General features: G+C 36.6%; 64 protein-coding genes and 3 pseudogenes (1 of these 67 running past the window's edge). 31 read left to right on the top strand and 36 right to left on the bottom strand.

All coding sequences use genetic code 11. From position 1 onward, the window contains the following. From ABD745_RS06560 to ABD745_RS06550, 3 genes and pseudogenes are all read right to left on the bottom strand, one after another. On the bottom strand, positions 1–323 hold the 5' portion of the coding sequence (locus ABD745_RS06560) for a DUF4267 domain-containing protein (protein ID WP_344826967.1). Its footprint begins 604 nt before the window's first position; only the first 323 of its 927 coding nucleotides appear in the window; its start codon is at positions 321–323; its stop codon lies beyond the left edge, outside the window. Positions 324–395: 72 nt separating this feature from the next. Next, positions 396–974 carry a Crp/Fnr family transcriptional regulator gene (locus tag ABD745_RS06555; protein ID WP_344826965.1) on the bottom strand — a complete coding sequence of 193 codons (579 nt, stop codon included), beginning with the start codon at positions 972–974 and terminating at the stop codon, positions 396–398. A 331-nt stretch (positions 975–1305) separates the two neighbouring features. Further along, positions 1306–1650, bottom strand: a pseudogene (locus ABD745_RS06550) (DUF4141 domain-containing protein); the annotation flags it as partial. Positions 1651–1932: 282 nt separating this feature from the next. Between ABD745_RS06550 and ABD745_RS06545 the strand changes: the two are divergent. Continuing rightward, positions 1933–2847: a helix-turn-helix domain-containing protein gene (locus tag ABD745_RS06545; protein ID WP_344826962.1), complete on the top strand. Its 915-nt coding sequence runs from the start codon at positions 1933–1935 to the stop codon at positions 2845–2847. Positions 2848–2915: 68 nt separating this feature from the next. Next, positions 2916–3743: an SDR family oxidoreductase gene (locus ABD745_RS06540; RefSeq protein WP_344826960.1), complete on the top strand. Its 828-nt coding sequence runs from the start codon at positions 2916–2918 to the stop codon at positions 3741–3743. 280 nt (positions 3744–4023) lie between these two features. Here ABD745_RS06540 and ABD745_RS06535 read toward each other — a convergent pair whose 3' ends face one another. From ABD745_RS06535 to ABD745_RS06525, 3 genes and pseudogenes are all read right to left on the bottom strand, one after another. Further along, on the bottom strand, positions 4024–4851 hold the full coding sequence (locus ABD745_RS06535; RefSeq protein ID WP_344826958.1) for an NAD-dependent epimerase/dehydratase family protein: 828 nt from the start codon (positions 4849–4851) through the stop codon (positions 4024–4026). Positions 4852–4914: 63 nt separating this feature from the next. Beyond that, positions 4915–5769 (bottom strand): AraC family transcriptional regulator, encoded by an 855-nt coding sequence (locus ABD745_RS06530; protein ID WP_344826955.1) that lies wholly within the window; start codon positions 5767–5769, stop codon positions 4915–4917. A 43-nt stretch (positions 5770–5812) separates the two neighbouring features. Further along, positions 5813–5899: pseudogene (locus ABD745_RS06525) on the bottom strand (AraC family transcriptional regulator); the annotation flags it as partial. Between the two features lie 318 nt (positions 5900–6217). Here ABD745_RS06525 and ABD745_RS06520 point away from each other — a divergent pair. The 5 genes from ABD745_RS06520 to ABD745_RS06500 all read left to right on the top strand — a co-directional run bounded on the left by ABD745_RS06520 (position 6218) and on the right by ABD745_RS06500 (position 8800). Next, positions 6218–6652 (top strand): Arm DNA-binding domain-containing protein, encoded by a 435-nt coding sequence (locus ABD745_RS06520; RefSeq protein ID WP_344826953.1) that lies wholly within the window; start codon positions 6218–6220, stop codon positions 6650–6652. A gap of 4 nt (positions 6653–6656) precedes the next feature. Next, a complete protein-coding gene (locus tag ABD745_RS06515) occupies positions 6657–7340 on the top strand; it encodes a site-specific integrase (protein ID WP_344826951.1) in 684 nt (227 codons plus the stop codon). Then, the gene (locus ABD745_RS06510; protein ID WP_344827222.1) at positions 7300–7455 is read left to right on the top strand and encodes a hypothetical protein; all 156 of its coding nucleotides are present in this window, start codon (positions 7300–7302) and stop codon (positions 7453–7455) included. Before ABD745_RS06515 ends, ABD745_RS06510 begins: the two co-directional genes overlap by 41 nt. Positions 7456–7811: 356 nt before the next feature. Beyond that, a complete protein-coding gene (locus tag ABD745_RS06505) occupies positions 7812–8210 on the top strand; it encodes a nuclear transport factor 2 family protein (protein WP_344826948.1) in 399 nt (132 codons plus the stop codon). A 20-nt stretch (positions 8211–8230) separates the two neighbouring features. Further along, complete coding sequence (locus ABD745_RS06500; protein ID WP_344826945.1) at positions 8231–8800, top strand: TetR/AcrR family transcriptional regulator; 570 nt, start codon at positions 8231–8233, stop codon at positions 8798–8800. Here the strand turns inward: ABD745_RS06500 and ABD745_RS06495 are convergent. Then, positions 8771–9148 carry a winged helix-turn-helix transcriptional regulator gene (locus tag ABD745_RS06495; RefSeq protein WP_344826942.1) on the bottom strand — a complete coding sequence of 126 codons (378 nt, stop codon included), beginning with the start codon at positions 9146–9148 and terminating at the stop codon, positions 8771–8773. The genes ABD745_RS06500 and ABD745_RS06495 overlap by 30 nt on opposite strands. Before the next feature lie 88 nt (positions 9149–9236). Here ABD745_RS06495 and ABD745_RS06490 point away from each other — a divergent pair, with 88 nt between their 5' ends. Next, positions 9237–9731 carry a nuclear transport factor 2 family protein gene (locus ABD745_RS06490; RefSeq protein WP_344826939.1) on the top strand — a complete coding sequence of 165 codons (495 nt, stop codon included), beginning with the start codon at positions 9237–9239 and terminating at the stop codon, positions 9729–9731. 46 nt (positions 9732–9777) lie between these two features. On the opposite strand, the gene ABD745_RS06485 is transcribed toward ABD745_RS06490, so the two are convergent. The 5 genes from ABD745_RS06485 to ABD745_RS06465 all read right to left on the bottom strand — a co-directional run bounded on the left by ABD745_RS06485 (position 9778) and on the right by ABD745_RS06465 (position 13712). Beyond that, positions 9778–10707 carry an oxidoreductase gene (locus tag ABD745_RS06485; RefSeq protein ID WP_344826936.1) on the bottom strand — a complete coding sequence of 310 codons (930 nt, stop codon included), beginning with the start codon at positions 10705–10707 and terminating at the stop codon, positions 9778–9780. A gap of 22 nt (positions 10708–10729) precedes the next feature. Then, the gene (locus ABD745_RS06480; RefSeq protein ID WP_344826933.1) at positions 10730–11212 is read right to left on the bottom strand and encodes a DinB family protein; all 483 of its coding nucleotides are present in this window, start codon (positions 11210–11212) and stop codon (positions 10730–10732) included. An 11-nt stretch (positions 11213–11223) separates the two neighbouring features. Beyond that, positions 11224–12321, bottom strand: coding sequence for a zinc-binding dehydrogenase (locus tag ABD745_RS06475; protein WP_344826930.1), 1098 nt, complete (start codon positions 12319–12321; stop codon positions 11224–11226). 92 nt (positions 12322–12413) lie between these two features. Further along, positions 12414–13274: a helix-turn-helix domain-containing protein gene (locus tag ABD745_RS06470; protein ID WP_344826927.1), complete on the bottom strand. Its 861-nt coding sequence runs from the start codon at positions 13272–13274 to the stop codon at positions 12414–12416. A 57-nt stretch (positions 13275–13331) separates the two neighbouring features. Then, positions 13332–13712, bottom strand: coding sequence for a winged helix-turn-helix transcriptional regulator (locus ABD745_RS06465; protein WP_344826924.1), 381 nt, complete (start codon positions 13710–13712; stop codon positions 13332–13334). A gap of 78 nt (positions 13713–13790) precedes the next feature. Between ABD745_RS06465 and ABD745_RS06460 the strand changes: the two genes are divergently transcribed. Next, on the top strand, positions 13791–13901 hold the full coding sequence (locus ABD745_RS06460) for an SDR family oxidoreductase (protein ID WP_344827219.1): 111 nt from the start codon (positions 13791–13793) through the stop codon (positions 13899–13901). Between the two features lie 206 nt (positions 13902–14107). Here the strand turns inward: ABD745_RS06460 and ABD745_RS06455 are convergent, their stop codons facing one another. The 5 genes from ABD745_RS06455 to ABD745_RS06435 all read right to left on the bottom strand — a co-directional run bounded on the left by ABD745_RS06455 (position 14108) and on the right by ABD745_RS06435 (position 16910). Further along, positions 14108–14461 (bottom strand): nuclear transport factor 2 family protein, encoded by a 354-nt coding sequence (locus ABD745_RS06455; RefSeq protein ID WP_344826923.1) that lies wholly within the window; start codon positions 14459–14461, stop codon positions 14108–14110. Positions 14462–14530: 69 nt separating this feature from the next. Continuing rightward, positions 14531–14794 (bottom strand): alpha/beta hydrolase, encoded by a 264-nt coding sequence (locus ABD745_RS06450; RefSeq protein WP_344827216.1) that lies wholly within the window; start codon positions 14792–14794, stop codon positions 14531–14533. 849 nt (positions 14795–15643) lie between these two features. After that, positions 15644–15802, bottom strand: a complete 159-nt coding sequence (locus ABD745_RS06445; protein ID WP_344826920.1) for a VOC family protein — start codon at positions 15800–15802, stop codon at positions 15644–15646. A 42-nt stretch (positions 15803–15844) separates the two neighbouring features. Beyond that, entirely contained in the window at positions 15845–16570 is a 726-nt protein-coding gene (locus ABD745_RS06440; RefSeq protein ID WP_344826917.1) for an SDR family oxidoreductase, read from the bottom strand. A gap of 118 nt (positions 16571–16688) precedes the next feature. Then, positions 16689–16910, bottom strand: coding sequence for a (4Fe-4S)-binding protein (locus ABD745_RS06435; protein ID WP_344826916.1), 222 nt, complete (start codon positions 16908–16910; stop codon positions 16689–16691). Between the two features lie 441 nt (positions 16911–17351). On the opposite strand from ABD745_RS06435, the gene ABD745_RS06430 reads away from it, so the two are divergent. Continuing rightward, on the top strand, positions 17352–17939 hold the full coding sequence (locus ABD745_RS06430; protein WP_344826913.1) for a Crp/Fnr family transcriptional regulator: 588 nt from the start codon (positions 17352–17354) through the stop codon (positions 17937–17939). Between the two features lie 764 nt (positions 17940–18703). Here ABD745_RS06430 and ABD745_RS06425 read toward each other — a convergent pair. From ABD745_RS06425 to ABD745_RS06415, 3 genes are read right to left on the bottom strand one after another with little or no spacing between them, the layout of a single operon-like run. Beyond that, on the bottom strand, positions 18704–18880 hold the full coding sequence (locus ABD745_RS06425) for a hypothetical protein (RefSeq protein WP_344826912.1): 177 nt from the start codon (positions 18878–18880) through the stop codon (positions 18704–18706). Between the two features lie 9 nt (positions 18881–18889). Next, the gene (locus ABD745_RS06420; RefSeq protein WP_344826909.1) at positions 18890–19609 is read right to left on the bottom strand and encodes a hypothetical protein; all 720 of its coding nucleotides are present in this window, start codon (positions 19607–19609) and stop codon (positions 18890–18892) included. A 28-nt stretch (positions 19610–19637) separates the two neighbouring features. Continuing rightward, positions 19638–20816, bottom strand: a complete 1179-nt coding sequence (locus ABD745_RS06415) for an acetyl-CoA C-acyltransferase (protein WP_344826906.1) — start codon at positions 20814–20816, stop codon at positions 19638–19640. Between the two features lie 452 nt (positions 20817–21268). On the opposite strand from ABD745_RS06415, the gene ABD745_RS06410 reads away from it, so the two are divergent. Both ABD745_RS06410 and ABD745_RS06405 read left to right on the top strand, forming a co-directional pair. Continuing rightward, entirely contained in the window at positions 21269–21739 is a 471-nt protein-coding gene (locus ABD745_RS06410) for a winged helix-turn-helix transcriptional regulator (protein ID WP_344826904.1), read from the top strand. 135 nt (positions 21740–21874) lie between these two features. Continuing rightward, positions 21875–22147 carry a winged helix-turn-helix transcriptional regulator gene (locus ABD745_RS06405; RefSeq protein ID WP_344826901.1) on the top strand — a complete coding sequence of 91 codons (273 nt, stop codon included), beginning with the start codon at positions 21875–21877 and terminating at the stop codon, positions 22145–22147. 5 nt (positions 22148–22152) lie between these two features. On the opposite strand, the gene ABD745_RS06400 is transcribed toward ABD745_RS06405, so the two are convergent. The 6 genes and pseudogenes from ABD745_RS06400 to ABD745_RS06375 all read right to left on the bottom strand — a co-directional run bounded on the left by ABD745_RS06400 (position 22153) and on the right by ABD745_RS06375 (position 26170). Continuing rightward, entirely contained in the window at positions 22153–22515 is a 363-nt protein-coding gene (locus ABD745_RS06400; protein WP_344826899.1) for a hypothetical protein, read from the bottom strand. Between the two features lie 2 nt (positions 22516–22517). Next, positions 22518–23067 (bottom strand): annotated as a pseudogene (locus ABD745_RS06395) (DNA-3-methyladenine glycosylase I). Between the two features lie 244 nt (positions 23068–23311). After that, positions 23312–24064: an SDR family oxidoreductase gene (locus tag ABD745_RS06390; protein ID WP_344826897.1), complete on the bottom strand. Its 753-nt coding sequence runs from the start codon at positions 24062–24064 to the stop codon at positions 23312–23314. 82 nt (positions 24065–24146) lie between these two features. Beyond that, on the bottom strand, positions 24147–24734 hold the full coding sequence (locus tag ABD745_RS06385) for a Crp/Fnr family transcriptional regulator (RefSeq protein ID WP_344826895.1): 588 nt from the start codon (positions 24732–24734) through the stop codon (positions 24147–24149). Positions 24735–24995: 261 nt separating this feature from the next. Then, positions 24996–25115 (bottom strand): winged helix-turn-helix transcriptional regulator, encoded by a 120-nt coding sequence (locus ABD745_RS06380; protein ID WP_344826892.1) that lies wholly within the window; start codon positions 25113–25115, stop codon positions 24996–24998. A 185-nt stretch (positions 25116–25300) separates the two neighbouring features. Further along, positions 25301–26170, bottom strand: a complete 870-nt coding sequence (locus ABD745_RS06375; protein WP_344826890.1) for an SDR family oxidoreductase — start codon at positions 26168–26170, stop codon at positions 25301–25303. 124 nt (positions 26171–26294) lie between these two features. Between ABD745_RS06375 and ABD745_RS06370 the strand changes: the two genes are divergently transcribed. Then, positions 26295–26609: a winged helix-turn-helix transcriptional regulator gene (locus tag ABD745_RS06370; protein WP_344826887.1), complete on the top strand. Its 315-nt coding sequence runs from the start codon at positions 26295–26297 to the stop codon at positions 26607–26609. 779 nt (positions 26610–27388) lie between these two features. On the opposite strand, the gene ABD745_RS06365 is transcribed toward ABD745_RS06370, so the two are convergent. Further along, positions 27389–29410 (bottom strand): hypothetical protein, encoded by a 2022-nt coding sequence (locus ABD745_RS06365; RefSeq protein WP_344826886.1) that lies wholly within the window; start codon positions 29408–29410, stop codon positions 27389–27391. A gap of 136 nt (positions 29411–29546) precedes the next feature. On the opposite strand from ABD745_RS06365, the gene ABD745_RS06360 reads away from it, so the two are divergent. Beyond that, positions 29547–29894, top strand: a complete 348-nt coding sequence (locus ABD745_RS06360) for a DUF4377 domain-containing protein (protein WP_344826883.1) — start codon at positions 29547–29549, stop codon at positions 29892–29894. Between the two features lie 35 nt (positions 29895–29929). Here ABD745_RS06360 and ABD745_RS06355 read toward each other — a convergent pair whose 3' ends face one another. Further along, positions 29930–30880, bottom strand: a complete 951-nt coding sequence (locus ABD745_RS06355) for an SPFH domain-containing protein (RefSeq protein ID WP_047400092.1) — start codon at positions 30878–30880, stop codon at positions 29930–29932. 187 nt (positions 30881–31067) lie between these two features. Between ABD745_RS06355 and ABD745_RS06350 the strand changes: the two genes are divergently transcribed. The 6 genes from ABD745_RS06350 (at position 31068) to ABD745_RS06325 (ending at position 34833) form a co-directional block, all read left to right on the top strand. Beyond that, complete coding sequence (locus ABD745_RS06350; protein WP_344826880.1) at positions 31068–31640, top strand: Crp/Fnr family transcriptional regulator; 573 nt, start codon at positions 31068–31070, stop codon at positions 31638–31640. Between the two features lie 110 nt (positions 31641–31750). Next, the gene (locus tag ABD745_RS06345) at positions 31751–32284 is read left to right on the top strand and encodes a YceI family protein (protein WP_344826877.1); all 534 of its coding nucleotides are present in this window, start codon (positions 31751–31753) and stop codon (positions 32282–32284) included. Between the two features lie 30 nt (positions 32285–32314). Then, the gene (locus ABD745_RS06340; protein ID WP_344826875.1) at positions 32315–32536 is read left to right on the top strand and encodes a tautomerase family protein; all 222 of its coding nucleotides are present in this window, start codon (positions 32315–32317) and stop codon (positions 32534–32536) included. Positions 32537–32543: 7 nt separating this feature from the next. Further along, positions 32544–33275 (top strand): SDR family NAD(P)-dependent oxidoreductase, encoded by a 732-nt coding sequence (locus ABD745_RS06335; protein ID WP_344826872.1) that lies wholly within the window; start codon positions 32544–32546, stop codon positions 33273–33275. A gap of 71 nt (positions 33276–33346) precedes the next feature. After that, on the top strand, positions 33347–33727 hold the full coding sequence (locus ABD745_RS06330) for a nuclear transport factor 2 family protein (RefSeq protein ID WP_344826869.1): 381 nt from the start codon (positions 33347–33349) through the stop codon (positions 33725–33727). Between the two features lie 29 nt (positions 33728–33756). After that, a complete protein-coding gene (locus tag ABD745_RS06325; RefSeq protein WP_344826866.1) occupies positions 33757–34833 on the top strand; it encodes an NAD(P)H-dependent flavin oxidoreductase in 1077 nt (358 codons plus the stop codon). A 3-nt stretch (positions 34834–34836) separates the two neighbouring features. Here ABD745_RS06325 and dgt read toward each other — a convergent pair whose 3' ends face one another. Further along, complete coding sequence (dgt, locus tag ABD745_RS06320) at positions 34837–36192, bottom strand: dGTP triphosphohydrolase (RefSeq protein ID WP_344827213.1); 1356 nt, start codon at positions 36190–36192, stop codon at positions 34837–34839. A gap of 161 nt (positions 36193–36353) precedes the next feature. Between dgt and ABD745_RS06315 the strand changes: the two genes are divergently transcribed. From ABD745_RS06315 to ABD745_RS06305, 3 genes are all read left to right on the top strand, one after another. Next, positions 36354–36896, top strand: coding sequence for a hypothetical protein (locus tag ABD745_RS06315; protein ID WP_344826864.1), 543 nt, complete (start codon positions 36354–36356; stop codon positions 36894–36896). A 63-nt stretch (positions 36897–36959) separates the two neighbouring features. Next, positions 36960–37700, top strand: coding sequence for an endonuclease (locus ABD745_RS06310; protein WP_344826861.1), 741 nt, complete (start codon positions 36960–36962; stop codon positions 37698–37700). Between the two features lie 8 nt (positions 37701–37708). Then, a complete protein-coding gene (locus ABD745_RS06305; protein WP_344826859.1) occupies positions 37709–38800 on the top strand; it encodes a hypothetical protein in 1092 nt (363 codons plus the stop codon). Here the strand turns inward: ABD745_RS06305 and ABD745_RS06300 are convergent, their stop codons facing one another. Further along, positions 38801–39526: a LytR/AlgR family response regulator transcription factor gene (locus tag ABD745_RS06300; protein WP_344826857.1), complete on the bottom strand. Its 726-nt coding sequence runs from the start codon at positions 39524–39526 to the stop codon at positions 38801–38803. Further along, positions 39523–40599, bottom strand: a complete 1077-nt coding sequence (locus tag ABD745_RS06295; protein WP_344826855.1) for a sensor histidine kinase — start codon at positions 40597–40599, stop codon at positions 39523–39525. Before ABD745_RS06295 ends, ABD745_RS06300 begins: the two co-directional genes overlap by 4 nt. A gap of 193 nt (positions 40600–40792) precedes the next feature. Here ABD745_RS06295 and ABD745_RS06290 point away from each other — a divergent pair, with 193 nt between their 5' ends. The 3 genes from ABD745_RS06290 (at position 40793) to ABD745_RS06280 (ending at position 43047) form a co-directional block, all read left to right on the top strand. Then, on the top strand, positions 40793–41221 hold the full coding sequence (locus tag ABD745_RS06290) for a hypothetical protein (RefSeq protein ID WP_344826852.1): 429 nt from the start codon (positions 40793–40795) through the stop codon (positions 41219–41221). Between the two features lie 2 nt (positions 41222–41223). After that, on the top strand, positions 41224–42189 hold the full coding sequence (locus tag ABD745_RS06285) for a DUF6268 family outer membrane beta-barrel protein (protein ID WP_344826849.1): 966 nt from the start codon (positions 41224–41226) through the stop codon (positions 42187–42189). Positions 42190–42384: 195 nt separating this feature from the next. Beyond that, a complete protein-coding gene (locus ABD745_RS06280) occupies positions 42385–43047 on the top strand; it encodes a glycosyltransferase family 32 protein (RefSeq protein WP_344826846.1) in 663 nt (220 codons plus the stop codon). 2 nt (positions 43048–43049) lie between these two features. Here ABD745_RS06280 and ABD745_RS06275 read toward each other — a convergent pair whose 3' ends face one another. Next, positions 43050–43385, bottom strand: a complete 336-nt coding sequence (locus ABD745_RS06275) for a DMT family transporter (RefSeq protein ID WP_344826845.1) — start codon at positions 43383–43385, stop codon at positions 43050–43052. An 818-nt stretch (positions 43386–44203) separates the two neighbouring features. Here ABD745_RS06275 and ABD745_RS06270 point away from each other — a divergent pair. Together ABD745_RS06270 and ABD745_RS06265 are read left to right on the top strand one after the other, a co-directional pair. Beyond that, positions 44204–44704, top strand: coding sequence for a MepB family protein (locus tag ABD745_RS06270; protein ID WP_344826842.1), 501 nt, complete (start codon positions 44204–44206; stop codon positions 44702–44704). Positions 44705–44744: 40 nt separating this feature from the next. Then, positions 44745–45464, top strand: coding sequence for an AAA family ATPase (locus tag ABD745_RS06265; RefSeq protein ID WP_344826840.1), 720 nt, complete (start codon positions 44745–44747; stop codon positions 45462–45464). Positions 45465–45500: 36 nt separating this feature from the next. Here ABD745_RS06265 and ABD745_RS06260 read toward each other — a convergent pair whose 3' ends face one another. Next, positions 45501–45878 (bottom strand): winged helix-turn-helix transcriptional regulator, encoded by a 378-nt coding sequence (locus ABD745_RS06260; RefSeq protein WP_344826838.1) that lies wholly within the window; start codon positions 45876–45878, stop codon positions 45501–45503. Between the two features lie 125 nt (positions 45879–46003). Between ABD745_RS06260 and ABD745_RS06255 the strand changes: the two genes are divergently transcribed. Together ABD745_RS06255 and ABD745_RS06250 are read left to right on the top strand one after the other, a co-directional pair. Then, the gene (locus ABD745_RS06255; RefSeq protein ID WP_344826836.1) at positions 46004–46711 is read left to right on the top strand and encodes an SDR family oxidoreductase; all 708 of its coding nucleotides are present in this window, start codon (positions 46004–46006) and stop codon (positions 46709–46711) included. A gap of 217 nt (positions 46712–46928) precedes the next feature. Beyond that, a complete protein-coding gene (locus ABD745_RS06250; protein ID WP_344826833.1) occupies positions 46929–47246 on the top strand; it encodes a nuclear transport factor 2 family protein in 318 nt (105 codons plus the stop codon). A 224-nt stretch (positions 47247–47470) separates the two neighbouring features. Here the strand turns inward: ABD745_RS06250 and ABD745_RS06245 are convergent, their stop codons facing one another. Beyond that, positions 47471–50473: a LamG-like jellyroll fold domain-containing protein gene (locus ABD745_RS06245; protein ID WP_344826830.1), complete on the bottom strand. Its 3003-nt coding sequence runs from the start codon at positions 50471–50473 to the stop codon at positions 47471–47473. Positions 50474–50953: 480 nt separating this feature from the next. Here ABD745_RS06245 and ABD745_RS06240 point away from each other — a divergent pair, with 480 nt between their 5' ends. After that, positions 50954–51385, top strand: coding sequence for a DUF1801 domain-containing protein (locus tag ABD745_RS06240; RefSeq protein WP_344826827.1), 432 nt, complete (start codon positions 50954–50956; stop codon positions 51383–51385). Between the two features lie 108 nt (positions 51386–51493). On the opposite strand, the gene gcvP is transcribed toward ABD745_RS06240, so the two are convergent. Beyond that, on the bottom strand, positions 51494–54352 hold the full coding sequence (gene gcvP / locus ABD745_RS06235; RefSeq protein ID WP_344826824.1) for an aminomethyl-transferring glycine dehydrogenase: 2859 nt from the start codon (positions 54350–54352) through the stop codon (positions 51494–51496). A gap of 534 nt (positions 54353–54886) precedes the next feature. Next, positions 54887–55537 carry a DnaJ domain-containing protein gene (locus ABD745_RS06230; protein ID WP_344826822.1) on the bottom strand — a complete coding sequence of 217 codons (651 nt, stop codon included), beginning with the start codon at positions 55535–55537 and terminating at the stop codon, positions 54887–54889. Positions 55538–55987 lie beyond the last annotated feature (450 nt).

The following is a 55987-nucleotide window of genomic DNA, read 5'->3' as shown; positions in this document are numbered from 1 at the left end:
GAAATGTGCGGAATGGCCTGAGCAAACCCATTATAATCTTTACTTAAAACGATAAACATATCTATCAGTGGGATTACAGTACCCAGCAACAAAGTCAACCCTAATGCTTTTGTTTGTTTACTTAGCATCAGAATGCAGATAAGCAAACCTGTAAAGAGGTCACGGATACCTTTAATGTAGTGAAAGGAATAGTCATGCTGTTCGTTGAAATTGATTCCGTAACCGGCTTCAGCAATTTCCGGGGAGATCATAAATCTCGCTCCAATAAAAATTAATCCCAACCCTGTTAGGAAAGCAATCGCAATAAAAATATTCTTTGCCATAATTGTATTGTTTAAATTATGAAACAAAGTTCCATAGACCTGGCTCAGAATTAATGCACCCAAGTTAATAAATCACCTCAGATTTGAAATTCTTTTACGGATGCGACTAAGTGACTGAGGTTTCACCCCAAGATAAGATGCGATATGATACTGTGAGATCCTCTGCTGGAGGTCGGAATGCTTTTTTATAAACTGTTCATACCTATATTCAGGCGTATCCGTATAAAAGGAACTGAGATCCTGTAAAGTCTGAATAAACACCTGCTCGATGACAAGCCTCCCAAACCTTTCTCCTTGCCTGATTGACTGATAGAATGTCTGCAGGTCATTATATGAAATTTGAAGGATTTCGCAGTCCTCTAATGCCTGAATGCTTTTTGATGAAGGTAGTTGTGGTATAAAGCTCTCATTGTTGCAGATAAAGTCGTTTTCTTTCGCAAATGCATAGGTTTTATCCTCCCCGTCATCATTGATATAATACCGCATAAGTCCATTTACTATAAAACCGACATGCTTACAAACCTGTCCCTCCGCTAAAAAGAAATCCCCCTTCTTTATGCTTTTCTCTTTAAACAATAAGTTTATGGTATTTATCTCTACAAGGTCTAGGTCTATCAAAGATTGGATACTGGTAATTAATCTATTTGTCATTGTTTTATTCTGTATTCAGGATAGAAAAATGCTCATTACACTTAAACAAATATAATCTATTTATTGTATTGGTCATTAGCCGTCATCCATTACACCAGACAGTCCATCACCACTCAGGAAAGTCACTGACCTCCAATTCATGCCATTTAGTTCCACTGCACAGTAATCTCTGACAAGCTCCCCCACTTTCAATTTTTTGACCTGAAAATTTACAATATGCAAGGAGAAGACAACCTACATGGTCTAGCCAAAATCATGGCATTTATGCGTGCGGTCAGTACCATTTTGATTTTTTCTTGAGCGGGAATGGACCTGAAAGCAATTTAAAATATATTCTTTCCTTATCATTGAGCGAAAATCCATTGGCAGTGATGATCTCCTTTAGCTCTTTTAACAGTTCTGTACTTTCGGTCAATAGTGCTGAATAGCCGTTAGCGATTGCCGTCAGTTCTTAAGCATTGAAGTTGAGATCATTGATCATCTTACTGAAATTGGTGACGTAGATCTCTGAGACATCGCCGACAAGCAGAATGGTCTGCTGCACCTTACGGGCATCTTTGACTAGATTGTTGATAGCCTTCAGCTTGTCGTAATATTCCCTTTCTTGTTCGTAGACTTTCTTCACTTCGTTGAAATTTTTAACGACATTGGAAACCGTTGATGGAAAATCTAATATTCTAGCCTAATAAAGCAAAGGCAATTATATACTTGAATAATATATAGATCATAATGTTTAACGAAATTCTCAATGGATCAGGCACAATAGATTAGTTCTTTGTTAGCATCAATTTATTGCAGCTACTTTTGTAGTAATCTTTCTCCTTTTTAAGACTTCCGCAATAGGTAAGTTCGGCAAAGAGAAATTAACCATCTCGTTTTAACAGCATTACTTTTAAGAATTTACATTATATACTATTCTTTAACTATATTTCTGTACCATATTTATTATTTTTGTTAAATGATTGATACGCATTCCATTGATGTTTATGCTCCACAAATTGCGGAGGTGAAAGATCCTTCAGGAGGATTTTTTACAGTTGCCAATTTAGGAGAATTTTCTAAAGAGAGTCTTGATGCAACTAGCAAATATAGCAGGAGGGATTTTTATAAAATATCGCTGATCACCGGTGATGCCTCGTATTTTTACCAAGGGATGGAATATAAAAATAAAAAAGATGAATGGTCCTTAGTATTTACTAATTGTGAAGTCCCTTACCGATGGGAAGTTCACGATGGAGTCTGTAATGGCTATGCCTGCATGTTTACTGAAGACTTTCTGCCATTACATACTTTTCTACGTCCTGCAGATTTAATCGTATTTAAGAATGAGGGCCAATCTGTATTCAAATTGAATGATGAAGAGGTTGCACACTTTAAAGTCATTTTTGAAAAAATGTTTGAAGAACAGTCTTCCAGCTATGTTAATAAGTATGATTTACTATTCCTCTACGTCTTAGAGTGTATCCATGCCGCACTAAAATTGCAGCCTAATATCCATAATCGAAGTCAATCGGCGGCTTCACAATTGGCTCAGTCCTTTAAAAGATTATTGGCAAGCCAGTTTCCTATTGTTTATCCCAATAACATTATGACATTATGCACTCCGAAACAATTTTCCGACAAACTAGCCGTACACACCAATTCTCTTAACAGAGCACTGAAAGAGGTCACCGGAAAAACTACAACACAGTTAATCAATGAAAGAATCATTCAGGAAGCAAGAGCTTTATTAGCACATTCAAATTTGAGCATTTCGGAGATAAGTCTTAGCCTTGGATTTGAGGAACCTACCCATTTTACAAGAACATTTCGAACACTTACCGGGCAAACGCCTACACTCTTCCGTTCATTGATTGATAATGGTCATTTTTAGTTTGAAATAGGTCTATATTCCTTGTGATCAGCTGCTAAATTTGTATTGTAAATTTTAATATAATACATATGAAAACTTGGTTTATAACCGGCACATCGACCGGACTTGGTAAAGTTCTAACTGAAAAGCTTCTGGCGAAAGGTGATAAAGTCATTGCTACGGTACGCACTAAAAATGCTCTCGAAGATTTAAGAACAAAGTATCCCGATACTTTATCGGTCTCAATACTCGATGTGACAAATGTCGATCAGATAAAAAAAGTTGTAGATAAGGCATTTAGCGATGCGGGGACTATTGATGTTATTGTCAATAATGCGGGATATGGATTGTTCTGCTCGGTTGAGGAGGCTACTGATGAACAGATCGATCATCAGATCCGAACGAATATTATCGGCTCGGTGCAAGTGATCAGAGCAGCCTTACCACATCTAAGAGCACAAGGCCACGGAAAAATCTTACAGCTTTCCTCGGCAGGAGGTCAAACTACATATCCCAACTTTAGTTACTACCATTTAACCAAATGGGCTGTTGAAGGATTTTGTGAAACTATCGCACAGGAACTTTTACCATTCAATATTGATGTTACAATTGTGGAGCCAGGTGCGCATTCTACTTCTTTTGGGTCTAACTTGCAAACAGCCCCGATCATAGAGGATTACAATAAAACGCCTGCCGGGGATGTGAGAAGGGCTATTGAATCAAATACATTCCCTATTAATAATGATGTTGATATAAGTGTTCAAGCAATTATACATTATATTGATACTAACAAGCCATCATTAAGACTTACCCTGGGAGGTGATGCTTATCGTGATATAAGAGCTTCTTTAGTTTCCAGGTTAGAGGCTCTTGATGCACAAAAAGAGATTGCATTAGCAAGTGAAATAAAGTCATAGTCTTATAAAAGGATTTAAATATTTTTTAACCAATACTTAATAAAAAATCAGATCGAGGTCTGATTTTTTTATAGTGATCCGTTAATGCCTTTGCAATGAAATCCTCCTTTGTCATCCCATCTATAACATAAATTTAGTATAGTGTACTATTGTTGAATTTTTTTATAGCGTTTCCTGGAAAATACCAACAGAACAACATTTACCATATGGTAAAAAATGAGGTGTGTCGACAAGCATTTAAAGCCCCTGAAATATTTCAGGGGCTGAAATACTACTCTTGTCAAAGCAGATTTTCCTGCGCCGCCTGATGGACTGTTCGCACTGAAGCCTGAAAGCCCAAACTGCGGGCCAGGGATGCATCGGCATGCAGGTACCATGGGTTTGTAAGCGGTTCTGCTGACGGGCTCATGGGCTTCCCAACAAGTTGCAACAGTTCGTATAATGTCGTTGGAGCCTCATCAGCGATATTGACCACCCGGCCATCCATAATTCCCTGCAAAGCCATCGTGATAGCAGTATAAATATCCCGATGATGGATGGTGCTCATACGCATCGCCGGATGAAAGTTGGCAGCAACTACATGTTTAGGCAATTCTTCCAGGTGGCCGTCACCATCCCCGTAAACAAATGGAAAGCGGAGAACTGACCAGTTCAGCCCGCTTTCACGTAACTCCTCTTCCGCGGCAACTTTACTGGCCGGATAGGCATGCTTCGGGTTAAGCGCATCGTCCTCCCGGCCGGGGTGCGGATTGTTCATATCATAAACGTGGCTGGTACTTGCAAAAATGAAGCGGGCATCAGGGGCATTGCTTTTTACAGCAACAATAAGGTTGCGCGTGCCCTCCAAGTTACTTTTCCAGATCAGGTCTGTGTCCGGTGAGCGGAACACGGCTGCCAGGTGAATGATGGCTACTGCATCTTTCACCGCTTCTGCCAGAGATGCCGCATCAAACAAGTCGCCCTCTAGAGCTGCTACTCCGGAAGCGACCGCTTTACCACGTACCAGTGCAGTACAATTATATCCTGCTTCAACAAGGCGGGGCAAAAGTCTTGAGCCCACTAAACCAGTCGCCCCGGTTACCAATATTTTACCAAATGGTCTGTCCATAATTATATTATTTTAGACAAAGGTGAGAGTAATGCAATAATAAAGGTCGGACAAAAACCGCTTTTACAAAGACAAATCCTGATAAAAGCCAACTACCGTTTTGCCTGTTACTTTTTTAAATAGACGCGAAAAATACCCGGGGTCGTTAAAGCCGAGCTCAAAGGCCAGTTCTTTTACCGAAGTATTTTGGTTATAATATATTCTGCGTCTTGCTTCGGTGATCAAGCGGTCGGTGATGAATTCTTTAGGTGAAAAGCCCGACTGCTGTTTCACGACCCTGTACAAGCAATCTGTGCTTACGGCCAGCTTTTCTGCAATCTCCGTTATGGCAGGCTGATCAGTGAGATGATCTTCTACAAATAGCTTGAACCCTAAAAATGTATCCAAACTTCCTCTTGCGTGCTTTTTATGCAGTGCAAAATAGGCGGTGTTTATTTCCGTAAGCAGGCTGTTCAGGTAAGCCAGGATTAGTTCCGGATCGGTATCGGCAGTACGCAACAGTTCATTTAAGATTTTAAAAGTATTCCAAATCCTTAATGCCACATCGGGTGATAAACCGATTTTTTGCCGGTTCAGGGGGTTAAGCAAAAAGGGAAAGTTTTTTGGCAACCGGGACAGGCACTCATCGTCAAACCCCAATTTATAATAGTCGGCGTCATGACCGCCTGAAGCCAGTTGCCTGATCTGATGTGGCAAGGCAAAAAATAGCTCATTTTCACCTACCTCGATCGTTTCTCCATCAATAACCTCACGACTGTTCCCGTGCAGCACGAAAAGAAAGAAATAGTAAGGCAGCCGCTCAGCAGAACCGTATTGAACTGCCGACTCCGGTGATATACGGCCAAACTCCGGTGTAACGATACGTATAGGAAGACCTTTGTTCTGGCTCAGGTTTTCGGGAAAGGTGTTTCTGCGCATAATTCTTAATAATCCTTATTAAGCAAAGTTAACCAATTAGTCTTTATTTATGTGTTAAAAGTGAAGTTAGAGTTATTCCAAACTCTTTTTTAAACGCCACAGAAAAGTGGGACAAGGATTCAAAACCGAGTTCAAGATAAACATCAGAAGGTTTCCTACCCTGATTTTACACAAGAATGTAACCCTGCTGCTGACGCCTGCGCACCAACCACCGACTAACACTTTATATCATTCTTAGGATCGCTACTACTCTACTATTTTACTTCATTATAGTTTAGACTTTTTGGGAAGAGGGGTGTGATTCCCCTACGGACTACATTTCGTCTTAATTGAATTACTAAAACACTGAAAATTATACGATTAGCCAGGTTTTGTCTTTTCAGAGGTTTTCAACATCTTGTTCTGTTTTAACTGCCATGCTAATTTTGTTTAACCTAATACAATTATTATGTGTACAAATTATTCGATTCTATTTTATCTGAAAAAACCAAAAAACTACATCAGCGGTCCGAAACCAATTTACATGCGTATCATTGTCGATGGCCTCCCATGCGAAATATCAACAGGGAGAGATTGTGATCCGTCGAAATGGAACTCAAAAGCAAACAGAGTATCCGGAACTAGAGAAGAAAGTAAGTTGCTCAACAATTATTTGGAAACATTAGAACACAAAATTGCAGATATTCATTTGCAATTCCTCAAGGAAGGAGTGGATGTTACTGCTGAAAGTTTAAAAAAAAGATTTCAAGGCAAAGACATCACGAAACACTTCCTTCTTGTAGAGTTTTCTGAGCATAATAAAAAAATGAAAGCACTAATCGGAAATGGCTACAAGCCTAACACTCTTAAAGGATATAGGACATTTAACGAGGTTTTTAATTAAAAAAATGAATTTCAAAGACACTGATATCGCTAAAATCGACCTCTCCTTCATTGAGAATTACGAATTTTATCTTAGATCTGATTTAAAAAATTCAGCAGTGACAGCAGCCAAGTCAATTAAACATTTTAGAAAAATAATTAACCACTGTCTAGCTCACAAATGGATTAAGGATAATCCGTTTGCTTTCTACAAAATAGTAGCAAAACCAAAGGAAATGGAGTTTCTTACAAAAGAAGAACTTGCAAAAATTGAAAATAAGCCACTTACAATTAAAAGGATTGAGCACGTCAGGGATATCTTCATATTTTGCTGTTATACGGGGCTATCATACATTGATGTTAAACAATTACACACCTGCGATATTACCAAAGGTACCGATGGCAAGTTATGGGTCTTAACTAGCAGGGAAAAAACAGAAATTAATTCGAATATCCCATTGCTTCCAAATGCATTAAAAATTATTAATAAATATGCTGATTATCCGCCATCCTCGGCTAAAGGACTGGCACTTCCAGTTCTGAGTAATAAAAATATGAACAGCTATCTGAAGGAAATTGCCGATATCTGTCAAATAAATAAGGAGATAACTTTTTCACAAGGCACGCCACACGTTTGCAACAACGGTAACACTTGTAAACAATGTCCCAATCGAAACGGTCTCAAAAATGCTTGGTCACAGCAATATTAAGACTACCCAACATTACGCTAAACTTTTAGACACAAGGGTAACAAGCGACATGGATCAGTTACAACATAAACTCAACCAAGACGGCGAAGGCAAAATTAATATACCACAAAGCTAAAACAAATAGCTGAGCTGACACAAAAATCTAACTTACAATACATAAAAAATCCGAAGATCGTATCTTCGGATTTTTTATGTATTGGATCTTCATACTATGGAATTATATTTAATCCGGTGATTTTTTACTTTCTTTAAACAGAAACTTAAATTTGCTTCCATTCGTTGGATGCCACGTCGGGAAATATTCGATATAACCAAATACCAATTCAGTAATAAACTTATGGTAAGTTACAATGTTACGTATATGTGAGGCGGACATTCATCCCTGATCAACTAATCCTGTCATATTTACAAGCATTTCAAATAATTTTTTTATCTTTGTGACTGTTTAGTCAGTCACTAAAATTTATACTTATGTCAACAAAAGAACTAGTTGAAAAATATTTTGATGCAATCATCAATGGGCGGTTTGAAGAAATTTCAAAGTACCAGTCACCATCCTATGTACGTTGGATAAGCGGTGAGGGATCCTGGCCTTTCGGAGGTTTTCAGGATGAGCAGCGCATGGCTCAGATTTTCGAAATTATCAGGGAGCGCTTTCCTGATGGATTGAAAATTTCGATTAATTCCATTATCGTAGAAGGGAATAAGGCGGTAGTACAGATCCGAAATTATGCAAAAAGAATTGATGGTCGTATTTATGATAACCAAATTGTTTTTTTAATAACAGTTGAAAACGGTCTGATCACAGAGCAAAAAGAATTTCTTGATACGATAATGGTCAATGAATTATTTTGCGGGACACTTACCTAGATTATAATAATACATCCCCCATGGATAAAAAACAGCATTTGTTGGATACTGCCCTGAAACTATTTGTAGAGTTTGGTTTTCATGGTACGCCAACTGCAAAAATCGCAAAGGAGGCAGGACTCTCCAGTGGCACGCTATTTTATTTTTTTTCAACCAAGGATGAGCTGGTCACTTCTCTCTATGTTGATATTAAGGGAAAAATGACAGCTGCTATCATGGACGATATTGAAGGTGAAACATCTATAAAAAAGCTCATTGAGGGATATTTTAAGACCCCTTTATTTTGGGCACTGAACAATCCGATTGAATTCAGTTTTACCGTGCAGTTCAGTAATTCCCCATATCTGAATCAGGTGGCAGCCAAAGAAATTGACTTACATATCGCACCTTTCCTTACCATCCTTAAAAGAGGTGTAAAAGAAGGTACTTTAAAAAACATCGACCCGCAACTTATTTTTGCACTGGTGAGGGGACATACCTTCAGCATCCATCAATATCTTGCCGAAAATCCTGCTGACTTAGAAAAACAGTCTAAAATTATTGCTGAGTCATTTTTAATGTTATGGGAAATGATTGCTGTCCACAGTTAAGCTATTTGCCGGAAAAAGTTCCTGCCGGTGTGACGCGGCCCAAGTGATCAAATTGTCCATAACTGGAGCCAATGCCTTGCTGTAATCGGTAAACCGGTATTCAGTCCATGAAGGATAATCTTCCTCATGGACAACTTTAGTAATGATATGGTTTACTTCCAGCTCCTTCAATTCCTTGCTAAGCATACGGGGTGTAATGCTTTTCAGTGTATTTTTAAGGTCGGAAAAACGGTTATTCCCCTCTGCCATGGCGCGTACAATATAAAGTTTCCATTTGCCGTTCAGAACATAGAGCGCATCTTGCAAAAGACGCATTTCCGTATCAGAATATATTTTTTCACATTTCATTTCCATCTTACAAAATTAGTATATAAAAGTATATCAAACCTCAGTAGTGATCTTCTATGTCGCATCTTTGTAGAAATTAAATATCGATATGAGCATAGAAGAAAAAGTTCAGTATGCCGTGGACCGTTTCGAGATCCAGGATGTAATCACTCGTTATTCTTTTGGTCAGGACCTCCATCAGGGCGATGACCCTAATATCCTTGAAATATGGAAGGATGTCTTTACCAAGGACGCAGTTTTGGATTACAGTGCCGCTGGTAATCCGCCCACATCTTATGAGCACATGGCTGTTATTATGCGTGGTGATAAACATACCGTGGGAAATATGAGCAGCTTTTCCAACTGGCAGCATCTGGCCGGAAATCCTGTTGTAAAAATTGAAGGCAAAAAAGCGAGCGCACGTACCGATCTTTGGGCCACCCATAAAGGTAAGCTCACAGATGGTAAAATAATGCCTTCGTTGTATGTTGCAGGCGCCTTTACGGATGAGCTGGTGAAGACAGCCTATGGCTGGCGCATCAGTTACCGCAAACTAGAAATCCACTTTATGGATTTACTGCAGACCCTACCACTTCCGTCCTGATAAAAAATGGCAGTGCATAGCACCGTTAGGCCTTTGCATTGCCATTTTAATGTTTATTATAAAAAGATAAGCCGGTAGCTTCTTCTGCCAGTTCCCATAACTGCGCAGCGAGCTGCGTTGACTTTGCTGTTTCTGTGATCAAGGCAGGGGCCGGATAGCCTGAGTATTCGTGCTCACCATCAGGGCCATAATATGCCCCGCCGGTCGCCCCAGGCGATGTGGCGGCATAGAGTGCCGGCAAAGCCGCCTGTGCGGGAGGCATAGTCTCCCCAAATGCTAACATCCGCTCATCCAGTTCCTTTGGGTCAATATGTCGTTGGAGGCTTGTCCTGCTCACCCCTGGATGGGCTGCAATGGAAGCAGTCTGGTACCCCATGGTTCTTATCTGCCTGTCCAATTCCAGTGCAAAAACAAGGTCTGCCAGCTTACTGGTAGCATATGCTTGAGCAGCATCGTAACCCTTTTCCATTTTAAGGTTACTGAAATCTATGTTTTCTACCCGTTTATAAGCACCGCTGGACATTGTTACAATACGTGAGCCCGGTGTTTTAAAAAGTATTGCGGACAGCCGGGCTGAAAGGGCAAAATGGCCGAGAAAATTAACCCCGAATTGCAATTCAAACCCTTCCCGCGTACGTGTTGCAGGTGGGTACATAACACCCGCATTGTTGACAAGGATATCCAGTGCCGGGTGATGGTCACAAAAAGCTTCCGAAAACCGTTTGACCGAATCAAGGTCTGCCAGGTCAAGTGCGGCATATTTTAGCGAGCCACGACCCTGCCCGGACGACATGTGTGCTATTGCAGCCATTGTCTTTGTTTCATCCCTTGCGGCAATGGTAACATCAGCCCCGGCCACATAAAGTGACCGCGCAATTTCATAGCCAATTCCGGTATTGGCACCGGTAACAATAGCAGTTTTCCCGCTAAGGCCAGGCATGTCGGCAAGGGTCCAACTTTCGTTTTTAATTAACATGTTTCGAAATTTTTATGGTTCTTTAATCCGCTGGGTTAGCGACTAGCTTGGTTAAGGATATGATGACGCCAAAGTGCCTGCCTTCGTGTATGGCATTGGTTGCTATGGCATCTTCAATGCCTTCAATGGCAATACCTGATGGTAGATCCCATGCGGTGTAATGATCCAGCTTGCCTGAGACTATATCATCTGCCAGCTTTTCAAAAGCTTCGGAAAATACGTCCTTGATTTTTTCAATTTCTGCGTCGTTGATAAAAGCGCCGGGATGTGTATCGGGCGAAAATTGCGCAAAATAAGGGATGTCTATTGTTGGTGTAATTCCACCAAGTTGGTAACATAACATTTGTTGGGTAAACACCAGATGACCCACGTTCCAGATCAGGTTGTTTTTCATATTGGTGGGTACCAGGTTCATCTGTTCCGTACTAAGGTCTGCTATCGTTTCGAGAATACTATGCCTTACATACCTGATAAGTTCCAGTTCTTTTTCTAATTTGGCTTGCATCGCATTTAATTTTAAGATTGACAATCGATCATAATATTTTGAAGATTACCTGCGCTGGCTGCGGCATCCATAGCCTGGTGCAGTTCTGCCATCCGGAACACCTGCGGTTCTATGACATCGATGGGCAGCTGCCCGCTTTTTACCAGTTCAAGCATTTTTCTGGTGGCATCTTTGGGGTACATAAAATTGCCAATGATCGACCAGCTATTGATCATCACATAAGTATAAGGGACCGGCAGGTCTACCGCCATACTTCCCATAATAATCAGGCGGCCGCCCGGCACGAGGCTGAAAAGGGCGGCCAGCGTCGAATTGGGGTCTTTGGCATTACCAACCATATCGAAAGCCATATCCGCGCCGCCTCCACAGGCGTCTTTGATGGCCAGGGCATCTTCCTGTGGATTTCCTTTTAAGACAACAGGCACAACGCGTGGGCCTGCTTTTTGGGCTACTTCAGCTAACATTGTTTTATTCCGGCCAGTGATAATAATTTTGGAGGACCCCATAGCTACGGAAAGGAAGACAGCCGCAGAACCAAACGAGCCTGTTGCGCCATTGATGACAATGGTTTCACCTGCTGCCAGCTGGCCTTTGAGCAGGCCGCCATAAGGCACTACAAAGCGGGTCACTGCAGAGAGTTGTACATCTGTATATTGCTCAAGTCCGTCCAGTGGGGTAAGTGTTTCTGCCGGAGCGAGTACATAAGGAGCCAGCGTACCATCGGGCCAATCCAATTGGGCTAGAAGTGCTGTGTCACCGTTTTTAGTAATCCCCAAAAGGATCATCATCGGGCTCTTAACATTTTCGCGTGCTGTAATGTGGGAGGAAAGTACCACTCGCTGCCCTGGTTTTAAATGCCATACATCCTGTCCAACCGCTTCGACATAGCCAATGGCATTACTGCCCATTGTAAACTCATGGGGAGGCGGATTATAAACGGCTAATTGCCCTTCCGTATAACTTTTTAGATAGGATACCAAACCAGAAACGGCTACTTTTACCAGTACGCTTCCTGCACGTACTTCAGGAATCGGAATCTCTTTTAACTCCAGTTTGCCGCCCATTTTTTCGAGCCGCCAGGCCTTCATTGTTTTTTGAATACTTTCCATAACAAATAATCTTTTTGTTAGGGCAAAGGTAGTTTGCGACACAGTGGCGAACCAGCCCGTATCAAAGTAATTTGTACAAAAATCAAAGGATTTTACCTGCGTAAGGAAAGTGGTGTTGCCCCCGTATGTTTTTTAAAGAAATTATTGAAATGATTGGGGTATTCAAAACCAAGGCAATAGGCAATATCGGCAATGCTCCAGTTGGAGAAATGAAGCAGTGCCTTGCTTTCGGCGATCATCCGTTCTGCAATGTGGGTCCGCGTGGATTTACCAGTTACTTCCTGAACAACGGCGTTCAGGTGGTTGACATGGATGGCCAGCACAGCTGCAAAATCCTTGGGCTTTCTGAGTACTATCGGCTCCATGGGCGTTGCTATAGGATATTGTCTTTCAAGGGTGTCTAAAAATTGCCCTGCAATGCGGGATGCCGCATTCTGCTTTGTGCCATTGATTTCCGCAGGCTGCATTTTTAATCCTTCATGCATCAGCAGGTCAATAAAACTTTTCAGGCTTTCGTATTTTAAGGTATAGCCCGAATGATAAGTGGAAACAATATGCTGGAACAGGAAGCTGACTGTAGCATAGCCCTCATCCTGCAAAGTTAAAATAGAGGGAGATTCCATGCGGAATAAACTATGTAACGAAAATCTCTCAGCACGGGCATCGGTTCTTAAAAAAGCTTCCGTAAAAATAGCCCAGTAGCCTGACCGCTCTTTTTCGTCCGGCATAAAGGCATAGGGTAATAATGGATGCAGAAACAAAAGCGATGGACCGCTAATCCGGACTGATCTTTCTGGAAACGTTAACGTACCTGAATGATTGACCAGCCATATTTTATAAAAATCCCTACGGCTGTAGTCCGCCTGCGAAGGCTCGTCGGAAAACTGATAGAAAGCAGCCTTAAATGCAGGCAACTGCTCATTGATTTCGTTTCTTATATGATGGGTATCCATTATGCAAAGATACAAAAATCGAAGAATTGAGGTAGCGAAGTCCGGAAGTCATAAATCTTAGTCGGTAACAGTCTTCAGTTTCCATCGATGCTGCTTGCCCCACTTGATCATTTCCAAAATAATATCGCCAAATGAGTAGCAATAGTCTGTCACCGTATATTCTACCAAAACGGGGTTGGAGGGGATAACTGTCCGCACAATAATCTGGTTTGCCTCCATCTCTTTGAGTTCTCTGGAAAGCATGCGGGTAGTGATACCGGGAATACTGCGTTCAATTTCCCTGAACCACCTGTTGCCGTTGCAAAGGGAATTGATGATTGGCAGCTTCCATTTTCCGCCGATGACATAGATAGCATCCTGAAGTGCCTGAACCTCCTCTTTCTGATTATGGGGTTCGGAAAGAATTTCTTTCGCCTTTTTGCTTTTGACTTCAGCCACGAAATATATTTCACATGGTGGACGAATTATTTGCAGGTTCTACTGTCGCTGAAAAGGCAGGAGGTTTTGCCTGTTTTTCTGACTTCGATTGCCCTATGCCGTTATGGAAAACCTGAAGAAATAGCTAGTGTGGTTTCTTTTTTAGCCAGCCCTGACGCATCATTTGTTACTGGGACAACTATAACATAGACGGAGGAAATAATGCATAACGATAGCTCAGCGTACTATCCAAGAGCAACATATTCCGGAATTATGATTTTAAATAACGACATGCATTTGATTTGGATTTTAGGTGATCAACGTTCATCACAGGACTAGCGAACAAAAGCTGAAAGAGGTTATCCATTTTCATAGGATAACCTCTTTATTATTTCTGCATATATTTTTTACTCCTCTCAGACGGCAGGCTCGATAAATGCATACAGATATTTGACTTTTCCGTTCTCGGTCAGGAAAAAATCCATACTGTTGAGCATTCCCATTCCGGTCTGGATCTGTCCAAAAAGCCGGGCACCGTTCTGAAGCGGCTCTATGGGTTTTGCTTTTGAGAATTTATACGAAGCATCCTCAGTTATAAGTTTTCCTATAAAATCAGAAACGGCCTTCAAACCATCAAGGATAAGGTCCTTATCGTACATCTTAATATCATCTGCATAAATCTTTTCAAGAAGCTCTTCGCGTTTTTTCTGGTTTTTTTCATTCCACGCGGCAACGTGTATTTCTTGTAGTTGGTCAAATAAATTTTCCATTGTAATTATTTTTTTATGTTAAAAATGCCCTTAAGTTAACAGGGAGCGGTAGTCAAATGAAACTTGCACTTACTTAAGTGTATTCTTCAGAAATGCCCCGGTCTGCAATAAAGCAGTTTGTATTGCAGGAACACTCGCAATTGGATTTAGGAGACCATAATCGTGAATAGTGCCTGCATATCTTGTCAGCGTCACAGCTACTCCCGCCTCGTTTAATTTTCTCGCATAAGCCTCTCCTTCATCACGTAAGACATCATTTTCTGCTGTCTGGATCAAAGCCTGGGGAAGTCCCTTTAATTCTTCAAGACTTGCCTGTAGCGGAGAAGCATAGATATCACTACGTTTCGCGTTATCAGGAAGGTAACTATCTCAGAACCATTCCATCATTCCTTTAGTCAGAAATCTTCCATTGGTAAAAAGGTTATACGACTCTGTTTCAAAATCAGCATTCGTCACCGGCTACAAAAGGTCCCTTACCAATCTTCTGTGGGTTGGATAGTCGCCCAAAACCCAGCTGCCACCGTGGATAAATATAAAAACCGGAGCCCATCCTTTACGCCTTCCGGCTTAGTGATGTGGATATTAACCTCGTATCCATTTTGTGAAATCTTTTTTTCAGATTCGATTATACCACTGTAATTGACTTCCACCGAATTTTGGGCGCCAATCAGCACCTGCCGCGCATCAGCCGGACTTAAAGTTTCCAATGGTACGCCTCAGCCACTATTAAGATCTTTTAGAAAGCCCTGATCTCAGAAAATATCAACGGGTCATTTTCTCCTTTAAAAGGGCGCTTCTGATATGTGTTACTCATAAAAAATGGTTTTATTATATTTTTAAAAATCGTTTCTCGCAATTTTATCAAAAAGGTTTTCTGTGCCTTCGTCAAAGTATAAGTACTTCCGTATAATAGCCTAGAAAAGGCCTTGTGTCAAAATAATGGAAAGTACTGTGGTCCCCGAATCTTCCGGATTGGATCATTGGGATATTTTTTGCCGCCATCTCCGCAAACACTTCGTCAGTATGATATACCTTAACAGATATGGTGGATACCGATCCAGTCGAAAGTTTGAAGTGTTTCGCTGTAAGAACTTTCACCCTCGATGGGCTGTATAAGCTCAATATTTAAATTCCCCACTGCCCAAACGTTAGATCGACCACAATATCGATCGGCTGGCCTTTTCAGCTCTGCTCACTAATCTCCGCTTTGGGAAGTTTCATAAACTTTCCTGTCCCCATTGTGGTGGTTAGAAAATCAGCCGCTTTATCGATATCCCGTGTTACAAAGCCGATTTGAAACAGTCCTGCAAAAAAAGGGTTAATATTGATATTTTTAAGCATAAAATATGAATTTAATTTGAATGGACCTAAACTGTGGAATGTTTAAATGAGCCTTTGTCCTCCGTCCACATGCAGAGTTTCTCCTGTCATTATTTCATTGGTCATAAGAAATAAAATAGCCGATGCGACCTGTTCTGTCGTTGCCACACGTTTTAAGGGAAGCTTTTCTCTCATCGAATTTATAAATGCTTCCTTGCCCGACCCCAAAGACTTGGACAAAAGAGGCGAATCGGTAGTGCCAGGTGAGACCGTGTTCACACGACGTGGAGCGAGTTCTAGGGCAAGACCGCGAACCAAAGACTCTACTGCAGAAGATGCGGCTGCTAATATTGCAGTTCCCGCTCCGGGACGGTCTGCCAGCACACCTGAGGTAAAAGTAACTGATGCTTCCGGTGAGAGCTTTTCACCAAGTGAACGGATGACATACAATCCTCCCCAAATCCGTTCATCGAAAGCTTTATACAGATAATCTATATCTGCCTCCAAGATGGTTCCGGCAACAAATGTGCCCGCCAGAAGAACCAGGTGGTCGACCTTTTGAACCTCCGATAAGGCGGCTTCGATCGTTTCCTGTTTTGTAACGTCGGCAACCTTCCATTCAAATCCATTTTCGTTGGCTATCCGTTCAGTCTGATCGGGATTAAAGCCTATGATTGTAACTGTTGCTCCTTCTGCCTTTGCCTGCTTTGCCGTGGCAAGCCCAATACCCGAGCTTCCCCCGACAATCATTACATGTTTATCTTTCAAAATTTCGTTTGTTGTGTTCATTTTATTTGGTTTACTATTTTATTGTATGCATTAGGAAAACATCCCGCCATACTCAACTTTAAAAGTTATAGCGATTCTCATAAATGATAAGAAGCACTCCCCTACATAACGCGCAGGTCTATTTTTTTCCGCTTTCCTTCAGTTGATAGCTCAACGCTCCCGACGGACATTGATCAATTTGTGAAATCAATTGCTCGGAAGTAGCATTGTTTGCCTTTACCCAAGGTACTGCCTTAGGGTTATATACTTTAGGCAATAGCTTAACACAGTTGCCTGCATGGATACAGACCTCAGGTTTCCAAATAATCGTCAATTTGCCGTTAGAATACTCTTTTTCCATAATTTTTTATTTATTTCCAAATTACTTCATTGATACTGCTGTAACGTTTCGTTGACACCTGTATGGTCAATGATTATTTTGTTCCCTGACCAAACATAAGTCATCCCGCAACTATTGTTTGGTGTTCTTCTATGTAAAACATCCCCTTCTTATCATTATCGCTTTGCTTTATATCCATTTCTTTCAATTTTATATTAAACACTATCCCAACCTATAAAAAGTCCTGGTCCCTTTTGGGCATTTTATTTCACCCGTTCTTACCAACATCCATTCGTTTTCCTATTTCGTAAAGATATGCCTACCAAAAATTGTGAGACGATGATCTTTGATAAGTAAAAACATTGACATACATCAACAAATAGCCATATTTTTACACCAAAAGATTTAGTGTGGCCTTCTTCGCTAAGAAGAATATTAATTCCGTTTTGTTATCTTTGCAATATGTTTACGGCGCTTTTAAATTACCTTGATCAGCAAACGGCAACTCCAATCTCAGAGGAGCATATTGAGTTGATGCGTAAGGCGTTTATTCCCAGAAAGTTTAGAAAAAGGCAGTTTCTGTTACAGGAAGGTGATGTATGTAAGTATATTTCTTTTATTGTAAAAGGAGCCGTCCGGCAATATACAGTAGATGATAAAGGGAGTGAGCACGTGCTGAACCTTGCGGTAGAAAATTGGTGGACCTCGGACAGGGAAAGTTATCACAAGCTAACGCCATCGATATATAATATCGATGCGTGGGAGGAAACCCACGTGTTGATGCTACCAAAAGCAGATGGCTGGTATGACAAGGTGAACTCCATTCCCGCATTCTGCCAATTGCGAATAAAACTCGATGACGCCCATCACATGGCTATGCAAAGTAGATTGCACTCCTCCATCAATTATTCTGTGGAATATCGATACGAGGAATTGCAGCGAAAATATCCTGACTTCTTACAACGGTTTCCACAGCACATTATCGCTTCATATCTGGGAGTTACCAAAGAAACGCTTAGCAGAATTCGCAACCAGTCTATCAAAAAGTAAAATAAGTCCTCACAATAAAAAGCATTGATATACATCAACGGTTTTTGTTGTCTAATATCATCGATTCCTGCCAGAAAATTATTGGAATTTTGTGTGGTAATTCAGCAATAATTGTTTATGAAAAAAATCACACCCATTTCAAGAATATTGCAGGGCAAGCGAGCCGATATTGGAACTTATAAAATTGACAGGATAGTTCCCAATCGCTTTCTTGAAGCAGTAGGCCCTTTTGTATTTCTTGATCATCTGTTACCAGTTGTCGATGTTCGGTATTGTAAAATCTCCGTACTTCAGCTCTGTACTGATCTATCATCATCATGTTACACAAATTAAGCGTTAATAAATTTTTTTAAGCCTAATTTACAAGATCGTCTTTGCATTCAAAGGATAACGATAAAAAATGACACGACAACAAAACGCAATTTCAGGTGGAAGTCAATTTTTATGATTACAGTCATAATGTAGAATTGGAAAAAAATTTTAATTTTAAAACCGTCAATCCATTTATAGTCTCATTTAACTACACAATTATGCTGTAACCTACTGCATTAGTGGTGGTTACATTTTTATAAGTGCAAAGCGTTTAATCGGATATCTTTGCGGATACCTCATTGTCAAACAAGTAAGTTTGTAGGATATAGCCACATATCAATAATATTGTTCCAATTAGTATAGGAATTTTACCGAACTTATTTACCAATCGGATAGATAAAAATGATGAGAATATGAAAAGAACTCCGGAGTAGACAAAGAGCATTCCGGTCTTAAAAGGGAAATAATGTAACTTCGTCAATCAATTTGCCCGTAAGATCATATCTTTCTACCAAACCGTTTAAAGCTGCTAAAAGCAAATCTTGATTGGTCCGGGTAATGTATGCTGTATTGTTTTTTGCAAAAGGAATGCGGTTGTACCCGATTATTGCAACCTTTTTTATATTCATCGTGCTGTTTTACTTGAGAGTGATTTCACTAAGGTCTATCAAGACCAAAACTGGTTCAGGTTGTATGGTCGTGTTATCCTGATTACGAATAAACACCTGTCTTCTGGTTGGGAATTTTATTCCTTGTATTTCTTCATAATCATATAGATAGTGTGCTCCTGCTGCATTTTCAGAGATTTCTACGTTATAATCGTGTCTGCGGATTAATCCTGCTTTATCAATATAAAAGGTCTGGATACGGCTGTGTGTTACCAAATAATCCGGAAATGTTACTTGCAATCTTCTAAAGGTTTCTCCGTTTTCTTCCCAAGGTTCAATTTCTGTTACTTCATAATCAGGATGTGCAAAGCAAAAAGGAGCGTTAAAGTAGATCCATATTGCATAACTGGCAAAATAGAAAGCTTGTAAGCGACTCCAAGGTGTTTCTCTAGTGTGTCCCTCAAAAGATTGCCTTGGATTAAGTAATTCTTCAATACTTTTTCCTTCGTCTGTTTCTGCGGCTATACGTTGCGAATCAAAAAACGTCTTCCATTTTTGATCTTTAGACTGAAAGGAAACTAATTGTTGTTCTATTTCAACGGATACGTTTACATCTTTTAAAATTCCCGGCTGCTGTTTTCGTACCCAAGTCATTCCATCTACATTCAGATGTGCGGAAACATTTTTAAATTTATTCCAATGAGTAAGCCCTCCGTGAGCTTTAATAGTAAATTCTAGTAGATTGTTCATATTTTTTGTTTTTTATTATTTAATTTTTTTAGTTATTCAGATTTTCGATTACAATAGCAGAAGCTCCACCGCCACCATTACAAATAGCAGCAACACCATATTTTCCTTTTTCCTGTTGCAATACGTTTAGCAGTGTCACAATAATTCTTGCCCCCGAAGCTCCTATTGGATGTCCTAATGCAACAGCTCCACCATAGACATTTACTTTATTGATATCGAAGTCTAAAATTTGTTGGTTGGAAAGAATAACGGAAGCATAGGCTTCGTTGATTTCAAAATAGTCAATGTCGGCAATATTCAAGTTTGCCTGTTTCAATACTTTCGGAATGGCAATGGCAGGAGAAGTCGTAAACCATTCAGGTGCTTGGGCCGCATCAGCATATGATACAATCTTTGCTAAGGGTTTTAAATTATATTTTAGTACAGCTTCTTCTGAAGCCAGTAATAATGCTGCTGCACCGTCATTTAGACTGCTGGAATTGGCAGCAGTAAGTAATCCGTCTTTTTCAAAAACAGGTTTTAATTGTGATACTTTTTCGGGGATAAGCTTATCAATATCTTCGTCCTTATCTATGATAACAGTTCCTTTTTTTTCCTGAACACTTACAGTTGCCAGTTCATTTTTGAATTTGCCTTGTTCTGTTGCATTTTGTGCTTTTTTGTAAGAGCGTAAGGCGTATTCATCTATTTCCTGTCTTGTATGTCCGTATTTTTTAACACCTAATTCTGCTGCACTTCCCATATGAAAATCATTGTAAACATCCCACAAACCATCTTTGGTCATACCGTCCGTGAGTGTTACATTTCCTAACTTGGTACCGTTTCTCAAAAAGGCATAATGTGGTACATTACTCATACTTTCCATACCACCTGTAACTACAATGTCTTCTAACCCTGTCTGAATCTGTTGTGCTCCCAACATTGTTGCTTTCATTCCCGAAGCACATACTTTATTGATGGTTGTAGCATCTTTGTCATATGGGATTTTTGAGAAAATTGCGGATTGTCTTGCAGGTGATTGTCCGACACCTGCACTCAATACATTTCCCATATAAACGCTGTCAATCCATTCCGGACTTAAGGAAATGCTTTCGAGAGCATTTTGAATAGCAATACTGCCTAATTGGGTTGCACTGTATCCTGCCAAGCTTCCTAAAAGGCTTCCTATCGGCGTTCTCTTAGCAGATACGATAAATACTTCTTTCATAATCTTATTATTATTTAAAAATACCATTCGGTATATTAATGTTCACTGTTTTTTATATTCAATTTTCATTTTTTGCAGTTTTGATCCTGCAAGTGATAAAATGTCATTTTAGGATGCTGTTGCTTTGTTTGGAAATAATCAGCTTATTAAAAGTGATAATACACTTAGTAACATGTGATTTTACAATTGCAAACAACAAGTGCAAATATATAGAATAAAACTTTCAAAATGCAAGTTGAATTAATAGATTAATAAATTTTAAGATTTTTTACATCTGTCCAACAATGCTTAAAACAACACTATAAAAGGGTTTTAAGTCGAAATCTACTCATCTTTGGTCTCTAAAAAAAATTACAAACGGATAGAAACAAGACTGCTAATTCAATTTGGCTAGTTGATTTTAAAAATAAAAAATCATAACTTTGCACTTGCATTATGCAATACATAAACTAATGAAAGAAGTAAAAAAACGTTCGGAATGCCCTATAAGTTACTGTCTGGATTTTTTTGGAGATAAATGGGCATTGCTGATTATAAGAGATATCGCACTAAATGATAAATATACATTTGGCGATTTTTTAAGTTCGGATGAGAGAATCGCAACCAATATATTAACCAATAGGTTGAAAATGTTAGAAGCGGAAGGTTTTATTGTAAAATACCCTGTGCCAGGAAAAGCAAGGGTTGGCTATTGTCTGACCGAGGAAGGAATCAGCCTTATTCCGGTGGTCATAGAGATGTCGATGTGGGGTGCTGCAAGGAATATAAATGGATATAGAAAAGAACTTGGTATTGAGCTTAGAAAGGACAAAGCAAAAGTGATTAAACAACTGACAACAAAGTTTACCAAAAAATATAAAAGCGTAATGAAAAGCCTGGAACAAACAGAGGACTCAAATAATGGTACACAAAAAAGGGATTAGAAGCTGAATGGTCCAATCCCTTTTAATTCTTATTTTGAAGCACTGTTCCAAAATTCGTCTTCTTCTTCAATTCTTTCTGAGAACAACTAATCACCATAATAAAAATGAAATTAAATTTCCGATGAAAATTGTCCTTTGAGAAAAACACTTGAAATCATAAGTGGGAAATGGGCAATGCTTATCATTTATCAAATTAACGAGAGAACTATCCGTTATGCCAACTTAAACGGTGTGTGGTGGGAATTGCTGATTGGCCAGTTAAAGTTTCTTTACGATAAAGGTATAGTCCAAAAAAATGCTTTTCCGGAAATCCTGCCCAAAGTCGAATACACGCTAACAGATAAAGGAAAAGAATTACTTCCGGTTATCAATCAAATTATCCAATTTGGCATTAAACATAAAATTTAAACTGATTAAGAAACGAGGTTGTATTTATTAATCAGTTGCACAAAATTCTGTTTGATTACCTCAATTGGTATATCCGCGAGTGGGTCGATTTCCATAGTAACAACCGAATCTTTCTTTCGTCCGTATGACTTTTCAGATAATATTTTTTTGTCTTCCACAAATCCTACTAAAATCTTTTTTTTATGAACCCATAAAAATCCAAGATTGAACTCTTTGTAACAAAAAAAAGGGATTTGGTATTTCCGTTTGTGAATAATGTTTTTATCAACCGACAGGGTAATTGATTTCAAGGCGAACAAACAATCTCTTATTGCTGTTTCCTGCTTTTCATAATAATGCTGTAATGCGTTTCCTGTTGGTTCTTCCATTTTTACCTTTTTAACCACATTGGTTTTTCAATGAGGATTTGTTTGTAAACAGAGCAACTTTCATCGTGTGCTCCACGTAAATAGCCAATACTCATTAAAAATTCGTTTACAATTTCTCCACCTGTAAAGCGGAATGTTTTCTTAAACAGTTTTACCCATTCTTCTTTTGTTTTTGGATGATGGTGCTCCAACCATTTCTCAAAAGAGCCAAATTCTTTTGTAATGTGAGAATTGTTTTAGCATTTTCTATTGCCGCATTTACTTTCAGCTTATTCCGGATAATTCCAGCATCCGACAAAAGCCTTTCTCTGTCAGCTTCCGTATAAGCCGCAACTTTTTTGATGCTAAAATTGCTATATGCTTTTCGGAATGAGGCTTCTTTCTTTAAGATTGTTTCCCAGCTTAACCCCGCCTGATTGATTTCCATAATCACCTGCCGAACAGCTCATCATCATTATGGATTGGAAAACCGTAATAGTTGTCGTGATAATTTTTGTGTAAATCTTTCTTTTCTCCGGTTTGCATTGTTTCTATGGCTGAACAATAGGACATTCTTTATTCTTTAATTTCTGTTAAGCTGATTTTGATCTGGGTATTTCAAATCCTATGCCAAGGAATGTGCAGCCAGCACGCTATAAGGCTTCCTCCGGTAACCATTCTAATATACTCATCTTAAGCGTTAATAATTTGGACAATATTCTAAGCTCGGGTCGCATAGGTATAAATTAAATAATAAATCAGATGGATGGCATTTCTGCCAACCATCTGATTTACCTATCGGTATTCGAGAAGAATTTTATAACTCCCTTACACCACCATCCAGCAATAGTTCGGCTCCGAGCATAAAGCTTGAGTCGTCCGATGCTAAGTAAAGGGCTGCTGCTGCTAATTCTTCTGCCTGAGCTAAGCGTTTAACCGGCGTGAAATTACCCATAGCTTCTTTCATAGCATCGGCTTCTTCCGGGCTACCTGCGACGGTACCAAATACAGGGGTATCAACTGGGCCAGGGGTCAAAGCATTAACACGTATTTTGCGGTCAAGCAATTCAGCAGAAAAGCTACGTGCCAGTGAACGTACTGCTGCTTTTGTCGCTGAATAAGCCGCATGGTTAGGAACTCCTTTGCTGTTTACAGTCGACGAAACCAATACGACCGACGCGCCATCATTTAATACGGGAAGCGCTTTTTGTACCGAGAAAAATGCGCCTTTGAAATTGATATCGCTAACCTGGTCAAATTGCTCTTCAGTAAAATCCGCCAATGGTGCTAAGATATAAACACCCGCATTAACTACCAAGGTGTCTACTTTACCAAAATGGTCCGCAACTATTTGATAAATACGGGTAAGGTCAGCAAGACTGGATACGTCGCCCTGGATACCTAGACCATTAGAACCGATCTCGGCAATAGCTTTGTCTATAGCTTGCTGGTTACGGCCGATAACGGCAACTTTAGCGCCTTCCTGTACAAAACGTTTAGCAATGGCTAAACCAATACCGCTGGTACCGCCAGTAATAACGGCTACCTTGTTGTTCAATCTTTGTGACATATAGATAAATTTTAGACCACAAAGTTGGGATAATCGCCATTGCGGGAAGATGAACTAGCTTAAGAAAAACATGTGAACTAGTTCACTTTTTCCGCACCTTATCGTTGCGGATCTTAGATAGGAACTCGCGTGTCATGTTCAGATAAGAGGCCAACGCGTATTGCGGCAGGCGCTGCAATACTTGAGGGTATCTGCCAACAAATTCATTGTACCGTTCTTCGGCGCTTTGCGTCAGGTTGGATACGAGGCGACGCGCAAGATAAGCGCCGGTGTGCTCGGCCATTAGAGAAAATAGTGTTGCAAATTCCAGATCACTATTCTTCAGATGCTGTTCAGTTTCGTGATCGATCTGTAGAATTGTACTGTTTTCCAAGGCCTCTACAAATTGCGTGGCAGGTATCTGATGAATGTAGCTGTTATAATCCGAAATCCACCAGTCGTCAACTGCGAACTGTATAGTATGTTCGTTGCCTTTATCGTCTATCACATAAGAATGAAAAGCCCCTTTTAAAACATAGATCCGATATTTGGCAACAAAGCCGGGCTGGATAATCAATTGCTTTTTTTTGACTTTCACCACTTTGAACGATTGAGTAAGCCGCTCCATATTTTCATGTGAAAGGCGGGTCTTATGATTTATATTTTCGATAAAGCGCGAAAGATCTTCCATAATATTGAATACAAATTAACGATTTTTTTAATTAGTGCTGACATGTCGTTTTCGCATCCACAGATAGATCTTCGAAAGTCCATTTTTTTTGGAAACCTATGAGCTTACAAGAATTTTCAAAAGCTATTGAAGAGATTAAATCAAAGTTAGGTCATAAGGGTTTTAATTAATCCAGTTTTTTTAACCTTCCTCTCCTTGAATTCTCTTAATGATCAACGCTCTTAAAAGGTCCTCATGCGCATCTGCCCATTGACCTAAAGCTCATATTACAGGAATCAAAGTACGGCCAAACTCGGTAAGGCAGTATTCGACTTTTGGCGGCACCACTGGATAAATCTTTTTCGTAACAAGTTCGTGCTGCTTCAATTCTTTCAATTTCATATTCAAATCCTGCGTGAAGCATCAGGGATTTTACTAATCAAATGAGAAGAAAGTAGAATCTTAGAAATCTTTTTTTTCAGCATCTTTTGTGGTAACGATCTAAATTAATCTCTCTAAAAAGCCACTAATAACCGCCCGGGAGTTCCCAGCCCGGAGGTTAATTCTATAATGTAAACTGCTTTGATTTATTTACCGTATATGCTTTTTAAAAAATCTTTTAATGAAATCGGACTTCTGCCTAGTAATTGTTCCACATCACTTTTGTTGGTTTCGAACTCTTCTTTAGCTATCGCTCCAGCGAACCTTGACAGATACGCTGCATCATCTCCAGAAACTCCCTGCAGCCTAAGCTGCGCAATATATAACGGTATATCGGTTTGGTTATAAGCTATGGTTCTCCCTGTAATTTCTGATATGAGATCGGCAATTTCAGCGAAGGAGAAAGCGGTCTCTGCAGCGAGGACATATTCTTTGTTTTCATGCCCAGAAGTAGTCAGTGCCACAGCTATAGCTTCAGCCATTTCTGTTATCGGTAAAAAAGGTGTCTTCCCGTTTCCGGCAGGGATGGAAATACCTTCATCCAATATATTATTTCCGGAAATAATGGGGATCAGGTCCGCATACAGTGTATTATCCATCAAAGTATAGGGTACAGCTGCCTGTTTTAGATAATCACTTGTGTCTGCATGGTACTGAACATCTCCTGCCATTATACTTTGACGCAGATCTTTCATATCAAAACTGGTATAGATAATATGGTTAACACCAGTTTCCTTTGCGGCATTAATTACGTTTTTATGCTGTTCAAACCTTCGAGCTATTTCTGATGAAGATGATACCAACAGTAATTTGTCCACATCCTGGAAGGCACTTTTCAAAGAGTCAAAATCCTGATAGTCGCCAATCCTCACCTGGATGCCTTTTGATTTAAAATCTGCCGATTTGGATTCATCTCTGACCAATGCCGCAATATTGTTTGCGGAAATGCCTTTATTCAATAAAGAATTAATGGTGGCCTTGCCTAAATTACCAGTTGCACCTGTTATTAAAATCATAATTTTTGTTTTAAGATAAATAAGAATCAATTACTTTTGTCCAGGCAAAGAAACTGAAATCGATGCTATAAACCACCCTATCTCATCGTTAACACAATAAAAAGTGGTAACCTTAACGTAACAAATGGAAAACAACTTAAATCATGCTTATTGTCCTGCTATAGAGATGATAGCACTGCTCGGAGGACGTTGGAAAGTCATTATTTTACATGTGCTTTCCAAAGGTGTCAGGCGTTTTGGGGAAATTAATGTTCGGATACCCGCTATATCAAGAAAAGTGTTAACTGAACAACTGAGAGAACTTGAAACTGATGGCTTGATCAGCAGGAAAGAATACAAGGAACTGCCACCGAGGGTAGAGTATGCACTCACAGAATATGGGGAAAGCCTTTGTCCATTGCTAGCCTATATATCGGCATGGAACAATGAAAAAGTTTAGGATGATAACTCAACAACTATAACAAACAGATATTGTTAATCGGTTTATGGACTTATTTCGCTTACGCTAAAGTTCTTACATTTTACAGTCCTGGTAAATATATGGAGATTTCGCAAGGCACTACCAAGCGATTACGGGTTGACTGCTTAAAAAAACTAGACTTTGCAGTTCGTCTATCTTTACACTCAATATGTTATGGTGGTCAGTTTTAAGTGAAGCACATTGGCTCATAATTTCTTAATGACATGAGTAGTGCCTTGCGAAATCTCCGGTTTATTTATTACTCTTATTTTACTTAGCGTCTTTTAAAAGCTTTTTAAGCCATTACAGTAGTAAAGCTTTAATGGTCAAATTAAGCTCAATTGCCACTTTCAGTTCATTAATGATCAATTTCTCAAGATTTCTTTTCTATGACAAAAGCTTTCAATTCTGCAATCTTTCCATTTTCGAAGCGCCAGACGTCGCAATAATCATAATAGTTATAGGTTCCATTTGTAGCCTTCAAGGTGATTTCGCCTATCACGGTTACATAGCTCCCATCCTCATCAAGAAAAGAGTCGAGGATGATCCTGTCAAGTTCACAATACAAACAAACAAACAAACAAACAAACAAACAAACAACCTACTGTAAAATAGTAGGTTGTTTGTTTTTGCAATTAAGCAAGTCAAAATACAAATAGTGAAGTAATTTAAAATGACGCCTTTTTAATGACTAAATATGATTATCCACGTAATAAACTTTTTAAAGTAGATAAAAGTTTGAAACAATCCTAAAATTATTATTTAAACCTCTTCTTAAAACTAAACTTCAGCATATTCATCAATCCAGGTTCGATAATATCAATTCCCAAACCGAAATTACTATCTGCAATCGTATGATGATCTGTCTTGAATTTTTCAAAATCATTTTGAGGAATTTCAAGGTTAACCAAAGGATTAAATTCAATATTTATTGTTGCTCCGTTTTTAGTTATTTTCTTTCTGCTTATAAAATCAAAATATGGATTATTGATGTTACTTTCCTGTATTGTATATTTTTCCTGTGTATCGATTTTTTGATCGGTATAAAGATTAATTTCATACTTTTCACTATCGAAGTTATGCCAGAAAGGAAGATCTTCATGCATGAAATCTCTTGCACTTGCTTTCACCACATTTCGATCAAAATACATTAAGAAACGATCATTTTTAGGATCAGTATAATACGGATTTTCAACCGTCGATTTATACTGAATCTTAAACTCATTCAGCTTTTTATCATCACTTATAATGTCTATTGAAGCATCTTTAAAGATATTTCTGACATCCGTTCCGCTTCTGTCGTTGGAGTAATTTAAGCTGTAAAACAAGAAATTATTCCAGCTGTCTATTACCTCTCTTTTGTTTGTATTTTTGAAATATCGTCGCATTGCATTGGCACGATTTCCTTTATAAGTTGTTGTTAAAACGATCTTTCCAATTGTATTTTGAACATTAAAATCAACTTTTTCATCAATACAGTAATAAGGATATTTGTGCGGCTTCCTGATCTTTAATTCCTGATCTGGTTTTACCTCAAGATAATGCATAAAATAGGTAAATCCGCGATTTCCCAGCAGCCCAAATTCATCACGAACCGTTGCATCAACAAAAAACTCTTCATTTTTATAATTGATCTTTACAATCGCATGATTAAATGTAAGTAACGACGGCAAATAATATTTAATATAAAAATCAGTATGAAAATTTACCAAAACAATTGAAGATTCTACGCCGATATAATCCAAAATTGCCTTTAATAAAACAGATTTTGCCTTACAATCGCCCTGTTTATTTTCATAAGTTATTGCCGGTTCCTGCGGTTTATGACCGTTCATTTCATCCGCATTGAAAATGTAATAAATATTATTCTGAACATATTCAACAGCAAACTGAATCTTCTCATCCAAATCAGAAATCTCATCCAATTTTTCAATTAAATTAGGCGCAAAATCTTTGAGTGAAGCAGTATTAAAAATTTCATTATAAATTGAGGAAATATAGTTCGAAAGATCCTTCCAGCTATTATCCGTAGCAAAATCTATATAGGGGAAAATTTCGCGGCTTGCATCTACCGGATTAATGTAATTCTGTTTTTCAAAAACAAATTTTTCACCTTTATTTAAATAATTTATTTCAGGTTGTAAAACAACACCGTTTTCATCTCTGAAGAAAGTTTTTTTAAAAGCAATTTTCTCTTCTCTGTCGTTGATAAAAGTAAATTTATAATTTCCGTAAGCCCAATAATTATCCGGACTTACCCAAACATATTTCGAAAACTCTTTTCTTAAAAAATCTCGTTCTGTAAAAGATTTCAATCTGGAATCTTCCAAAATCAAAACATCATAAAGCCTGAGATCTTTAATTGTAATATTAATTTTTTTATTACTGCTCAAAATTCCTCCACTGCTTTGGTTTTCACTGTCCAGAACTTTTATTTTGGTATCTGGAATTTTATCAATCAACACGCCGTCTCTCAAAACACTGATCCGATGAATATTATAAACCTCATTTTCCTCAACGACAATATCAGAAACGGATGCTCTTTCAAGATTTGCAGGTTCGTTTAAAGTATAAGCCATACAAGAGTATTCCCCATTTTCAGTATTGCTTGTATAATATTTTTTATCTAAAAAATAACAATAATCCTTTCCGGTATCGTTCTGCTTCCTTGCAAACTCAGAATCCCTGATTCGTTCCGTGAGCTCTCTGTCATCAATATTTCCTGCCCATATTTCAGGCTGACGAATTTTGTAATTTTCAAATTCAATTTGCTTATCCATATTATTTACTATTTTGTGTATTTGGTATAAAAGGGAGGTCAAATTAACTATTTAAAAAGTAAAAAACAAGAGCCAATAATGTTAATATAACTTACTTTCGGCACAAAAATTGTCACTCAGTTCTAAAGTTTGACTTATGAAAAATAATAAAACAATTCTAAAAGCATTATTTTCCGCAGTTTTCATATTTGTATTGGCACAATGTACACCAACAGCCGCCGCTTCCAACGAAAATGAAAAAACATTCATCGTAGGACCAGAAACAGCAGACTGCACAGGAGTAGCGCCAATGAAATGTCTTCAGGTAAAAGAAAATGCTTCCGGAGAATGGACAAATTTTTACAGTAATATTGAAGGATTTACCTACGAACCAGGTTATCAATATGTTTTAAAAGTAAAAACAGAAAAAATTGCAACCCCACCCGCAGACGGATCTTCAATAAAATATACTCTGGTAAAACAGATTTCTAAAACAAAGAAATAATAAAAAAACCTCCAAATTTCGGAGGTTTATTATTTTTACAGATTGCTGTTCGTATTGTGATCGTGATCTTTCTGAGGTTTAGGATAATTTCCTTTAGTCGCCTCTCCTACTGTATTTGCAGTAGTCATCGCTACAACAAGATCATTCAGCATTCCACTTGCCGCTGTTGGTGAATTGGGCAGTAAAACAAGATTGCTTCTGCTACTCGCTCCCACAGAATGCAGTGTATCATAATGTTGTGTAACCACGATTAAGGCAGAAGCTTCGTGAGAATTAATATCAACATTATTCAGCATTCTTACAGATTCTTCAAGACCTTTTGCAATCTCTCTTCTTTGGTCTGCAATACCTTGTCCCTGCAGTTTTTTGGATTCAGCTTCAGCCTTTGCAACGGCTACAATTCTGATTCTCTGTGCTTCAGATTCGTATTCTGCAGCTGTTTTTTCTCTTTCCGCAGCGTTGATTCTGTTCATCGCATGTTTTACCTGTTCATCCGGATCGATATCTGTCACCAAAGCTTTGATAATATCATAACCGTAACTTTGCATTGCTTCCTGAAGTTCTGCTTTTACCGCAACCGCAATATCATCTTTTTTCAGAAAAACGTCATCCAGTTTTAATTTTGGAACTTCCGCTCTCACCACATCGAAAACATAAGAAGTGATCTGGTCATGGGGACTTTCAAGTCGATAAAAAGCGTCTCCAACCTGTGTTCTAATCACTTGGAACTGAACAGAAATCTTCATTTTCACAAAAACATTATCCAGTGTTTTGGTGTCGATCATTACATCCAACTGCTGAATTCGAAGGTTCATTCTTTTAGAAATTTTATCTAAATAAGGAATTTTCAATTGCAATCCTGCGTGACGAACTGAGTGAAACTTCCCTAAACGCTCAACAATTGCTGCTGTTTCCTGCTTTACTGTAAAAAATGACGCAAAAAGCGTAACAAGCCCAATGAAAATAATAATTCCTAAATATGCCATAATTTGATTTTTTTAATGAGTAGCAATAATTTATGTTTTGTTAAAAATAAGAAAAAAGATCCGACGATAATGCTATAATGCGTTTTAAAATATTGAAATTCAAAACATTTTAATTGATCTCAATATTTAAATTTTTAGTTAAAATTATTTTAAGAAAAAACTTAATTTTGATTACTAATAATCCATTATGGTTGATGTTAAAGAAATATTAAAAGGGCATATCTCCAAATTTACGACTCTTACTGAAGATCAGTTTGAGTATGTTTTCGGGCATTTTAATATGATCAACCTCAAAAAAGGACAAATGCTGATCACAGAAGGAGATTTTGTAGATCATGAGTATTTCGTTTTAGACGGGTGTCTGAAAGCATTTTATCTTAATGACAATATGAAAATGTTTATTCTCCAGTTTGCTATGCAAAATTGGTGGGTAACTGATTTTGATGCACTTTACAGCAAAAACAGAGCAACCATCAACGTTGATTGCGTTACCAATGCAAGTATTTTATCTATTTCAAATGATGACAGGGAAAAGATCTGCAGTGAAATCCATGAAGTGGAACATTTTTTCAGGTGGCGAACAAATAAAGGTTATGTTGCAGCCCAAAAACGTTTGCTTTCTTTCATGAATAACGACGCAAAATTCAGGTATGAAGAGCTTATGGCTTTGTATCCTCAATTATACAACTTAGTTCCTAAACATCTGATTGCTGCCTATTTGGGTGTTACGAGAGAGACTTTAAGCAGACTTCATCAATAATTAATTACTTTAAAAACTCAGTATAAACTTTCCTATATTTCGTGATGTACATCACGTAACTTATTCTTCCGTACGGCTGAACTTTGTATCAACATTTAAAACCAATCAAAATGGATACAAAAAATTTTAAAGTAAACAGTAAAAACAGTTTAGTGGAATGGATCGGAAGAAAAGTAACCGGGGCCCACAACGGAACAATCGAAGTAAAAGACGGAGATTTCACTTTTGAAAACAATAATCTTCTATCAGGAAAATTTGTAATAAACACAAGATCAATTACAATTCTTGATGTTGAAGATGCTGAAACAAATGCGCAATTTGCCAGTCACTTGGCCTCAGACGATTTCTTTAATTCTGATCAGTTTCCAGATGCAGTTTTCGAAATCAAACATGCAGAGCCAGGCGATAATAACCTTTATTACGTAAAAGGAGATCTTACAATTAAAGGAATTACTCATTCAATTGATACTACTTTACAAATTGTAAAAACAGACAACGTTGCAGTTTTAGACGCTAAAATTGTGATCGACAGAACAAAATTTAATATCAAATTCAGATCATCAAATTTCTTTGCCAATCTTGGCGACACTTTGATCTACAACAATTTCGATTTGAATGTACATTTAGTTGCAGACGCACAATAATTTATTAATCATATTTAAAAATTTAACATCATGCCATTCATTAAAATAGATGTTTTACGCGAAGATATCAATCGTGAAAAAAAACAGGAATTAATCAGAAAAATCAGTGAAGTTATCACTACCGTTTTGAATAAAGATCCGCATTTAACACACATTATGATCAACGAAATCGAAGATGATAACTGGGGATACGCCGGAGAACAGGTTTCTGTGTTAAAGGAAAAAGGATTTTCAACAGCCCCAAAAAAGTAAATCAGAAATGAAAAAACAAACAGTAATCATAACAGGTGCATCATCCGGAATCGGTTTGGAAGTTGCCCGTTATTTTTTGGAGAGAGGTGACAACGTGGTGATTAATTCACAGACAGAATCAAAATTGCAGGAAGTTTATAAGGAATTGGAAACAGGAGAAAATCTTGCAATGGTTGCGGGAAACGTTGCAGATAAATCAACCGGAGAAGCATTGGCAAAAACTGCTCTTGAAAAATTCGGTTCGATTGATGTACTTGTCAACAATGCCGGAATTTACGATAACAAGCCATTTCTGGACGTTACAGAAGAATATTTGGATAAATTTTTAACAACCAATTTAAAAGGAACATTCTTCACGACACAAGCGGTCATTCCTCAAATGATCAAACAAAAAGACGGAGTGGTCATCAATGTCGGAACACCTTTGGTTTACCACGCGATTGCTCAATCTCCATCGACAGCACCAATATCGAGCAAGGGAGCAATCCATGCTTTAACATTACAATTGGCTGCAGAATTTGGGAAGGATAACATCAGAGTAAACACCGTTGCACCCGGATTAATCAGAACACCGATGCACGATGAAACTATTGACAACAATGCAGGGATACATCTGATCAACAGAATCGGAGAACCGGAAGAGGTTGCACAAATGATTCATTCTATTGCTAAAAACAAATTTATTTCCGGAGCCATCATCAACGTTGACGGAGGTATGGGAGCCGGACATAATTTATAATGAAAACTTTATTAATAATCGCATGGCTGTTCTGTTTTCCATTGAACAGTCATGCACAAAAAACAAGTGTTATGAAAACAGATCAAACACAGGAAACTGAAATAAGAAATGTGATTGAAAACTATTATTTCAAAGGAATTTTTGAAGGAAATACAGAACTTCTCAAAAAAGCTTTTTATAAAGATGCGTTACTTTTCGGAGACATAAAAGGGGTTCCTTATTTTAAAACTGCAGCACAATATCTTGAAGGGGTCGGAAGTCGTGTAAGTCCTGAAAAATCAGGAAAAGATTTCAACGCGAAAATTATCTCAATTGACGTGATTAACTCGATTGCCACAGCAAAATTAAACGTAAAAATGTATGATTTCAATTACTATAATTTTATAACTTTAAATAGAATTAATGATGAATGGCTCATTGTCAATAAAACCTTAACCGACGTACAACCTTAACTCAATTTTTAACCAAAATCATCAAAATCATGTGGAATAAAAATAGAATTACAGAATTACTGGGAATTGAATATCCCATTATGCAAGGTCCTTTTGGCGGAGGTTTATCTACGGTTGAACTGACGACAACAGTGAGTAATCTAGGCGGTTTGGGTGGATTCGGAGCCTATACTTTATCACCTCAGGAAATTTATGATATTCATAAAGAAATACTGTCAAAAACAGACAAACCATACAACCTCAACCTTTGGGTAAATGATCACGATATCATCGATGAAGAATATACCAAAAAGCAATATGAAAAAGCGGTTGAGACTTTTAAACCTTATTTTAATCTTTTAAATACCGAAATTCCTGCACCTCCATCCTCTTTTGAATCGAGATTTCAAAATCAGCTGCAGGTGGTTTTTGATATTAAACCTAAAGTTTTCAGCTTTATGTTTGGGCTTTTAGATGTGAATATCATTGAAGACCTTCATAAACAGGGAACCATTGTTTTCGGAAACGCAACAACCTTAGATGAAGCCATTGCTTTGGAAAAATTGGGAGTTGACGTAATTGTTGCTTCCGGCTTCGAAAGTGGCGGTCACAGACCTTCTTTTCTGGATAAATCTGAACTTTCTACAACGGGAACTTTTGTATTAATTCAGTTGATTAAAGATAAAGTAAAAACCCCTGTTGTTGCAGCCGGAGGAATTGCCAACGGTCGCGGAATTGCCGGAGCTTTCACTTTGGGAGCTGAAGCCGTACAAATCGGGACTGCATTTTTAGCCACCGAAGAATCCGGAGCTTTGCCTATTCACAAAGAATTTTTGTTCTCCGATGCCGCAAGATCTACCACACTTTCCAGAGCTTACACCGGAAGATTAGGACGTGGAATTACCACTAAAATCACGAGAGATGTATTGGCTGCGACAGACAAAACGTTACCTTTTCCTTTGCAGACAACTTTCATGGGAGCATTGAGAAAAGCCGCTCTGGAACAACAAAAAAATGATTTTGTTTTCTTTTGGTCCGGCCAGATTGCACCGCTTTTGAAGCATAAAAAAGCCTCAATTTTAATGAAATCATTAATCGAAGAGGCTTCTGAATTATTAAATAAATAGAAATTACACCGTCATTCCGATGTCGATTCCTTTGATTTTTCTGTAAAGATCGGTCGCATAATTGTCGGTCATTCCGGAAACGAAATCGATTACCCCGAGAACTTTCTGATAATCGGTTCCGTTTTCGTAAATGAATTGTTTCGGAATTAATTTTAATGCTTTTATATCGTAAGATTTTACATTTTCTTCAGATTTTAAAATCGACGGAATAAAATGATCCAACAATTCGTACATTACGTTGTAACCTGCATTTTCAATTTCTACAACCGCTTTATGATTATAGATTTTTTCGATAGAGAAAGATTCTATATCTTGTAGAGCATTATTTTCAGACTTATAAATATCAAGAAGCCCTTTATCTAAATTTCCTTCAAGGATTGTATTAAAATTACTTTTATAAAGTTCAATCGATTTATTGATTAATGCATTAATCACTTTCGCTCTTAAATAAGAAATCTGCTCATTTTCATTGGAAATTGAACTCAGTTTTCTTTCGATTCTGTCGACATCGTCTGTTTCAGATTTTACCAGTTCGAAAAATAAATTCTTACAATCTGCTGTCGAAACGATACCCAATCGGTGAGCATCTTCCATGTCGATAATGTTGTAGCAAATATCGTCTGCAGCTTCTACCAGCCAAACAAATGGATGTCTTTTGAAAATATATGGTTCTTCGTTTTCTAAAATTAAATTCGTTCCTTTTGCAATTTCAAGGAAAATATCTTTTTCATTTTGAAAGAAACCGAATTTTTTACGGTGAATAATACCTTTCTTTTTGGCAATTGCTTCGCACGGATATTTTGCAATACTCGCCAAAGTAGAAAACGTCAGTTGAATTCCTCCTGCATCTTTTCCTTGCTGCTGCTGCGCTAAAACCCTGATTGCATTAGCATTTCCTTCAAAATTAACGAGATCTGCCCATTCTTTTTCGTTGAATTTTGGTTTTAAATCTGATTCATTTCTGTCAAAATAACTCGCAATCGCGTCTTCACCGGAATGTCCGAAAGCAGGATTTCCAACATCATGGCACAAACATGCAGCCGCAATTACATTTCCTAAATTGTGAAGGTAAAAATTCCTGGAATCTTCCGTTAAATCATTTTTATAACTGTCGTGAATAAACTCACCGATAATACTTCCCAAACTTCTTCCAACAGACGAAACTTCCAGCGAATGCGTCAAACGGTTGTGTACAAAAACACTTCCCGGAAGCGGAAAAACCTGCGTTTTATTTTGCAGCCTTCTGAAAGCAGATGAAAAAATAATTCTGTCAAAATCTCTCTGAAAATCCGTTCTTGAAGCCTTTGTATGCGGATTGTTTCCTGTACGCTGATTGGTGAAAATCTGGTTTAAGTTCATCATTCTTCAAAATTACTCCAAATTTTATTTTTTATGAACTAATCGAAAGATTTTTTCTAAAAAACTCTTATTTACAACTTCTATTTTTCCGTAAAAATACCTGAAAAATTTCCCTCTATTTTATCCTAACTTTATAATTACTAATAACCAAAAACACGATCATGTCAGAATTACTGCAACAAATACTGGGAAGTACGATTGTCACTGCTTTTTTCACAGCAATCATCGCTTATTTTTTCCATAAAAGAACTGAACGGCACAATTCACTGATGAAAAGAGAGTTTGAAGCTTTATCAAAAAAAGATAACTCCTATTTTGAATGGCGAAAAAATACCGTGGAACTATTAGGACAGGTTTATATTCATTTGAATCGACTGAAACTTGCTTTTAAAAATAAATATTCTAAAATCCAAAAATATGATCAGTTTTATGAAGATGAAATTATCTTAAAATCCAATCAGCATATTCGGGATTTACTGATCAATAACGGGCATTCTCTCCCACCCGAATTACTGGATGAAGCAACAAAACTGATTGAACATTTCGATGTTTGGCTAACAAAATACAATCAAATTCGGATTTTAAATAAAGACTTTGATACAAAACAAATTTATGTAGGACCGGATGGCTTTCCTTTTCCTGAAAATGCTGAGAAAATGTTTAAGGAAAAATATATTGAGATGTTTAATGATTTGCATTGGTAAATTTTAACTTATTTACATTTTTTCATGGCAAAATTATTGTTGTGTAAAATCTAAACTTAAAAAATGCCTGAAGGTCCAACGATAGTATTAATGAAAGAAGATCTGCAAAAATTTGCAGAAAAAAAAGTTTTGGAAGCTTCCGGAAATGCTCCATTTGACAAGGATATTTTAGTAAAAAAGATTTTAAAAGAGATCAAAACCTTTGGAAAACAGACCTATTTGGTTTTTGACGATATTGCGGTTAGAATTCATTTATTAATGTTTGGATCTTATGAGATTGATAAACAGACAAAACCTCATCAACAACTGCAATTATCATTGATTTTCAAAGAAGGCGGAATGTATTTCTATACTTGTAACGTCAAGCTTGTTGATTTAGAATTTTTATTAAAAATTGACTGGAAAGCCGATGTCATGAGCGACGATTGGGATCCTGAAAAAGCCAAAGAAAAATTGAAATCGAATCCTAAAATGATGGTTTGTGATGCTTTGATGGATCAGGATATTTTCTCAGGAGTTGGAAATATTATCAAAAATGAGGTTTTGTTCAGAATTGGAGTTCATCCTGAAAGTCTGATTGGAAACTTACCTCCAAAAAAATTGAAAGAATTAATTGATGAAGCCAGAAATTACAGTTTTGATTTCAAAAAATGGAAAAAAGCAAATGTTTTGAAAAGACATTTTCAGGTTTATCACAGAGAAAACTGCCCGAAATGTGGCGCAGAAATTATAAAAAAAGACACAGGAATTGGCAAACGAACAAGTTTTTTCTGTGAAAAAGACCAGAAATTATATCAAAAATAACAATTTTTATGAAATTATTTTACTCATCTATTCTGCTAATTTCGTTATTTTCCTGTAAGCAATATGAAACAGAAAAAAACTGCTTTGAAAACGGCAAAGAAAAAAATACTAAACCGGAAGAATTTAAACTTGACAGTCCTAAAGAAATCTTAAAGGCAAATCTTTCTCATGTAAAGTTCAGTATCAATAAAAATTTCAAAACTTATGAGGAAGAGGTTAATGATTATAGGAAAATAATGTTCGAAGATGATGAAAATGCGTGGAATAAAAGAACAGAGGAATATAATACAAAATTTGGTGTTCTCAGAAAAAATTTTGGCGAACAGTTTCTCTACAAAAATATTCAGAAAGAGAATAATAATATTTACGGAATTGGCGAAAATCAGTTTGGATATTGGTTACTTGAAGTTAAAAACAGTATTCCGAATGCATATTATTTAGGATTGAGCAATTTTACTCATTTTAATAATAATCAGCCTGAAAATTTTGTTTCCGGAAACAAACTTCTGGCTTATGGAAGTTTTATAAGAATTAGTGAACAGTGGGGTTATCCTTTTGCTCCGCCAATTGAAGCCGTAAAAGATCAGCTTGTTTTTGAAATCAATCTTGATAAGGTAAGAAAAGACAGTGATAAAGACCGTTTCAACGATTTATTTGAAAAGTTAATTTTATTAAATCCAAACTTTGCAGACACAGATAATGATGGGATTTCGGATTTTACAGATATCAATCCGTTATACAAATCAGAGAAATCCAAATTCTCTGATTTGTATTCTCAAATTATAGATCATGATCATAATAACTTTGATTTTTCCAAAAATAATTACTCCTTTACCGGATATTTTTCGGATTGCGATTACTTCCAAAAAATTAATCCAACTCACGTAAAAGTGCTCGTTTATCCTGAAAAAGAGAGATTTAACTTAAAATCTGATTACAAATTAGGTATGTTTCCCGATTATATAGGAAAAATTAAAAAGGATAAAGACAGTAAAAAATTCTTTATCAATTATGGAAGCGGTGCAGGTGGTGGTTTCGTTGAAGCTGTTTACGAAAACGGAAAATGGATTTTATCAAAACAGTCAACTTACGCTATTTAATTAATTATCAATATTCAGAGAACCTCCGGAATACGCTTTAAAAAATTCAGATTTATACACTTCTCCCAAGGGAATTTCCGCATCAACAATGTAGATATTATGATTGTCGAAAGAATCAATAAAATGAATATTGACAACATAAGATTTGCTCACTCTCAAAAAAATATTTGCAGGAATTTTCTGGTGAATTGTCTTCAAATTCATTGCTGTAATAAGCTTTTGAGTCTGTGTATGAATAACGACATAATCTTTTAAGCCTTCAATAAATTTAATCTCGGAAAAGTTAATTTTATAATACCTTCTGTCTGCTTTGATGAATAAAAAATCAGAAGTATTTGATTCTACGGTATTTTTTACCGTTTCGCCCGATAGCAAATCTTTGTAAAGAACAGCTTTACTGATTGCTTTTTCAAGCCTTTGTTTTTCGATGGGTTTTAATAAATAATCAACCGCATCAAGTTCATAACTTTTTAATGCATATTGCGAATAAGCTGTTGTGAAAATTATTAAAGTATCCTTTGGCAGCGTTTCTGCAAATTCCAATCCTGAAATTACTGGCATTTCAATATCAAGAAAAATCAAATCGATTTCTTTTGTTTTTAAAAATTCGATTGCAGCAGGAACATTTGAAAAACTTCCGAGAATTTCAATCTGCGAAACTTCTTTAATTAACGACTGCATTTCCGCTCTTGCCAGCGGTTCATCATCTACAATTATACAATTCATACAGGAATAATTAGGTTTACAATATATTCTTTATCAGTAGAAATAATCTCCAGTTCGTGTGTATTTTGATACAATAATTCTAATCTTCTTTTGATATTCACCAATCCCAAACCACCGTAATTTTTATCTGAGACAGGAAAATCAGAATTCTTAGAATTGATGCATTTAAAATGTAATTTTTGATCCTCCATTTCAATATCAATTTTAATGTAATGTCCTTCCCCACTGATGTCAACACTGTGTTTTACTGCATTTTCCACAAATGTTGTAAAAATATTCGGCGGAATAAAAATACTGTTCATCGTTTTTTTGTCAATATCAACCAAAATATCCACAGAAAGATCTTCTCTTCTTATTTTTTCAAGGTTAATAAAGTTGGAAAGAAAATCGATTTCTGAAGTCAGCAAAGTCTTTTCTTCTCCGTTTTCATACAGTTGATACCTTAAAAATTCGGATAATTTCATAATAACGGTCGTTGCTTTTTCGGGATCGGTTCTTATCAATGCTTTTACATTATTCAGCATATTAAACAGAAAATGAGGGTTAATCTGATTTCGAAGCTCATTGAGTTCCATTCTCAGTGTAAGACTATTGAGTTCCGTAATTCTCTGGCTATCTTTTATCCATTTTTGTAAAAGTTTCATCGTTGTTGTAGTCAGAATAATAGGAATACACATTAGTAAACCTTCATACATGCCGCCTTTTTCTCCTTCCCTACGAATATTTATCACTCTAAATTTGGAGAAAAAAGTGTCAAAGCAATAACCAATTGAGTTAAGACCAACAACTACAAGTATAATCAGAAGAATAAAGTACGTTAAATAACGGGTTTTAAAGAAAAAAAACGGAACCAATACATATATGTTGATATATACCATTGCAATTAGCAGAACATACACAAAAAACAGGATGTAATACTGATAAACTCCCGAATACCAATGCCAAAATCTCGCATTATAGATCAACAAAAAGAAAAAAATAAGGAACAAAAAATGTCTCAAAAACCTGAAACGGTCTTCAACGAGAAAATCCATTACAAGTGTTTCTTTAAAATTCTGAGAATCGTATTTCATTCTTTTCAAACTATTTTATACACTGCAAAAATACGTTATAACGAAAGCTTTAATTAAAATATTATACAAAATCCGCATTTTATTATACAAATTTTAAAGCATCAGGATTTCGTATAAAATCCTGCCAGTTTCGTATAAAAAATAATTTCCGGGAGATGATTTTCTATTCCTTTGTCCTGTAAAATTTTCACTTATGGAACTGACCGTTTTCCAGGAACTCACAGAACAAATTGCAATAGAATGTTTTTATATGACCGATTCCCAACAAGAAGAAAAAGTAATCCAGCTTATCGACCTGCATCATTTTATTGATTGCTATAATTCTAAGATTAAAATTATTAATTATATCAACCATCCAATCAATATTATTGAAGAAAACAGCACTAAAAAAGGAGTTTTATTCTACGATTTGAAACATCCGATTTCTTTAGACCTGAATTTTTTTGAAAGTTTTAAAAGAAACAATCATTTAAAGGAAATCTGGTTTGTTTTTGTAGAAGAAAATTCCATCTCCAATTCTAAGCAATATTTTGAATTCATCATAGAAAACAGCATTGAAATTTTTTATGATAAAATTTTTCGATTCAATTTTTTCCAGTCAACTATTAAAGAATTAAAATAACTATGAAAATATTTAGAAAAGCTTTTATACCGTTTGCTATTCTTCCTTTTAAGAATATTGTTTATGCTCAGAAAAGAGACAGTATTCCATTAAAAGTAAGGGCATTTGTTGCTGATAAATTTCCGCAAGCGCGTGATTTCAACTTAGAATTCTCCCAAACAACACCTTATAAATTCAGTTCAAATCTTAACGGAAATGATTTACCGGAAAATAAAGTAAAGGATTTTCATCAGATAAAAGCCAATGCTAATATTTATTTCGTCAAAAACAGGAAATGGTTATTAAGTACTTCTTTAAACTATCGTTATACTTCTATAAACACAGAAATCCCGGTTTCCGGTTATCAGGAAAAAAATGACTATCATTATCATTCTGAAGCCATTAATGCAAGTTATTATTCTAAATTATTTAATAAAATTGCCATTTATTCCGCTTCGGTTTCTGTGGATGGAAGTGAGCAGCATTTTGAAAGAATCCGTGGAATGCTTACCGGAGTTGTAGTTTTAAAAGCCAATCTGAAAACCAAAATGACACTGGGAGCTGCTGTATTTATTGATCCGAGTTCACAAATTCCTGTTCTTCCGATCTTTACTTATGAACATAAATTCGATAATGGCTGGGTTGCAGATATTATTTTGCCGAAAAAGATTCTGGTAAGAAAAGACGTTTTTTCAAACGGAAGAATTTCTTTCGGAACAGAAATGGATAATACCTCTTTTTACCTATATCAATCAGAAAAAACCTATGAATACAGACAATTGGAAATCAATTCCGGGGCAATTTATGAACATAATTTGGGAAGATATTTCATCGGAACTTTGAAAACAGGAATCAGAGCAACTCCGAATGCCAGAGTTTTTGAGAAACAGGAATCTTTTAAAGATTATATTTTCGAAGCAAAATACAAACCTTCTTTCTATTTCAATATCGGAATTTCTTACAATCCTTTCGGAAAGCCTAAAAATTAATCAATCGATTGATTTAACCTTTTGATAAAGCCATAATCTTAAGATTGACTCAAATATAAGCTGCATCAGCATTGATAGATAGATTATCATGGTTTCCTTCCATTTAAAATTTCTATTTGCTACAGAAAATTTTATTTAAATAAAATCAATCATGGCTTATTAACAATTGAATAACAGACTTTTAAAAAATAAACTATGGCAGTTCCGAAACAGATATTCCAGACTTTTAAAACTAAAAAACTCCCTTTTATTACGAAACTGCACATTTGGAACATGAAAAGAAATAATCCCGAGTATAAATATTTTTTCTATGATGATGAAGATATTGAAAAGTTCATTACAGAAGAATTTCCTCCGGAATATATCGAAAACTATAAAAAATTAACCATTGGAGCTGCAAAAGCCGATTTTTTCCGCTATGCTATTTTATATAAAAAGGGCGGGGTTTATCTGGATATAGACAGCTCTGCCACAAGACCTTTGAAATACCTTATAAAGGATAATGATGAAGCCGTTATCAGCTCAGAAAGGCATCCCAATCTTTTTGTACAGTGGGGACTTATTTTCAATAAAAATCATCCTTTTCTTGAGAAAACTTTAGAACTGATGCTCGACAATATAAAAACGCATCGATATCCTAATAATATCCATTCTACAACCGGTCCCACAGTCTTTAGCAAAGGAATCAGACAGGCTTTGCAGGAAAATCCGGAGATTCCTTACAGATTATTTGATGGAATTGAATTTCGCGGCTTTCTGAAATTCAAATATAAATTAGGAAAGTTTTTTCTGTACGAGAAACGTGCTGAACACTGGAAACAAAAGCAAATCCGACAGGCAATTATCCGCGAATACTAAAATTAATGTGTTCCCATTTTTGAAAACAAATTAATAATCATGACTCCAATTATGATTAAAATTATTCCCATAACCGCCGGAAGATCCGGAATTTGTTTAAAAACAACAATCCCGATTACAGTAATAAAAATAATTCCTACACCCGACCAAATAGCATATGTTACGCCTACAGGAATCTGCTTTAATGTAAGGCTTAAAAAATAAAACGCAGCAGAATAACCAACAACAGTAATTACTGACGGTAAAATTTTAGAAAATCCCTCCGATTTTTTCAGGAAAGTCGTGGCTATAATTTCGAAAACAATTGCTAATAATAAGTAAACATAACTGCGTCCCATAATCGTTATTTTTAAGACAAAGTAATTAAAAACATTTGTGTCATACATTTTGTCATGAAAAATTATGGCATAAATACTGACAAAATCGCTACACAAAAATTCACTTTAATTTGATTAATAATAAATTCAGTTAACATTAAATTCATTACAGTTCAAAAAATAGTGATATAATATTATCTCAAATTGTGTTATTATGTATTGCATTTTTTCTTTTTTGTATTATCAACTTTTAAATACAAAACACAAAAGCATTGAAGGATCGATAAAATTTTACAGATAAAACAATAAAACCTCCTATAAATTTTTAATTTTATATTAATTTAATGTAAACTATTTTTATACAAATCATAAACAAAATCACCATAAAACACTGATATACATCATAATTATTTGTTTTGGTACGTTATTTGAAAGTTGTAATATTGCAAATGTAAAATTGATAATAAAAAGTCAAATAATTAAAAATAAAACAAAAATGGTAACTTACATCGGAATCGCAACATGTTTAGTAGTATTCGCTTCTTACTTTATGACAGTAAAAAGAGAAGAAAGAAATTAATTGAACGTTCTGAACTGCTAAATTAATACCAGTTGCAGAACACACAGACGAATTATATTGTTTATGTTTTCAATCTGTAAAAAGATTGACTGCTCTTTTACTCACAGCGAGTAAAAGGGCACAAAAAACATAACAAAAGTTTTACACTAAGGAGAAATTTAATTTTTATAATAGCCGATAGGGTCGAACAATTTTGTTCGGCTTTTTTTATATATTGTCTTGAAGTTTTCTAAGTTTGTATTCTCAACACTTATTTTTCATGATTAAAGAACTTCAAGCAATACAAAATTCTGTTTTTTCAAAACTGGACTGCAGTATTACAAACCTTTTAAAAGACTTTGAATGCGATGAGTATTTTGGATATAATTTTCAATTAAACACATTCAGTATAAAATTCAGGAAAGCGAAAATTACACCTAAAAAAGTCGGCCAGTTCGTCACCCTATGGAAAAGAAATCCTGAAACACTGGAAACAGAACCTTTTACACAGCAAGATCATTTCAATTTCTATATTGTATCGACAGAATCCGGGATCAATAATGGTTTTTTCATTTTTAGCAAAGAAGTTTTGATTCAAAATAAAATCCTGACGACACTGTTGAAAGAAGGAAAACGAGGTTTCAGAGTATATCCGGACTGGGATATTCCTCAAAATAAACAGGCAGAAAAAACAAAAAAATGGCAGGAAAAGTCATTTATTAACTTGTCTGAAAATAATTCTCTTGAAAAATTTAAAGCAATTTTAGACACAAAATTCTAAATTATTAAAACTTTATCTTTGTATATAATTTTACTATAAAATGAATCTGTACAACCTTATTATTCAAGATAAAGAAGAAGTAACACTCCATGATGTTTTCCTTGAACCTAAAAATAAGGAACAATTTGTACAGCTTATTAAGGAACAGACTTACGCCAAAGAATTACAGGAGTACGGACTTCCCGTGAACAATAAAATACTTCTTCAGGGAAGTTCGGGCTGCGGGAAAACTATGACTGCAAAGGCAATTGCGAATGCTTTGGGCAAAAATATTATCATTCTTAATTTAAGCAATATCATTTCGTCCCGAATTGGAGAAACTTCTCAAAATATCAAAATGATTTTCGATAAAGCTTCCAGAGAAAGATCAGTTCTTTTCCTCGATGAACTCGACCAAATCGGAAAAGCGAGAGGCAGCGACGATAAAGATGTGGGCGAAATGAGAAGACTGGTGAATACTTTGATCCAGCTAATTGATTATTATCCCGAAAATGCCCTCCTCCTGTGTGCTACGAATCATCCTGAAATCATTGATACGGCTTTGATAAGACGTTTTCAGCTTAAAATTAATTATGAAATGCCTTCCAAAGAGTTTTTGGACACTTTTTATGATAATTTGTTGTCAAAATTTCCTGAAGATTTGAGCAATATTGAACGGAAATATGAGATTTCTTTTGCAGAAGCGAAAGATTATACTTTTACGATTGTTAAAGGGAGATTGATTAAAAAACTGGAAGCTCAACACAAAACTCAATCATGAAAGAAGGTCTACTACACAGCCTTGAAATCCTCAAATTTACAAGATTTCCTTGCCCCCGTTTTCTGATCTCCTCAAAATAACTTTCCGCAATTGTTCCTCATTTTGATCCCCCCAATTTCCCAATACAGAAATAACAGGAATCAGCGTCTTCCCAAAATCCGTGAGATAATACTCTACTTTTGGCGGAACCTGTGCGTAAATGATTTTTGAAACCAATTCGTGTTCTTCCATTTCTTTCAGTTGAATATTCAAAACCCGCCTTGATGCGTCGGGAATTTTACGCTGTAATTCGCTTGGGCGTAAGTGACCTTCATTAATAAACCACAGCAAACGGATTTTCCATTTACCATACAGCACTTCACCGATGAGGTCAAGTCCGCAATTTAAGTTCAGAGGAATTTTTCTTTCATGCATATAACAAAATTAACTCAATGTTCCAAAATGCACAATAGGAGAAAAATTTATCCCTATGCAATTCGATTTTCCGTTATTGTCAGAAACTAAGATACTTCTGAAATTTGTATCAAAGAATTTAAGAAATGGAAAATCAATTTGATTTTAATAATGAACTTAAGGATAAAATTGCCTTAGTTACAGGTGGTACAAAAGGCGCAGGAAAAGCTATCGCGGAAAGAATGCTCAACGCAGGAGCAACAGTGATTATCACTGCAAGAAATCCTCCCGAAGAAGAAAATCCTGATTTATACTTTATTTCAGCTGATTTAAGCACCATTCAGGGAACCCAAAAAGTTGTTGAAGAAGTTTTACAGAAATTCGGAAGACTGGATATTTTGGTCAATAATCTCGGAGGTTCAGAGACCAAAGGCGGCGGTTTTACTGTTTTGATAGACGAGGATTGGCTGCAATCACTGCAGACGAATTTATTATCTCCTGTTCGTTTAGACAGAGGTTTTTTACCACAAATGATTGAAAGGAAAACAGGTGTCATCATTCACATCGCGTCTATTCAGGCAAGATTACCGTTATATGACAGCACACTTCCCTATGCTGCTGCAAAAGCAGGTTTACTGAATTACAGCAAAAGTTTGTCTAACGAAGTTTCCCCAAAAGGAGTTCGTGTTTTAACTGTTTCACCCGGCTGGATCATGACCACTGCATCCGAAAGAATGATGGAACGGATTGCCGAAAGCAATAACAGCTCCATTGAACAGGCAACACAAAGCGTAATGAATGCACTGGGCGGAATTCCTTTCGGAAGACCTGCACAACCCGAAGAAATTGCCTAACTGGTAGGATTCCTGGTATCGCCAAGAGCCAATTATCTCACCGGAACCGAATACGTCATTGATGGAGGAACCATACCTACTGTTTGATAGTTGATAGTTGAAAATGATTAAAATTCTCTGCCAATTTGCTATGTGAAACGCCTTAAAACGAAAAACTACTGAAAAAATCTTAAAGCCCTTTGTCTTAAAAATAAATATTAATTTAAAAACAAACAAAATGAACTTACCAAACATCATCTCAGAATTAGTGAAAGCACAAACCCAATTTGACAGCCATGCATATGCCGACTGTTTCACTGAAACAGCCGTCGTGTTTGACGAAGGCAAAACCCACAACGGAAAAACAGAAATACAAAACTGGATTGACACTGCAAATAAAGAATATAAAACTGTTATGAAACCTTTAGATTACAACGAAAAAGAGAACATTTTGTCAGCGGAAATCTCAGGAACTTTTCCCGGAAGTCCTGTAGTTTTGAAATATCATTTTGAGTTGAGTGATGGGTTTATTGAGTCTTTGAGAATTACGGGATAAAACTGAAATTGAAAAGATTGATATTTCAAAAGAAAATCAAGAGCAACTTTTGCTAATTAACGAAACAAATTGAAGGCGAAATTCTTAAAAAAAGTCTTAATAAAGCAATTACTATTCTACATATATCAAGAATATAAGCCCTAATCCTAAACAAAAAATCCTTTCAAAAAATTTGAAAGGATTTCTTGTTAAATATGAATTAATTAAAGTGTGCTTCAATTTTTTTACTGAACAATAATTTTAAAATTGCTATTCAAATTATCTCCTGAAACATTAAGGATATAATTTCCTGATACTTTTCTACCGGCAATATTTAAATTAAAAATTCCGTTTCCGTTAGCATTAATTTTTTCTTTAATAATAACCTTTCCTGTCATATCCATTACTGTTGCCATTAAACTTGATTTTTTATATTCCGGAAGTTTAATGAATAGCTGGTCTTTTACAGGGTTCGGATATACAGATCCCACATTTTTGCTGATACTGAAATCCGCATTACCCAATACTGCCTGATTATACAAAGCAGATATTTCTGTTGGAGATAATGCATAATTATACATTTTAAGCTCGTCAAATGCACCTTTATAAGGAGCCGGAGCATTGGTACTTGCCAAAAATTCAAGTTCACCAATGTTTCCAATGATCAGATCGCTTGCTTCACCAATACCTGTAACCGCAGTTTCGTCTCCTTCAGAACTTAAAACACCATTTGTATAAATTCTCATTTTATGCGCAGTAATATCTCTCTGGATAACGACATGTACCCAGTTACCTGTAAAATAATTGGCAATTGGTGATGTGATTTCTTTTTTCGTAACGTCATCATCGATAGCATATCTCAACTGACCACCTTTGATCTCTACGTTAAAACGTTTACCCGTTGCTCCTGTTGTAGTATTTTTGGTGAATGAACCTTTACACAATACATAAAGACTGGTTGTAGAAGACGCTGGGATCATAGTTACCGGAGCTTTCATCCAGTAAGAAACAGTAAAAGAATTATTATTAAATAAGATATGATCCTGATTTGGAATACTTGCGATATACATATTACTCGAAGAAGTTGCCAGATCAAGGGCATTGTTTTCTTTTCCCGGTACTCTTACATTGGCATTATCGTAGGCTACATTTAATGTTCCATTATTGGCATAAGATGTTAAATCTGCAATCTGTTCACCTGATAAAGGAGCTTCTGCGAATGGCCAGTTCCCGACAAGACTTGGTGTGATAGCACGGAAACTCCAAACATTTCCTGTCGCAAGACCAAGGGAATTATTAGCATCAATTCTCCAATAATAGTTTGTTGCTGTATTTAAATTGCTAAGCTGATAAGATGGTGTCGCAGAATAAGGTACAGTAGCAACATTGTTTAAGTTTAAAGGATCTGTTCCAAAATAAACTGAATATGATGTTGTGTTTGTACTGCCTGTCCATTTTAAAAGCAAATTGCCACTGCTAAGCTCTACATTTACATTACCATTTGCAGGAGTCGGATTCGCTGCCTGTGTAGGAGCTGCCGGAATCGGCGGTGTCGTGATAGATGTATTTGATGTGTAAACAGAAGATTCTGTAGCATTCATTGCTTTAACTCTATAATAATATTGAGTGTTAGGAGTTAAACCCACTTCATTATAACTTGTGGTATTTGCTGGTAATGTTGCAATGACTGAAAAAGCAGTACCATTTGGAGAACGCTCTAATACATAATTGGTTTCATTAGTAGCATTATCACTCCAGTTAACCGTTAAAGAACTGGAAGGGGTAGCTCCCGCTGTAACTGCATTGGTGAAATTCAAATTGGTTGGCGGAATAATAAAATCCGGAGGAGCTGTATTTGGTAAACCATTAATATAAACCTCAATATTCAAATACGGAGCATAGGTTGTGCTTACTGCCAATGCGTCGAAAACATTTGGATTTAATCCGTTCGCAGTTTCCCACGCATCCGGCATCCCGTCGTTATCAGTATCCAAAGGAGCCGGAGCACCATAAACGTGTCCTGCCCCACCATTAGTAAAACCAAATTGAGTCGTTAAATCAGTCTGTACATACACATAAGTAGCTGTCGTTCCTTTAGACATCAGATCTGAAATCATTAATTGATCTACCTGATCACGTCTCGGATATGATGCTCCCGCGTTTGCAACAATTTTATCATACGCACCTTGAGCGCTCAATGTTGGGTTTTTCATTGGATAATCATATGCTGCTGACTGTATTGCTGTTGCATCACCTACCGGATATCCTGTCAAGTCCTGAGGAACTAAAGCTCCATCTAAGGCTCCGTTTTTATTGTTATCAAAATAATTTCCGAGACCGTATAGATTAAAATTGGCATTACCTACACTAAAAGGTGTAGTAACTGTACTGCTTGTATTTGGACCTCCAATAAAATAATTATTGATAATATTTGCATAGGAAGCACCTGCCGAATCTCCCCCCATAATGTAAGCCTCTCCGGATTGTGTATGCCCATAAGTATTCCCATAATTTCCCCAGTTGTAAACTACGTTGTTTACAAATTCATTAATTCCTTTTATTTTGTTATTACGGGTTTTATTACAGATATATAAATTTCCAATCAAACTGATCTTACCACCTGGAGGAGGTTGCATTAATCCTCCCGCAGAATGGTTATGACGGTGCATTCCCTGTCCTATAATAGAATTCTGAATTGTTATATTATCGGGACTTGTACCGTTACTATCCCAGTTAACAGAAAATACTTCGTCTGTACCCCAGGTAAAAGTCATGTGATCTAAAATGATATTGGCTCCATTGGCAATTCCTGATGCGTCCTGATTTTGAGACGTCCCACCATAACGGAGACGAAGAAATCGGGCAATTGTATTATTGGCTCCTGTAAATGAAACTCTTGGTCCCAAAAAAACGATTCCTTCTCCGGGAGCGGTTTGTCCAGCAATTGTTGTATTAGCTGCCACAGCAACTATTGATTGTAAATTAACAATACCTCCAACTTTAAATATCACAAATCGCCCAGGCTGGCTCACTGCATCACGGAATGAACCCGGACCGCTGTCATTAAGATTGGTAACCAGATAAATTTGAGGATTTGCGGCGCCTCTTGCTCCTGTAGTGTATCTGCCAAAACCAGTAGCTTCCGGAAATGCCAATGTTTGAGCATCCAAATCGAGAGTAGACAATGTTAATCCACAAAACAGTAAAGATTTAAGAGTTTGCTTGAATAGTAAAGATTTATTTTTCATGAATGTTAATTTTGTGTTAACCAATCTACCTACAAACCCAAAAATGAGCATCCTGCTCCATCCTGTCTACCTCCTAAATATCAATTCATTACAATTTATTCCGAGAAAAAGGCTGATATTTTCTTAATAATGAAACAAATTTTCAGGACGAAAACGGAAGAACAGCTTCAAAATTTGCAACCAAAAATAACCAAGATGGAACTCTGTCTTTAACAAAACTGAATTTGCACATAAGAACTGTCTTTTCTATATGAAAATAACCGTACAAATAACATTAAAGTTTTTGGATATGAGATCTCAAATTTATATTTTGATTCAAAAGGAAAAATATTAGAATTATAAAAATTGGAATCATGATACAACTTTTAATCATATTAATTTAATTGCTCCAAATAAAACCTGTTTTTTTATCTCAATAAAGCTTGAAGGCATAAGAATATTATTTTATATTTGATTGATTTAAAACCCTATAATTCTGTAATGTCTATGAACATAGAAGAACAAATCCAACAATATATTTCCGGCCAGCCCGAACCAAAGCGCAGTGAAATGGAGACCCTGCATCAGATCATTATGCAAATAATGCCAGAATGTAAATTATGGTTTCTGGATGGTAAAGACATTGAAAATAAAGTCGTTTCCAATCCCAATATCGGATATGGACTTCACATTATAAAATATGCAAATGGAACAACAAAAGAGTTTTATAAAATAGGTCTCAGTGCAAATACTACCGGGATTTCTATCTATATTATGGGTATTGAAGATAAAAAATTCTTGTCTGAAACCTACGGACAAAGATTAGGAAAAGCGAGCGTGAGCGGATATTGCATTAAATTCAAAACACTGAAAGATATCAATATTGAAATACTTGAGGAGGTAATACAATACACGACTAAGCAAGAATCGTAATCGCTTATAGATTTTCAACGGTTTGACCTCTCAAAAATAGACATCACAACAAAAACAAAAATCCCTCTCATCACTGAAAGGGATTTAGTATATCTAAAAAACTTTTATTTACATATAAGCTTCAATCGGCTCACATGTACAAACTAAGTTTCTGTCTCCGTAAGCTTCATCAACTCTTGAAACAGAAGCAAAGAATTTGTGGTCTCTCACCCACTCCAGCGGATATGCTGCTTTTTCTCTGCTATATGGTTTATCCCAAGAATCAGAGATTACCAATTGTTCTGTGTGAGGAGCGTTTTTCAATACATTGTTTGTAGCATCAGCTTCTCCGTTTGCGATCTCGTCAATCTCTTGCTTGATAGCAATTAAAGCTTCTGCAAAACGATCGATTTCAGATTTGCTTTCAGATTCTGTTGGTTCGATCATTAATGTTCCTGCAACCGGGAAAGAAACTGTTGGAGCGTGGAAACCGTAATCCATCAATCTTTTCGCAACATCAGCAACTTCAATTCCTAAAGATTTGAACTGTCTGAAATCTACGATACATTCGTGCGCTACTCTACCTTCTGTATTTGAATATAAAATAGGGAAATGCTCAGCTAAGATTTCTTTCAAATAATTAGCATTTAAGATCGCATGCTCAGTAGCTTTTTTCAATCCTGAAGTTCCTAACATTTTGATGTAAGCGTAAGAAATATTTAAGATCAATCCAGAACCATAAGGTGCCGCAGAAATACCGTCGATAGCTTCTTTAGCTCCGATTCTGATGTTTGCATTTGAAGGCAGGAATGGAACTAAATGTTTAGCCACACAGATCGGACCAACTCCAGGACCTCCACCTCCATGAGGAATTGCGAAAGTTTTGTGAAGATTTAAATGACAAACGTCTGCTCCGATATTTCCCGGACTTGTATATCCAACCTGAGCGTTCATGTTTGCACCATCCATATATACTTGTCCGCCATGTTGGTGAATCAAGTTTGTAATTTCCTTAATATTTGCATCAAAGAATCCGTAAGTTGACGGATAAGTGATCATTACACAAGAAAGGTTCTCAGAATGTTGTTCTGTTTTAGCTTTCAAGTCTTCGAAATCAATTTCTCCGCTTTCAAGATTTTTAACAACAACGATCTTCATTCCCGCCATTGCTGCAGAAGCCGGGTTTGTCCCGTGTGCAGACTGAGGAATCAACACGACATTTCTGTGACCTTCGCCTCTTGAAATGTGGTATTCTCTGATCACCATCAATCCTGCATATTCTCCCTGAGCCCCAGAATTTGGCTGAAGAGAAGTTCCTGCAAAACCTGTGATTTCAGCTAAATCTTTCTCTAATTCACGGATCATTTCCTGATAACCTCCCGCTTGATCAACCGGTACAAATGGATGAACTGCACCCCAATTTTCCCAAGAAAGCGGTAACATTTGAGTCGCTGCGTTCAATTTCATTGTACAAGAACCCAGAGAAATCATTGAATGAGTTAATGATAAATCTTTTCTTTCCAAACGTTTGATGTAACGCATCAATTCCGTTTCTGTATGGTATTTGTTGAATACGCTTTCTGTAAGAATTTCGTCTTTTCTTAAATTCTCTTCAGGAATACTGTATCCTTCTTTAATTTCTAATTTGAAAGTCTGCTTATCTTTAAACTGAGCAAAAGAAGCCATCAGAACATTTAATTTTTCCAATGTTGTACTTTCGTTGATCGCGATGCTTACAACGCCTTCTGTGAAATAGTTCAGATTTAGTTTATGATCAAGCATCATTCTCATCAATCTTCCTTTTTCATCCTCGCTTAAAGTAATTTTTACTGTATCAAAAATTGGTTCTTCAACTGTTTGATATCCTAAAGCTTTAAGACCGTTTTTCAAAGCATTTGCTTTAAAGTGAATCTGATCAGCGATATAATTTAATCCTTTCGGACCGTGATAAACAGCGTACATTCCAGCCATAACAGCTAAAAGAACCTGAGCTGTACAGATGTTTGAGGTTGCTCTTTCTCTCTTGATATGCTGCTCTCTTGTTTGTAAAGCCATTCTCAATGCACGTCTTCCGTACATATCCTGAGAAACCCCGATAATTCTTCCCGGAATATCTCTTTTATAATCTTCTTTACAAGAGAAAAATGCTGCGTGAGGACCTCCGTAACCTAATGGAATACCAAATCTTTGAGTGGTTCCAACGGCACAGTCAGCGCCCATAGAAGCAGGAGATTTTAATTTAACCAAAGCCATTGGATCGCAAGCAACCGCAACCTGAAGATCTAATTTTTTATATTCTACGATATCTTCCGTGTAGTCTAAAACGATTCCGTTTTTACCGGGATATTGTAATAAAACTCCGTAATAAGAACCATCAAGCTTATGCGTTTTGTGATCTCCTTCCACGATTTCGATTTCCAGTCCTTCAGCTTTAGTTTTCAACACTGAAACGGTCTGAGGTAAAACAAGATCGGAAACAAAGAATTTATTTGCTCCTGCTTTTTTCTGATCCTTAGTTCTGTTGTTGAAGAACATGTGCATTGCTTCTGCAGCAGCTGTAGATTCATCTAATAATGAAGCATTTGCCAAAGCAAAACCTGTAAGATCACATACAACAGTCTGGAAATTAAGAAGAGCTTCCAGTCTTCCCTGTGCAATTTCCGCCTGATAAGGTGTATAAGCTGTATACCAACTCGGGTTTTCAAAAATATTTCTCTGAATAGCCGATGGCAATAATGTATTATGATATCCAAAACCAATATAGCTTGTATAATCAGTATTCTTCGATGCCAATTCCTTTGAGTGGATAAGCATTTCGTATTCTGAAAGCGGTTCTGAGATTTCAAGATCTTTTTCTAAACGGATAGAAGAAGGGATGGTTTGAGAGATGAGCTCTTCGATACTTGAAACGCCAACTTTTTCCAACATTGCCTGTTTATCGGCTTCATTTAGGGAAATGTGACGGCTCACAAACTGTTCTGTATTCATTTTTTATATTAGATTTTGTTTGTAAAAAAAGATGGGTAAAATTACGATTTTTTCGAAAATTGTACAACTAATTTAAAATCACAAACAAATAACGATAAGTATTCTATCTTATTCAAAATTAATAGGTTTTTATTGCCATCTTAGATATAAAAACAGTTAAAAATCACTTTTTAATTAAATTAAAATTCCCTCCGAATTTTTAAAAATTCGTAAAAATGAGTAAGAAATTTCTATTAATTGGCTGATAAATTTTTTGGTGGAAATTTTAAATCCTGAAAATTAAAATAAAGCCTTAAAATATATTTAAATCATTAACAATCAAGGCATAATAATTTATGAAAATTTATTATCTATATTTATTCTAAATTAATATATTTGCAGCATGAATATGATAGTCCCTTTCAAAGTACCGGCTTTGACTCCTGCTTTATCAATAAATACTGAAGAAATGTATTGTGGCACAAAGAAATCCTGCTGCAAGAAATTTAAAAAAGGAAAAAGATGTAAATCTTGCCCGGGAAGGAAGAAAATGGCTTAATTGCTAAAGTTTTTTACTAAAAAATAAATCGCCAGAATCAACAGCAAAATACCTGCGATTATTCTCGCAACTTTTGGCTGACCATGCGGATTTGCAACTGTTTTCGATTGCGACTTGAATAATTCTTCCGCTTTATCTCTGAACTTTTCGCCCTCACTTTCAAAAACTTCCGTAATGGTAATTCCCTGAACTGCAGTTTTATGCAACAGTGAATTCGTCGCATGAAGTAAAATCTGGAACTTTCCATCTTTGAATTCCGTTATTTTAAAAACTCTTTCTCCGTAAGGTTTTTCCAGTCCGAAGGGTAAAACTTTCACAACATCGGCATTTTGAGTCTGCCAATTAACAATAATCTCCTCTCCTTTCTTCGCATGAATTTTATTCGCAGTAAACGTTTTGATTGCCGGCGGAATATTATATCTGAAACTTTTCTGATGACTTTCTAAATTCTGATCGTAAGTATACCTCCTGCTTTTATCGCTCAACGTTTCATAAGCTTCCTGAATTTCTTTAAAACGATCTGCGAAAAAGTCGTCATTTTCGTTTTTGTCAGGATGATATTTTAAAGACAGTTTTCTATAAGCTTTCTTGATGTCTTCTTCTGAAGCATCGTGAGAAATCCCGAGAAAATAGTAGTAATCTTTCATTTTGAACTATGCAAAAATAAGGAATTTGTCATTGCGAGCAAAGCGAAGCAATCTCTTTTAACGCAAAGGTCGCTAAGTTTTTCTTTAAATAATTGAGAATATTTTTTCGTTCGCAAAGGCATTTCACTCAGCAAAGATTGGACGGTTAGAATATCCATTCAGATTGTCATTCAGAGCGAAACAAAGTGTAGCGTGGAATCTACACTCATTTTATAGATATGTTTTTGTAAAATCCTTGTTGAGATTCCTGCGGAATGACAAACTTTGTGGTGATTTAATTTTGAAAGAGATTGCTTCGCTTCGTTCGCAATGACATCATGTTGTAGTAATGTGAAAAATTGAAAGGAACGACAAATATCCTAGCCCCGATTGCAGCGACATCCTTTTTTGTATGGGATAAAGCATGGCAAAAAAGATATAGCGGAAAGCGGGAAATAGCTTCAAAAAAAA

It is taken from the genome of Chryseobacterium ginsenosidimutans, assembly GCF_039536845.1.
Taxonomy (GTDB): domain Bacteria; phylum Bacteroidota; class Bacteroidia; order Flavobacteriales; family Weeksellaceae; genus Chryseobacterium; species Chryseobacterium ginsenosidimutans_B.
Note: the sequence above shows the minus strand (reverse complement) of the source record. Positions and strands in the feature narration are given on the sequence as shown.

Bases quoted from the DNA above. Each gene is read 5' to 3' on its own strand.
- ABD745_RS06555 (WP_344826965.1), bottom strand. From the start codon at position 974: ATGACAAATAGATTAATTACCAGTATCCAATCTTTGATAGACCTAGAC.
- ABD745_RS06545 (WP_344826962.1), top strand. From the start codon at position 1,933: ATGATTGATACGCATTCCATTGATGTTTATGCTCCACAAATTGCGGAG.
- ABD745_RS06540 (WP_344826960.1), top strand. From the start codon at position 2,916: ATGAAAACTTGGTTTATAACCGGCACATCGACCGGACTTGGTAAAGTT.
- ABD745_RS06535 (WP_344826958.1), bottom strand. From the start codon at position 4,851: ATGGACAGACCATTTGGTAAAATATTGGTAACCGGGGCGACTGGTTTA.
- ABD745_RS06530 (WP_344826955.1), bottom strand. From the start codon at position 5,769: ATGCGCAGAAACACCTTTCCCGAAAACCTGAGCCAGAACAAAGGTCTT.
- ABD745_RS06520 (WP_344826953.1), top strand. From the start codon at position 6,218: ATGTGTACAAATTATTCGATTCTATTTTATCTGAAAAAACCAAAAAAC.
- ABD745_RS06515 (WP_344826951.1), top strand. From the start codon at position 6,657: ATGAATTTCAAAGACACTGATATCGCTAAAATCGACCTCTCCTTCATT.
- ABD745_RS06505 (WP_344826948.1), top strand. From the start codon at position 7,812: ATGTCAACAAAAGAACTAGTTGAAAAATATTTTGATGCAATCATCAAT.
- ABD745_RS06500 (WP_344826945.1), top strand. From the start codon at position 8,231: ATGGATAAAAAACAGCATTTGTTGGATACTGCCCTGAAACTATTTGTA.
- ABD745_RS06495 (WP_344826942.1), bottom strand. From the start codon at position 9,148: ATGAAATGTGAAAAAATATATTCTGATACGGAAATGCGTCTTTTGCAA.
- ABD745_RS06490 (WP_344826939.1), top strand. From the start codon at position 9,237: ATGAGCATAGAAGAAAAAGTTCAGTATGCCGTGGACCGTTTCGAGATC.
- ABD745_RS06485 (WP_344826936.1), bottom strand. From the start codon at position 10,707: ATGTTAATTAAAAACGAAAGTTGGACCCTTGCCGACATGCCTGGCCTT.
- ABD745_RS06480 (WP_344826933.1), bottom strand. From the start codon at position 11,212: ATGCAAGCCAAATTAGAAAAAGAACTGGAACTTATCAGGTATGTAAGG.
- ABD745_RS06475 (WP_344826930.1), bottom strand. From the start codon at position 12,321: ATGGAAAGTATTCAAAAAACAATGAAGGCCTGGCGGCTCGAAAAAATG.
- ABD745_RS06470 (WP_344826927.1), bottom strand. From the start codon at position 13,274: ATGGATACCCATCATATAAGAAACGAAATCAATGAGCAGTTGCCTGCA.
- ABD745_RS06455 (WP_344826923.1), bottom strand. From the start codon at position 14,461: ATGGAAAATTTATTTGACCAACTACAAGAAATACACGTTGCCGCGTGG.
- ABD745_RS06445 (WP_344826920.1), bottom strand. From the start codon at position 15,802: ATGCTTAAAAATATCAATATTAACCCTTTTTTTGCAGGACTGTTTCAA.
- ABD745_RS06440 (WP_344826917.1), bottom strand. From the start codon at position 16,570: ATGAACACAACAAACGAAATTTTGAAAGATAAACATGTAATGATTGTC.
- ABD745_RS06435 (WP_344826916.1), bottom strand. From the start codon at position 16,910: ATGGAAAAAGAGTATTCTAACGGCAAATTGACGATTATTTGGAAACCT.
- ABD745_RS06430 (WP_344826913.1), top strand. From the start codon at position 17,352: ATGTTTACGGCGCTTTTAAATTACCTTGATCAGCAAACGGCAACTCCA.
- ABD745_RS06425 (WP_344826912.1), bottom strand. From the start codon at position 18,880: ATGAATATAAAAAAGGTTGCAATAATCGGGTACAACCGCATTCCTTTT.
- ABD745_RS06420 (WP_344826909.1), bottom strand. From the start codon at position 19,609: ATGAACAATCTACTAGAATTTACTATTAAAGCTCACGGAGGGCTTACT.
- ABD745_RS06415 (WP_344826906.1), bottom strand. From the start codon at position 20,816: ATGAAAGAAGTATTTATCGTATCTGCTAAGAGAACGCCGATAGGAAGC.
- ABD745_RS06410 (WP_344826904.1), top strand. From the start codon at position 21,269: ATGAAAGAAGTAAAAAAACGTTCGGAATGCCCTATAAGTTACTGTCTG.
- ABD745_RS06400 (WP_344826899.1), bottom strand. From the start codon at position 22,515: ATGGAAGAACCAACAGGAAACGCATTACAGCATTATTATGAAAAGCAG.
- ABD745_RS06390 (WP_344826897.1), bottom strand. From the start codon at position 24,064: ATGTCACAAAGATTGAACAACAAGGTAGCCGTTATTACTGGCGGTACC.
- ABD745_RS06385 (WP_344826895.1), bottom strand. From the start codon at position 24,734: ATGGAAGATCTTTCGCGCTTTATCGAAAATATAAATCATAAGACCCGC.
- ABD745_RS06380 (WP_344826892.1), bottom strand. From the start codon at position 25,115: ATGAAATTGAAAGAATTGAAGCAGCACGAACTTGTTACGAAAAAGATT.
- ABD745_RS06375 (WP_344826890.1), bottom strand. From the start codon at position 26,170: ATGATTTTAATAACAGGTGCAACTGGTAATTTAGGCAAGGCCACCATT.
- ABD745_RS06370 (WP_344826887.1), top strand. From the start codon at position 26,295: ATGGAAAACAACTTAAATCATGCTTATTGTCCTGCTATAGAGATGATA.
- ABD745_RS06365 (WP_344826886.1), bottom strand. From the start codon at position 29,410: ATGGATAAGCAAATTGAATTTGAAAATTACAAAATTCGTCAGCCTGAA.
- ABD745_RS06360 (WP_344826883.1), top strand. From the start codon at position 29,547: ATGAAAAATAATAAAACAATTCTAAAAGCATTATTTTCCGCAGTTTTC.
- ABD745_RS06355 (WP_047400092.1), bottom strand. From the start codon at position 30,880: ATGGCATATTTAGGAATTATTATTTTCATTGGGCTTGTTACGCTTTTT.
- ABD745_RS06350 (WP_344826880.1), top strand. From the start codon at position 31,068: ATGGTTGATGTTAAAGAAATATTAAAAGGGCATATCTCCAAATTTACG.
- ABD745_RS06345 (WP_344826877.1), top strand. From the start codon at position 31,751: ATGGATACAAAAAATTTTAAAGTAAACAGTAAAAACAGTTTAGTGGAA.
- ABD745_RS06340 (WP_344826875.1), top strand. From the start codon at position 32,315: ATGCCATTCATTAAAATAGATGTTTTACGCGAAGATATCAATCGTGAA.
- ABD745_RS06335 (WP_344826872.1), top strand. From the start codon at position 32,544: ATGAAAAAACAAACAGTAATCATAACAGGTGCATCATCCGGAATCGGT.
- ABD745_RS06330 (WP_344826869.1), top strand. From the start codon at position 33,347: ATGAAAACAGATCAAACACAGGAAACTGAAATAAGAAATGTGATTGAA.
- ABD745_RS06325 (WP_344826866.1), top strand. From the start codon at position 33,757: ATGTGGAATAAAAATAGAATTACAGAATTACTGGGAATTGAATATCCC.
- dgt (WP_344827213.1), bottom strand. From the start codon at position 36,192: ATGAACTTAAACCAGATTTTCACCAATCAGCGTACAGGAAACAATCCG.
- ABD745_RS06315 (WP_344826864.1), top strand. From the start codon at position 36,354: ATGTCAGAATTACTGCAACAAATACTGGGAAGTACGATTGTCACTGCT.
- ABD745_RS06310 (WP_344826861.1), top strand. From the start codon at position 36,960: ATGCCTGAAGGTCCAACGATAGTATTAATGAAAGAAGATCTGCAAAAA.
- ABD745_RS06305 (WP_344826859.1), top strand. From the start codon at position 37,709: ATGAAATTATTTTACTCATCTATTCTGCTAATTTCGTTATTTTCCTGT.
- ABD745_RS06300 (WP_344826857.1), bottom strand. From the start codon at position 39,526: ATGAATTGTATAATTGTAGATGATGAACCGCTGGCAAGAGCGGAAATG.
- ABD745_RS06295 (WP_344826855.1), bottom strand. From the start codon at position 40,599: ATGAAATACGATTCTCAGAATTTTAAAGAAACACTTGTAATGGATTTT.
- ABD745_RS06290 (WP_344826852.1), top strand. From the start codon at position 40,793: ATGGAACTGACCGTTTTCCAGGAACTCACAGAACAAATTGCAATAGAA.
- ABD745_RS06285 (WP_344826849.1), top strand. From the start codon at position 41,224: ATGAAAATATTTAGAAAAGCTTTTATACCGTTTGCTATTCTTCCTTTT.
- ABD745_RS06280 (WP_344826846.1), top strand. From the start codon at position 42,385: ATGGCAGTTCCGAAACAGATATTCCAGACTTTTAAAACTAAAAAACTC.
- ABD745_RS06275 (WP_344826845.1), bottom strand. From the start codon at position 43,385: ATGGGACGCAGTTATGTTTACTTATTATTAGCAATTGTTTTCGAAATT.
- ABD745_RS06270 (WP_344826842.1), top strand. From the start codon at position 44,204: ATGATTAAAGAACTTCAAGCAATACAAAATTCTGTTTTTTCAAAACTG.
- ABD745_RS06265 (WP_344826840.1), top strand. From the start codon at position 44,745: ATGAATCTGTACAACCTTATTATTCAAGATAAAGAAGAAGTAACACTC.
- ABD745_RS06260 (WP_344826838.1), bottom strand. From the start codon at position 45,878: ATGCATGAAAGAAAAATTCCTCTGAACTTAAATTGCGGACTTGACCTC.
- ABD745_RS06255 (WP_344826836.1), top strand. From the start codon at position 46,004: ATGGAAAATCAATTTGATTTTAATAATGAACTTAAGGATAAAATTGCC.
- ABD745_RS06250 (WP_344826833.1), top strand. From the start codon at position 46,929: ATGAACTTACCAAACATCATCTCAGAATTAGTGAAAGCACAAACCCAA.
- ABD745_RS06245 (WP_344826830.1), bottom strand. From the start codon at position 50,473: ATGAAAAATAAATCTTTACTATTCAAGCAAACTCTTAAATCTTTACTG.
- ABD745_RS06240 (WP_344826827.1), top strand. From the start codon at position 50,954: ATGTCTATGAACATAGAAGAACAAATCCAACAATATATTTCCGGCCAG.
- gcvP (WP_344826824.1), bottom strand. From the start codon at position 54,352: ATGAATACAGAACAGTTTGTGAGCCGTCACATTTCCCTAAATGAAGCC.
- ABD745_RS06230 (WP_344826822.1), bottom strand. From the start codon at position 55,537: ATGAAAGATTACTACTATTTTCTCGGGATTTCTCACGATGCTTCAGAA.